Source organism: Rahnella sp. EDr1-12 (assembly GCF_049206505.1).
Lineage (GTDB): Bacteria > Pseudomonadota > Gammaproteobacteria > Enterobacterales > Enterobacteriaceae > Rahnella > Rahnella rivi.
The window spans coordinates 689620-746610 of the sequence record NZ_JBLZNY010000001.1 but is presented as its reverse complement, the minus strand read 5'-3'; the positions used below and the strand labels follow the sequence as shown (position 1 = coordinate 746610).

Here is a 56991-nt window from a genome sequence, read left to right as displayed (position 1 = left end):
AGACAATTTTCAGCAAAATTATCCGCCGTGAAATTCCTGCCGATGTGGTTTATCAGGATGAACTGGTCACCGCGTTCCGCGACATTTCTCCTCAGGCACCCAGCCATATTCTGATTATCCCGAACGTGCTGATCCCGACCATGAATGATGTGGATGCCACGCACGAAGCAGCGCTTGGCCGCATGATGACCGTGGCGGCGAAAATTGCAGAGCAGGAAGGGATTGCTGAAAGCGGCTATCGCCTGATCGTGAACTGCAACCGTGACGGCGGGCAGGAGGTTTATCATATTCATATGCACCTGGTCGGTGGCCGCGCGCTGGGTCCATTGCTGTCACGTCAGTAAGGATAAAAAATGCGATTTTTGATGGCAATATTGCCGGTGCTTTTGTTGATAGGGTGCAGCAGTCGTCCGGGCATTGCGCTGAATAATCAACAAAAAGTGGTCATGGAATCGCCCGTGCTGACGGCGGGGATTATCCCCAGTTCGCCCTCTGTCGGTGAATCCGGTGGACAAAAGCAAGCCACCAGTACGCTCAATAACAACCAGCCGCACGCCGTGACGTTGCATTACCGTTTCTTCTGGTACGACAAGCAAGGGCTGGATTTACTGCCCGTTGCCGAACCCAGAACGGTCACCGTGCCTGCTAACAGCAGTCTGGAAGTCAGTTCCCTGAATGGTAATCTTGATGCGGACAGCGTGCGTCTTTACCTTTATCTCTAATGTTCTCGACGGAGTAGGTTGATGAAAAAGTATTTCCTCATTGTGGCAATGGCCGCATTGATCCTCGGTGGTTGTACATTGCCAAACCAGCAACAGCCACAGCAGCCGGAACAACCCCAGCAACCGCAGCAGCCTCAGCCGCCGGTGAATCCGCCGGTGCCAGAGCAACCGACCGTTCCTCCTGTTCCTCAGCCTCCTAAGTTTGCCAACATTGACTGGACAGCCACTGTTCAACCGATGCTGGCGAAAATGCTGAAAGCAGATGGCGTTCAGTCAGGCAGTGTTCTGCTGGTCGACAGTGTGAAAAACAGCACCAACGGCTCATTGCAAACCGCCAAAGCCACCGATGCTTTACGCACGGCGCTGGCGAACAACACGACCTTCCAGGTGATCCCGGCTGAACAGCTGGCTTCTGCCAAACAATCGCTGGGGTTATCGCCGGATGACAGCCTGGCGTCTGTCAGCAAGGCCATCGGTCTGGCCAATATCGTCAAAGCGCAGTACGTGCTCTACAGCACGGTGAGCGGCGATGTGAAATCACCGACCATGTCCATGCGTTTGATTACCGCGCCGAGCGGTGAAATTGTCTGGTCTGGCCGTGGCGCCGTTCAGAATTAACGCGCAATTACAGCAACTGATTGAACAGCATTATCCGGCGGTGAAAACCGCCGGTTTTCATTTGTCGCCGGTGGCCGGTCTGACGGGGGAGAGCTGGAAAATCAGCTCTCCTGCCGGTGATTTACTGGCGCGATATCAGTCACCTGATCGTCAGATTTCCGGAGCGGACAGACGCCGCGAACATCGTGTTTTGCGGCATATCACCCGGCATTATCCCGGCCCCTGTGTCAGACTTTATTCACCGCCGTGGTTGCTGGTGGACTGGATTAACGGCACACCGCTGACCGGGCAGGCTTTTGCCGCCACGGCCGGGCAGCAGGCGCTGAGTGAGAGTCTGGTGTTACTGCATCAGTTGCCTCTGTCGGGTTACCGGCTGAATTTACATCAGCAATTTGCCCGTTACTGGCAGCACGTGGACCGCCGTCGTCTGACGCCGCGCTGGTTGCGGTGGCATAAAAAGATGATGCGTACGCCGCCTCCCGCGCCGCTGCGGTTATCCCTGGTTCACATGGATATTCACGCCGGCAACGTGCTGGCAACGCCGCAGGGGCTGCGGCTGATTGACTGGGAATACGCCGCTGACGCCGATATCGCACTGGAGCTGGCTGCCATTATTCGGGGCAACGGCTGGGGTTCTGCTCAACAGCGCGCGTTTTTACAACGTTACGTGTCCGCGGGCGGTTATCGGGATTTAACGCTTTTACAGCAGCAGGTAAACCGCTGGTTACCCTGGGTGGATTACCTGATGCTGATGTGGTTTGAAGTGCGCTGGCAGCAAACCGGCGAGCTGAAATATTGTGAATGGGCGCAGCCGCTGCACCGCCAGCGTTGAACTGCGCCTGTGATGAATGCTGAATTGCTTATCTGAATTGATTGAAAAGGAGTGGCCATCTTGTTGGGACCTGTAATGCTGGATGTGGCTGGCTATGAGCTGGATGCCGAAGAACGTGAAATTTTGCAGCATCCGCTGGTTGGCGGTCTGATTTTATTTACCCGTAACTATCACGACGTCGAACAGTTGCATGAACTGATCCGTCAGATCCGTGCGGCATCGCACGACCGGCTGGTGCTGGCGGTGGATCAGGAAGGCGGCCGCGTGCAGCGTTTTCGTGACGGGTTCACCCGTCTGCCTGCCGCGCAATCTTTTGCCGCGCTGAATGCGCCGCATGAAGCGGGGCGGCTGGCGCAGGAAAGCGGCTGGCTGATGGCATCTGAAATGATTGCGATGGATATCGACATCAGCTTTGCACCGGTGCTGGATATCGGACATATCAGCGCCGCCATTGGTGAACGTTCCTTCCACGCAGAGCCGCAAAAAGCGCTGGAGATGGCGGAACGCTATATTCTCGGTATGCATTCTGCCGGTATGAAAACCACCGGCAAACATTTCCCGGGGCATGGCGCGGTCAGCGCTGACTCTCATAAAGAGACACCGCGTGACGATCGTCCGCTGGAAGAAATCCGCAAGCATGACATGGCGATTTTCCGTCAGCTCAACCAGCGTAAATTGCTGGATGCGGTCATGCCTGCGCACGTGATTTATACCCAGGCCGATCCACGACCGGCCAGCGGTTCGCCTTACTGGTTGCAGGAAATCTTGCGCAAGGAACTGAAGTTTGACGGCGTGATTTTCTCTGATGACATCTCGATGGAAGGCGCGGCCATCATGGGCACGTATCCGGAGCGGGCACAGGCTTCGCTGGATGCGGGCTGCGATATGATCCTTGCCTGTAACAACCGTCAGGGCGCGGTCAGCGTGCTCGATAACCTGTCGCCGGTCAACGCAGAGCGTGTTGCGCAGTTGTATCATCGCGGCCGGTACAGTGGAAAAGAGGCTCGTCAGGATTTGCTCAATTCAACCCGCTGGCAGCAGGCAAACCGTGACTTAACGGCGCTCGATGCCCGCTGGCAGGAACACAAACAGGCTGCCCGGTAACGGTTTCTGGACCGCAGAGGGTGTCAACGCACATTCAGGATGAGGTAAACGATGATTATCTATTTGCATGGTTTCGATTCAACCAGCCCCGGTAACCACGAGAAGGTTTTACAGCTTCAGTTTATTGACCCGGACGTGCGCTTTATCAGTTACAGCACGCTGCATCCACGCCATGACATGCAGCATCTGCTGAAAGAAGTCGATAAAGTGCTGCATGAAACGCAGGATCCGCACCCGCTGATTTGCGGCGTCGGCCTCGGGGGTTTCTGGGCGGAGCGCATTGGTTTCCTGTGCGGTATCCGCCAGGTGATGTTCAATCCGAATTTATCTCCGCAGGACAATATGGCCGGAAAGATTGATCGTCCCGAAGAGTATGAAGACATTGCCACCAAGTGCATCAGCGATTTTCGTGAGAAAAACCGCGACCGCTGTCTGGTGATTCTGTCCCGCGAAGACGGCGTGCTCGACAGCAGCAAGACGGCCGAGAAACTGCATCATTATTATCCTGTGGAATGGGACGAAAAACAGAGCCACAAATTCAAGGATATCTCGACGCATTTGCAGCGGATCAAAGCTTTCAAAACCATCGCCTGAAGATGTTTATATCCCGCTAAAACCACCGCCCCGCGCGGTGGTTTTTTTATGGGCGGCAGAAAGCATCCGGTGATGTTTTCATGCTAAACGCGCTAACTGCCTGATTTAAAAATGTCAAAATGCGTGCCATTTCATCAGGGCAATCAGACCAAATCATTTTAAATTGACCTACATCAATTTTGGTATGACCAAATCACCACGCATGATATCCTCCCACTCAGATACCGAATTAACTTAAGCAACCCTATGTAATATAAGGATTATTTTTTAACTCTTATATAACAAATGGTTCACATTTGAGGGGGTCATTTTGACATCACCAATGAAGAAAATTGTCATAATTGGCGGCGGCGCTGGCGGTCTGGAACTGGCGACCAGCCTCGGGCATAAGCTTGGCCGTAAAAAGAAAGCGGAGATCATTTTGGTCGACCGTAATCACAGCCACCTGTGGAAACCACTGTTGCACGAAGTGGCTACCGGCAGCCTGGATGATGGTGTTGATGCCCTGAGCTATCTGGCGCATGCACGTAACCACGGTTTCACGTTCCAGATTGGTTCACTGACCGATATCGACCGTGAAAATAAGACCATCAAGCTGGCTGAAATTTGCGACGAAAACGGCGAAATGCTGGTGCCTGTGCGTGATATCGCTTATGACCAGCTGGTCATGGCGCTGGGCAGCACCTCTAATGACTTCGGCACGCCGGGCGTGAAAGACCACTGCATCTTCCTGGACAACCCGCATCAGGCGCACCGTTTCCACAACGAAATGCTGAATTTGTTCCTCAAATTCTCAGCCAGCGCAGATAAGCAAAAGAAAGTGAACATTGCTATCGTCGGCGGCGGCGCGACCGGCGTTGAGCTGTCGGCTGAACTGCATAATGCGGTGAAACAGCTGCACAGCTACGGCTTTAAAGGGCTGGACAGCGAAGCGCTGAACGTCACGCTGGTCGAGGCCGGTGAACGTATTCTGCCGGCATTGCCACCGCGTATTTCTGCGGCGGCCCATCAGGAGCTGACCAAGCTGGGGGTGCGCGTTCTGACCCAAACGATGGTCACCAGTGCGGATAAAAACGGTCTTAACACCAAGTCTGGCGAATTCATTGATGCCGATCTGATGGTCTGGGCGGCGGGTATCAAAGCCCCTGATTTCATGAAAGACATCGCCGGGCTGGAAACCAACCGTATCAATCAGCTGGTGGTTGAGCCAACGCTGCAAACCACACGCGACCCTGACATTTATGCGATCGGTGATTGCGCATCCTGCCCGCAGCCCTCAGGTGGTTTTGTGCCGCCGCGCGCGCAGTCAGCGCATCAGATGGCATCACGTTGCTTTGCTAATATCATGGCGCAGCGCAAAGGTCAGAGCCTGAAACCTTATGTCTACAAAGATCATGGTTCACTGGTGTCTCTTTCCCGTTTCAGCACCGTCGGCAGCCTGATGGGCAACCTGATGCGTGGTTCGATGATGGTGGAAGGGCGTCTGGCGCGCCTGGTGTATGTATCGCTTTACCGTATGCACCAGATTGCGTTGCACGGTTACATCAAAACCGGCCTGATGATGCTGGTAGGCGGAATCAACCGGGTGATCCGCCCGCGTCTGAAACTGCACTGATTTTTTTGATCGTCCGCTGAATCGTTTCCTCACGGTTTGGACACTGAAAGCCTGCTTCCCGCAGGCTTTTTTATTGCTGACCAGAGGCTCCTGCCACCGAAAACTAGTTTGTCCGCTAAGAATGCTCTGAAACACCTCGTTACACCCGCATTTCTCTCACTTACAGACTTCGTCTTATTGTTCCTTAACCATTCCAGGTACAAACTTTAACAAGTTTACAGCCGGCGATTCACGCACGCCGAACCTCAGGATGTGAAGTTTTCCACTGAGGTATGTGTCCTGAGTCAGGCGCAATATGCGTGGTAACATTTTCGGAGGAAGTCCTGTGAACAAGTCAATGTTAGCTGGGGTCGGTATTGGTGTGGCTGCGGCATTAGGCATTGCCGGTGTGGCGAGCATGAATGTCTTTTCATCTGACCCGCAATACGCGCAGGTTGTCAGCGCGACGCCAATTAAAGAAACCATCAAAACGCCGCGTCAGGAATGCCGCAATGTCACCGTGACTCACCGTCGTCCTGTTCAGGATGAGCATCAGATAGCCGGCTCTGTGCTGGGCGCTGTCGCCGGTGGCGTTCTGGGGCATCAGTTTGGTGGCGGTCGTGGCCGTGATGTGGCGACAGTTGCCGGTGCGCTGGGCGGTGGCTATGCGGGTAACCGTGTACAGAGCAGCATGCAGGATAACGATACCTACAGCACGCAGCAGCAACGTTGTAAAACCGTCTACGACAAAGAAGACAAAATGCTCGGGTATGATGTGACCTATAAAATAGGCGATCAGCAGGGCAAAGTGCGTATGGACCACGATCCGGGCACACAAATCCCGCTGGATAAAAGCGGTCAGTTGCAGCTTACCCGTTCCTGATACCGGTAAGTGGCAAATAAAAGCCTGAGGCGCAAACCTCAGGCTTTTTTTATGTCTCTGGCGACGTGATCAGGCCGCAGTATCCGCTGCATTCAGGCCGTTTTTGTGTTTCACGATATCGGCCATGACGGCCAGCGCAATCTCAGCGGGAGTTTTGCTGCCAATGGACAAGCCGACGGGGGCATGAAGACGGGCGAAATCCTCAGCGGAAAAATCCGCAATGGTTTGCAGGCGTTCACGACGGCGAACGCTGTTGCGTTGTGAACCCATTGCGCCAATGTAAAACGCTGGTGTATTCACTGCCTCCATGAGCGTCAGGTCATCCATGCGCGGATCATGGGTCAGGGCGACTATCGCGGTATTGGCATGGCAACCCTGTAACTCGAGATACTTTGCCGGAAACTGTTTCTCAAGCCGGATCTCAGCTTTCAGCGCAGGCAGAAAATTTTCCAGCACTTCTTCACGGCATTCGCACACCACCACGTCAAAGCCCAGCGCACACGCAAAGTCTGCGCAGTAGATCGCGACGCTTGAAAGCCCGGCAATCAGCAAACGCGGTGGTGCCGCCAGGTGTAATCTGACGCAGTCACCGTCACGCATCACCTGGGTGGCGCTGTGATAGCCCGTGAGCGCCAGATGATCGCAGGCGGCGGGCAGGGTAAGTGATTTATCCAGCGCAAAATGCCCGGCCAGCGCCATCCCCATTTTTTGCAGATAATCCAGATTGCCCTGCGTTGCGGGCAGATATTCGATCAGCACATCCAGCGATCCGCCACACGGCAGGGCGACATCGGGGGTTAACCCGCCGTCACCGTAACGCACAATCTGGCTGGCCTGCTGATAGTCTCCGGCGGCAATGCGCCGTAAGAAATCCTCTTCGACACATCCGCCTGACAGCGAACCGCAATAGCGGCCATTGCTGGTCGCCGCCAGTAAGGCACCGGGCGCGCGCGGGGAGGAACCGTACGTCGTCAGAACAGTACACAACCACACCGGCTGATGCGTCAGCCATTCATGCGCCTGAGAAATTACCTGATTATCAAGATGCTGCATGCGGAGATCCGTTTGAAAAAAGCGCAGAAAGAGAAAGTTGTTCCGGCAAATCGATGTCGGTGATCACGGCGGGCGTTGTGACATCCAGGCGTAACAGCGGCTGGCTGCGGATAAGTTCCCTGGCATCATGGTCACCGTGCAGTTGTAAAAGGGCGTCCCGCATCTGGCGGGCAAAACCCACCGGATGTCCCGGCTGATTTTGCCAGTAAGGCCGAACCACGGGCTTCAGAGGCAGGGAAGCGGCCACGGCGGCAAAAATATCCGGCGTGACGAAAGGCATATCGGCAAGATGAACCAGCCACCCGTCCCAGTCTGGCGTATCGCGCACCCCGGCCGCGACTGAACCTCCGGTGCCGGCGCTCTGTGTCAGCGTGAAAGGCACCCCTTCACGCAGGCAACTTGCCTGAACCTGACTGTTTTCAGCACGCGTAACCACGCGCACCGGCAGCCCGCTGCTCAGCACCTGACGGAGGGTGAGGTCAAAAAGGGTGGCAGCATTTTGTGCTGTTTGGGTCAAAATTGCATTCAGCTTGTTACCTGTGCCTCCGGCGGCGATAAACCGGCTCCCCAGCCCTGCGGCGAGAAGAATAATACCTGCCATTTTCCTTGCATCCCTTTTGTACATTGTTTGCGCAACAGGATTAATTATCCCATTTTATTGCGCAAAATTGTGAACGAAATATTAAAAATGTGTATTACGTCATTACTTAGCGCAACATGACTGCCTATAATCGCCCGCGTTAAACGGTATTTTTAGAATTTATGACAAATTGTAAAAGCGCCGCACTATAAGAAAGACAATAAGAAGCAAGGAACTTTATGAGCAATTTCAACCCGTCCAGGCGGCGCTTTGTCAAAGGCGCTGTGATCGCTGGTGTCTCCGTTTATCTCGCGCCGCTGCACAGTCGTGCATACGCTGCGCTGTTTGAAGAAAAAATTCTGCAATCGCCACAATGGGACGCACAAAACAAACGCGTTCGTTTCCGCATTGACGGAAAGGCGAAAGTCATGGGGCAGAAGGTGTTTGCCCGCGATATCCGCGCGCAGGACATGCCGCACTGGCCGCAAAAACAGGCGCATGCCTTTATCCTTCGCGTGACCCAGGCCGACAAAATTTATGCCGGGTTAGATCTCTCTCTGCTGGGCGATGATTTGCAGCCTGATCAGCTGGTGACCGCCGACGTGCTGGCGCGTGACGGGCTGGCCTTCCCGGCATTCTATGGTGAAGACATGCTGCTGCCGGAAGGCAAAACCCCGGCTTATCTGGGGCAGGCGGTGGCGATTCTGGTGTATCAGGATTTCGCGAAATTCCGCTTCGCCAAAAACGCCCTCAAGTTCAAAGACAACGTGGTGCGCTACGGTGACAAGACCGGCCCGCTGGAAAGGGATCCCTGGGGAACCTTCCGCTTTGTGCGTGTAGGGGGCGAAACCGCCTTTGAAGACGATAAATTCTCCAGCCTGAAAGACATGCCGGTTTTCCCGGTCAGTATGCGCAAACATCTGCCGGTGTGGCCGGAAGGGCGCGAGGGCGGTAAGTTGGATGAACAGGGCATGTTCTACGCCGGGGAAATGGCCGATGAGCTCAACTCTCCGCCACAGGACTGGCTGGTGATGTCGCGCAAATTCACCACGCAATCCGTCGATACTTCCGCCCTCGAGCCGGATAATGCCAACGGCTGGTACGATGCGGCGACGCAAACGCTGCATATGGTGGTGCCAACCCAGTCGCCGCAGGAAGTGGCCGACGAAATGCCACGCATGATGGCGAAATCGCACCGCACGGTGAAAACGCTGATTATGCATCCCTGTTACACCGTCGGCTATGGCTCGAAAGATCACTACAACTTCCCGTATTACGGTGCCGTCGCGGCGATGTACGGCGACGGTTTGCCGGTGCGTCTGGCCAATGACCGCTTCGAGCAGTTCCAGTCTTCCCTTAAACGCCACGCGTTTGATATGAATTACGACATCGCGGTTAACCGTGAAACCGGCATGTTGCAGTCATTCCACGCGGCAATGACCGCAGACGGCGGCGGGCGCAGCAACTTTACGCCGTCGGTGGTGATGGTTGGCGCGACCGCTGCGCAGTCGATTTACTATTTCCCGAAAAGTGATCTTTCAGCCGTCGGGCTGGCGTCGCGCGCGCTGGACGCCGGTTCAGCGCGCGGCTACGGCACGCTGCAAAGCATGGCCGCCACCGAAATGATGATGGATGAACTGGCCGCCGAACTGAAACTGGATCCGATTGCGTTCCGTCTGCGCAACGTCCTGAAATCGGGCATGAAAAACACCCAGGGCGCCATTCCTGCGGGCGCAATTCGCGCGGATGAAGTGCTGGAAAAAGCCGCCGTTCACCCGTTATGGACGCAGCGCCAGAACCGCAAAGCCGAATACGAAAGCCAGAATCCGGGTAAACGTTATGGCGTCGGTTTTGGTTGCGTGCAGAAAGACTTCGGTACCGGCGCGGAAACCTCTTTCGCTCGCGTCGAACTCAGTGAAAAAGGCGAAATCAGCCTGTGGCACAGCGGCGCAGAAATGGGGACGGGGATGTCCACGTCGCAATCCGTGTTGTGCGCCGAATGGCTGGGGAAACCGGCTGAACAGGCGCATTTCTCAGTGACCGACTGGTCGGTATTGCCGGTGGAAACCAGCGGCGACCCGTACATTATGTCGCAGGAAGAGCAGGACAAACTGCAAACCAATCCGCGCTGGTCGCCGTCTTATTGCTCGCCGTCCAGCGCCAGTAACTCCGCCTATTATTTCTCCCACAGCACCCGCGAAGCCGCGCGTCTGATTTTCGACCAGGGGTTATGGCCTGCGGCGATGGCTATCTGGCAAACCGGTATCGGCGGCGGACAGGCCGCGCCGTACATCGTGCGCAAGGAAGATGCCCGCTGGGTTGAAGGCGGCCTGACCGCCAACGGCATGCAAATTCTCAGCCTCGAAACGCTGGCGAAAAAAGTCTACGAAATGAACGGCATGACCGGCGCGGCGGTACACGTTTTCAACCGCTGGCAATGGGCTGAAGCCGATTTCACACTGAACGCGGTGCGCCAGCGCATTCCGGTGGATGGCATGGCGGTGCGAAACGGTGCGGGCGAGTTCCGCACGCTGGCGCGTGACGCGGTGTATTATCCGCCGACGCAGCGTAACAACGCCTCCGTGACCTATTACAGCGCGGTCGGCACCCTGGCTGAAATCGCGGTGGACATTGCCACCGGCAAGGTCGAATTACTCACCCACCATTCCATTATGGAGTGCGGCAACCTGATCGTGCCTGAGCTGGTGTCCGGCCAGTTGCAGGGCGGGCTGGCGATGGGGATCGGCCACGCATTGCACGAGTATTTACCGCTGTACGAAGACGGACCGGGCAACGGAACCTGGAATTTCAACCGTTACCATTTGCCGCGCGCCAGCGATGTGGCGGTCTGGAAACAGACCAGCGACATCCTGCCTGCGCTGTCGGAAACCGATCCGCCGAAAGGCATGGCCGAAGTGGTGATGATCCCGGTCGTCGCCGCGCTGGTGAACGCCATCGCCCATGCCACCGGCCACCGTTTCCGTGATTTGCCCGTTCGTGCTGAAAATATTCGTGAGGTTTTACAATGAGCATCCCAACCAAGCCCTTAGAGCTGACCATTAACAATCAACATTACGGCCCGCTGGACGTACCTGAAGGCCTGATGATGATCGACTTCCTGCACGAATACGTCGCGCTGACCGGCTGCCGCCTCGGCTGCGGTCAGGGTATCTGCCATGCCTGCGTGGCTATTCTCGATCACGACAGCGGCACCAGCGAAGAGGTGCGTACCTGTATTACCGGCGCGCATTTTTTCAACGGTAAAAAAGTCCGTACCGTGGAAGGCCATGCCAAAACCGATGATAAGGGCGAGGTGACGCTGTCCCCGGTTCAGCAGGCGTTTCTGGAACATTACAGTTTCCAGTGTGGCTACTGCACACCCGGTTTTGTGAATGCCGCGACGCTGCTGCTTGAACGCCTGGAAAAACATCCGATTGCGCTCAATGAGCTGGAAGGTGCTATCAACGGTGCGCTGGAAAACCACATCTGCCGCTGTACCGGCTATGTGCGTTACTACGAAGCGGTGCGTGATGTTGTGCTGAAAACGCCGGGTCTGATCAGGGAGCACGCGTGATGAAAAAACGTCTTTTCCTCGCGCTGCTGGCGGTGATTATCATCGTTATTGCGGTGTTGTGGTGGCGGGAAAACCGCACGCTGGATGCACCGGTGCAGAAAGTGACGGCGGACACTGCGCAGATAGAACGTGGCCGCTATCTGGTGCAGGCGTCTGACTGTGCGGCGTGCCACACGGCCTCCGGCGGCGCACCGCTGGCGGGCGGTTATCCGCTGGAAACACCGTTCGGCAAAATCTTCGGCAGCAACCTGACGCCTTCTGCTGACGCCGGTATCGGCCGCTGGACTTCTGAGGATTTCTATCTGGCGCTGACTAAAGGCGTGGCGCCGGGCGGGCGTCATCTCTATCCGGCGATGCCTTACACCTCGTACAAAGGCGTGACCCGTCAGGATTCAGACGATATGTATGCGTTTCTGATGACGCGCCCGGTGGTGGATTTGCCGGTGCCGGAAAACGAAATGCCATTCCCGTTCAATCAGCGCATGGCGATGATTGGCTGGAATCTGTTGTTCCGCACGTCTGACCCGATGCCAGCCAGCTCGCAGGGGCATTCTGCCGACTGGCAGCGCGGGAAATACCTGACGGACGTGCTCGGCCACTGTGGCGAATGCCATACGCCGCGCGGCAAACTCGGCCAGATGGACACGGAGAATAACCTGAAGGGCGGGACACTCGGGCGCATCACCGCACCGGCGATCACCCCGGATGCACTGGCGCAGCGTGGCTGGAACCCGGTCGATCTGAGCCGTTTTCTTGCCACCGGTTTTGCACCCCAGGGCTCAGCGTTTGATGAGATGCACAAGGTTATTGATCTCAGCACCCGTCATCTGACTGAAGAAGATCATCGCGCAATTGTCACCTATTTACTGGGCGACAAGCCGCCCGCAGCGGTACCGGTGAGCATCGCGCAGGGCGGCAATGACGCTGGCCGGATCACTTATCTCGACCAGTGTTCCGGTTGCCATATGGCCGACGGCGCAGGCAAACCGCATGTTGCGGTGGCGATGCAAAACAACGCCACTTTGCGCCAGCCGGATGGTCGCAACCTGATCGTTTCGGTGCTCGACGGTTTACCGGCGCAGGAATTCCCGAACGGTGAAAGCATGCAGTCCATGCCAGGTTTTGCTGACCGACTGAACGACGCGCAAATCGCTGAAATGGTGAATTACCTGCGTGTGACCTTCGGCGGCCTGCCGGGAGATATCACGCCGGAACAGGTGAAAGCCCTGCGTAAGCCATAGCGGTTAACCTGAAGGCATAAAAAAGCCCGGTGAATGATATGTTCACCGGGTTTTTTTTAATCACCAGACCCTCAGATCACATGCTCAGCGAATTCTCCGAGCATCTCGCTGACAAACTTCAGCCGTTTTGGCCGGTCAGTCAGATCCAGCATAAACTTCAGTTTGGTCGGGCCGTCGAGACGATACACCTGCGGCTGCTTTTGCAGCAGGCCAATCAGGTGGCCCGGATCGACACGGTTTTTATCGCCAAACTCAATGAAGCCGCCGCGCTCATTGCCTTCAATGCGTTTGATGCCCAGATCTTTCGCCTTTAAACGCAGTATGGCGATTTGAATCAGATTGCGCGCACCGTCCGGCAGGGAGCCGAAACGGTCGATAAGTTCGACACGCAGCTCATCCAGTTCACTTTCATTGCGCGCACTGGCGATACGTTTATACAACGACAATCGCGTATTGACGTCAGGAATGAATTCTTCCGGCAACAGGGCAGGCATGCGCATCTCGACCTCAGTCTGACTGGTGGTCAGATCCTCAAGCGAAGGTTCGCGGCCTTCTTTCAGCGCTTCCACGGCGTTTTCCAGCAATTCCATGTACAGCGTGAAACCGATGCTGGTCATCTGTCCGCTCTGGCCTTCGCCGAGCAATTCGCCTGCGCCACGAATTTCCAGATCGTGCGTTGCCAGCGCAAAACCTGCACCGAGATCTTCCAGTGAGGCGATCGCTTCGAGGCGTTTGTGTGCATCAACAGACATGGCTTTCGGCGGCGGGGTCAGCAGATAGGCATACGCCTGATGGTGCGAACGCCCGACACGGCCACGCAGCTGGTGAAGCTGCGCCAGACCAAAGTGATCGGCACGTTCAATAATGATGGTGTTCGCCGTCGGGATGTCGATGCCGGTTTCGATGATCGTGGTGCACACCAGCACGTTGAAACGCTGATGGTGGAAATCATTCATCACCCGTTCGAGGTCGCGTTCCCGCATCTGACCGTGACCAATGGCGATACGCGCCTCCGGCACCAGTTCCGCCAGGCGCTCAGTGGCTTTCTCAATATTTTCGACATCATTAAATAAGTAATACACCTGCCCGCCGCGCAGAATTTCACGCAGGATAGCCTCGCGGATCACCAGGCTGTCGTATTCGCGGACGAAGGTTTTCACCGCCATACGGCGCGCTGGCGGGGTGGCGATAATCGACAGATCACGCATGCCGCTCATCGCCATATTCAGCGTGCGCGGGATAGGTGTGGCGGTCAGGGTCAGAATATCAACGTCAGCGCGCATCGCTTTGATACGCTCTTTGTGGCGTACCCCGAAACGGTGCTCTTCATCGACAATCAGCAGGCCGAGATCTTTCCAGCGCAGGTCGCTTTGCAGCAGTTTGTGCGTGCCGATAATAATATCCACTTTGCCTTCCACGGCTTCTTCGATCACCGCCTGCTGCTCTTTGGCGCTGCGGAAACGGGACATCATTTCGATACGCACCGGCCAGCTGGCAAAGCGGTCGCGGAAGTTGTCAAAGTGCTGCTGCGCCAGCAGCGTAGTCGGCACCAGCACCGCCACCTGCTTGTTGTTGGCGACGGCGAGGAAGGCCGCGCGCATCGCCACTTCGGTTTTGCCGAAACCGACGTCGCCGCAGACCAGACGATCCATCGCCAGCGGCTGTGTCATGTCGGTCAGTACGGCATTGATGGCCTGTGCCTGATCCGGCGTGGTTTCAAACGGGAAGGCCTGGCAGAACAGCTGATACTGTTCTTTGTCGTGTTTGAAGGCGAAACCGGTTTTGGCTTCGCGCTGGGCGTAAATATCCAGCAACTCGGCGGCCACGTCGCGCACCTTCTCGGCGGCTTTTTGCCGCGCTTTTGACCAGGCTTCGCCCCCGAGTTTGTGCAGCGGCGCGCTGTCATCGGCACCGCCCGCATAACGGCTGATGAGATGCAGGGACGACACCGGCACATAGAGTTTATCTTCACCCGCATAGGTCAGGATCAGGTACTCGGCTTTGATGCCACCGGCCTCGAGCGTGGTCAGACCCAGATAACGGCCCACGCCGTGTTCGACATGCACCACCGGCTGACCGGGGCGCAGTTCCGCGAGATTGCGGATAAGCGTGTCAGTGTTGATGGTGCGGCGGCTGTCCTGACGACGGCGCGCCACGCGCTCGCCGAGCAGATCGCTCTCACAAATCAGCGCCAGCTGTTTATCGGCATCCAGAAAACCGCGTTCGCAGGCGCCAATCATAATGTAACGACCGGCCGTTTCAGCTTCTTCAATACGGGTGATGAGCTGCGGCATCAGTTTGATGCGCGCCAGTAAATCCTGCAGCGTTTCCCGGCGGCCTTCACTTTCCACTGAGAAAACCAGACTGCCGGCAAAGGATTCATTAAAGCGGCGCAGGTTATCCATGGGCGCTTTATTTTGCGGCTGAACAGATAAATCCGGCAGCTTTTCATAACTGAGATTGGTGTTCGCGGCTTTTTTCGGCAGCGAATCGGTACGCAGCTGAACGCGCGGCCAGGCTTTGAGTTCAGCGAACAGGGTATCCACGCGCAGCCACAGGTTTTCAGGCTCGAGCAGCGGACGCATCGGATCCACCCGGCGGTTTTCGTAACGCTGGTTGGCGTCCTGCCAGAAACGCTCGGCAGCAACGTCAAGATCGCCGGTATTAAGCACCAGCGTATTTTTCGGAAGATAGCTGAATAAGGTGGTCAGCGGCTGGCTGAAAAACAGCGGCTGCCAGTATTCAATCCCGGCCGGGAACGTGCCTTTACTGACCTGCTGATACACGTGTTCGGCATCGCGGCGCACTTCGAACTTCTCGCGCCACTGGCTGCGGAACAGTTCAATGGCATTTTTATCGGTCGGGAATTCATGCGCGGGCAACAAATTGATGTGATCAACTTCGCTCAGCGTGCGCTGTGTATCGACGTCAAACGTGCGCAGACTGTCGATTTCATCGTCGAAGAAATCGATGCGGAAAGGCTCATCGCTGCCCATCGGATAGAGGTCGAGCAGGGCGCCACGGGTGGCAAACTCACCGTGCTCCATCACCTGATCGACGCTGCGGTAACCCGCCTGTTCCAGCTGTGAACGCAGTTTATCGCGTGACAGTTGCTGGCCTTTCTTCATCACCAGCGCGTGGCCGTGCAAAAACTCGTGCGGGCAGACGCGCTGCATCAACGTATTCACCGGCAAAATAATGATGCCGCGTTCCATGGTTGGAAGCTGATAAAGGCTGGAAAGGCGTGAAGAGATGATTTCCTGATGTGGCGAGAAACTGTCGTAGGGCAGGGTTTCCCAGTCCGAAATGCTCAGCACTTTATGATCGGTAAACTGTTGAATTTCATCGCGCAGACGCAGGGCATTTTGCATGTCCGGTGCAATCAGCATGATCGGGCCCGCGTGGCGTTCACTGATTTGGGCGCATTCCAGGGCACAAGCGGAGCCGGTCAGTTGCCCTAAAAGGCGGGTGTCACCGGGGCGTTCAGGCAATGAATAACGATAATCTTGAGACATAGGCTATTTTGCGTTCTCGTTTGGCGGCAGCAGGGGGCCAATTAGCAGACCGTATCTTGCGATGCGCATACAATCGGGGTCAACCCGGCTCTGCAATAAAAAAGGACAAAAGAGCCCCGGGATTAAACCGATTACTTTGGGTTAATGGTTCCATAAAGCGGTGCTAGCCTTTATTATCCTTCATCACTTTAGTCTGCGCCATGCACTTATTTGCGGCCAAACACTTAAAACGGAAGTCATGTATCAACCTGTCGCGTTATTCATAGGCCTGCGCTACATGCGCGGGCGTGGTTCGGACCGCTTTGGGCGGTTTGTCTCCTGGCTGTCCACCATTGGCATTACCCTCGGGGTGATGGCGCTGGTCACGGTGCTGTCGGTCATGAACGGTTTTGAGAAGGATCTGGAAGGAAATATTCTGGGTCTGATGCCTCAGGCGTTGGTGACCACACCGGCCGGATCGCTGGATCCTCAAAAAATTACCCATCAACAGATAACGGCGCTGAAAAGTGTCAACCGCGCTGTGCCTCTGACCACCGGTGACGTGGTGCTGCAAAGCCCCGGCAGCGTGGCCGTGGGTGTCATGCTCGGTGTCGATCCGACACAGCAGGATCCGCTGGCGAAATATATGATTGGCGTTGCCCAGCAGGAGCTGCAACCCGGTAAATACAACGTCATTCTGGGCGATCAGCTCGCGCAACAGCTTAAAGTACGTCGTGGCGATAAGCTGCGTCTGATGGTGACCAGCGTCAGCCAGTTCACGCCGGTCGGGCGTGTGCCAAGTCAGCGTTTGTTTACCGTGATTGGCACGTTCTCAGCGAACAGCGAAGTCGATGGTTATCAGATGCTGGTCAATATCCAGGATGCTTCACGTCTGATGCTCTATCCGAAAGGCAACGTGACCGGCTGGCGTTTATTCCTTGATAAACCGCTGGATGTCGACAGCCTGAGCGTTCAGAAGCTGCCGGAAGGCACCAGCTGGAAAGACTGGCGTGAGCGTCGGGGTGAGCTGTTCCAGGCCGTGCGCATGGAAAAAAATATGATGGGGCTGCTACTTAGCCTGATCGTGGCGGTTGCCGCGTTCAACATCATTACCTCGCTGGGTTTACTGGTGATGGAAAAACAAGGCGAAGTGGCGATTCTGCAAACGCAGGGGCTAAGCCGCCGTCAGATCATGGCCGTATTTATGGTGCAGGGCGCCAGTGCCGGTGTGATCGGCGCGCTGCTCGGTGCCATACTGGGCGTGGTGCTCGCGACCCAGCTCAATACAATTATGCCGGCTATCGGGCTGATGCTTGATGGCGCGTCGCTGCCGGTCGATATTGAACCGGTTCAGGTCGTGGTTATCGCGCTGTCCGCCATGATCATTGCTTTATTATCTACGCTGTATCCTTCCTGGCGCGCTGCTGCCACCCACCCCGCAGAGGCTTTACGTTATGAGTAATTCTTTATTATTGCAGTGTGACAACCTCTGTAAGACTTATCAGGAAGGCAAACTGCGCACCGACGTGTTGCGTGACGTGACATTCGCCATGCAGCCGGGCGAAATGATGGCGATCGTTGGCACCTCAGGTTCCGGTAAAAGTACGTTGTTGCATTTGCTGGGGGGGCTGGACTCACCGACCTCCGGCGAAGTCATTTTTAAAGGCCAGTCGCTGAATTCGATGTCTTCTTCCGCGAAATCAGAACTGCGCAACCGCGAGCTCGGCTTTATCTATCAGTTCCACCATTTGCTGCCTGATTTCACCGCGCTGGAAAACGTCGCGATGCCGCTTTTGATCGGTAAAAAGAAATCCGCTGAAGTGCAGGAACGTGCGATGGCGATGCTTGAAGCGGTCGGGCTGCAACACCGCAGCCATCACCGTCCTTCCGAGCTTTCCGGCGGCGAGCGTCAGCGTGTGGCGATCGCCCGTGCGCTGGTTAATAATCCTTCACTGGTGCTGGCCGACGAACCGACCGGTAACCTGGATCAGCGTAATGCCGACAGTATCTTTGAATTGCTGGGCGAACTGAACGTGCGTCAGGGCACCGCGTTTCTGGTGGTCACGCATGCTCTGGAACTGGCGAACCGCCTGACGCGTCAGCTCGAAATGCGCGACGGCAGGTTGCAGCAGGATTCGATGTTGCTGGGAGCGAAGTAATGTCAGGCATTCCGTTTTCCTTACTGATCGGCCTGCGGTTCAGCCGTGGCCGCCGTCGCAGCGGCATGGTGTCGCTGATTTCGGTGATTTCGACCTTAGGTATCGCGCTGGGTGTGGCGGTGTTAATCGTCGGTCTGAGTGCGATGAACGGCTTCGAGCGCGAACTGAAAGATCGCGTGCTGGCGGTGGTGCCTCACGGTGAAATTCGTCCGGTGAATCAGCCTTTCAATGACTGGCAGGGCGTGCTGGAACGTGTTGAAAAAGTGCCGGGCATTGTGGCCGCTGCGCCGTATATCCAGTTCAACGGTCTGATCGAACACGGTGCAAAACTGCGCGCGATTCAGCTCAAAGGCGTGGATCCGCAGAGTGAACCCCGCGTAAGCGCCGCGCCGAAGTTTGTGCAAAACAATGCATGGCAGAATTTTAAAGCCGGGGAGCAACAGCTGATCCTCGGTAAAGGCGTTGCCGATGCGGTCGGTGTGAAGCAGGGCGACTGGGTGACGGTGATGATCCCAAACAGCGATCCTGAAATGAAGCTGTTGCAGCCAAAACGGATCCGTTTGCAGGTCACCGGCATTTTGCAACTCAGCGGCCAGCTTGATCACAGCCTCGGCATGGTGCCACTGGCGGATGCGCAGCAATATCAGGATATGGGTACCAGCGTCACCGGTATCGATATCAAAGTGAACGATGTTTTCGCCGCGCAAAAACTGGTGCACGACGCCGGTGAAGTGACGCAGGCGTATGTTTACATCAGCAGCTGGGTGGGCACTTACGGCTATATGTACCGCGATATCCAGATGGTGCGCGCGATTATGTATATGGCGATGGTGCTGGTGATTGGCGTAGCCTGTTTTAATATCGTTTCGACGCTGGTGATGGCGGTGAAAGATAAAAGCAGTGATATTGCGATTTTGCGCACACTGGGCGCGAAAGACGGGCTTATCCGCGCCGTCTTCATCTGGTACGGTTTACTGGCCGGGCTGGTCGGCAGCATAGCCGGGGTAGTGATCGGCGTGATCGCCGCGTTCCAGCTGACCAATATCATTAACGCGCTGCAAAAGCTTACCGGACATCAGTTCCTGTCGGGCGACATTTATTTCATCGACTTCCTGCCATCGGAAGTTCACTGGACTGACGTGGCGGGCGTAATGTTTACCGCACTGGTGCTGAGTTTGCTGGCCAGCTGGTATCCTGCGCGCCGTGCAAGCCGTATCGATCCGGCCCGGGTACTCAGTGGCGGTCAGTGATCACATTGTTAAAAACAGCCTTTATGTTCAGACACAGAGAGTAAGGAGCACTTCATGCGCACACGTCATCGTCTGTGTCGGTTTCGCAAAAATAAACGTATCCGGCATCAGCGGTTCCGGTCGAACATTTTCCACCGTGATTCAATGGCCGCCGCGTCATTGAAGAAACCGTTCGTGGTGGTGCTCACCGGCGCGGGGATTTCCGCCGAGTCCGGCATCCGGACTTTCCGTGCTGCCGATGGCTTATGGGAAGAACATCGCGTGGAAGATGTGGCGACGCCGGAAGGTTATCGCCGCGACCCTGAGCTGGTGCAGCGTTTTTACAATGAACGCCGCCGCCAGTTGCAGCAGGACGATCTCAAACCTAATGCCGCACACTACGCGCTGGCCACGCTGGAAGAAGCGCTCGGTGACAATTTCCTGCTGGTTACGCAGAACATCGACAATCTGCATGAGCGCGCAGGCAGTTCACGCGTACTGCACATGCATGGCGAATTGCTGAAAGTGCGCTGCACGCAGTCAGGACAAATTCTGGACTGGCCGGGTGATCTGAGCGTTGACGATCGCTGTCATTGCTGCCAGTTCCCGGCTCCGCTGCGCCCGCATATTGTGTGGTTTGGCGAAATGCCCCTGGGTATGGATAACATCTACGATGCGCTGGCAAAGGCGGATTTCTTCGTGGCGATTGGCACCTCCGGCCATGTTTATCCGGCGGCGGGATTTGTTCATGAAGCACGCATCGGCGGCGCCTGTGCGGTAGAACTCAACCTCGAACCCAGTCAGGTTGAAAGCGAATTTGATATGAAACACTATGGGCTGGCGAGCGAAGTGGTGCCTGAATTCGTGCATAAATTCCTGACGAAGAAAGATGAAGCCTGGTCATAGCCGGGCTTTTTAACGATACATCCCAAAAATTGCGCCTGATCCTAAGAGTTCTTTGCGTAAACTTGGTGAAAAATGACCTGACGCAATATTCACGGTATTCATGCTGCGCATAATAAAATACAGCCGCCAGAGGATACCCAAATGGATAAGTTGCTTGACCGTTTTCTTCACTATGTTTCTTTCGATACCCAATCAAAGCCCAATGTAAAACATACGCCGAGTACTGACGGACAGCTTAAGCTGGCGCAGGCGTTGCGTAATGAACTGATGGCGCTGGGCTTTTCACAGGTAACGCTCAGTGATAAAGGCTGCGTCATGGCTACGGTGCCGGGCAATGTGGCCTGGAAAGTGCCGGTTATCGGTTTTATTTCCCACCTTGATACCGCCCCCGATTTCACCGCCAAACACGTCAATCCGCAGGTAGTCGAAAACTACCGTGGTGGCGATATTGCGCTGGGTAACGGTGATGAAGTGCTTTCTCCGGTAATGTTCCCGGTGCTGCATCAATTACTGGGCCAGACGCTCATCACCACAGACGGCAAAACGTTGCTCGGTTCTGATGATAAATCGGGTATCGCCGAAATCATTACCGCGATGGTGCGTCTGCAAAACAGCAATGTGCCGCACGGGCCAATCCGCATTGCTTTTACGCCGGATGAAGAAATCGGCAAAGGCGCACAAAGCTTTGATATTCCCGCTTTTGGCGCTGAATGGGCTTATACCGTTGACGGTGGCGGAGTGGGGGAACTGGAGTTCGAGAACTTCAATGCTGCCTCAGCGACCATTAAAATCGTCGGTAATAATGTTCATCCCGGCAGTGCGAAAGGCGTGATGGTGAACGCACTCTCTCTCGCCACCCGCTTCCACAGCGAATTACCCGCCGATGAAACCCCGGAACAGACTGAAGGTTATGAAGGTTTCTATCACCTGACCACCATTAAGGGCAACGTTGAACGCGCGGAAATGCATTACATCATCCGTGACTTCGACAAAGTGACATTCGAAGCCCGTAAGCAAAAGATTATTGATATCGCGCATCTGGTCGGCAAAGGCCTGCACCGGGATTGCTATATTGAAGTGACGCTCGACGATCACTATTACAATATGCGCGATAAAGTGGCCCAGCATCCGCACATTATTGCGCTGGCGCAACAGGCAATGAAGGATTGTGATATAGAACCGATCATGAAGCCCATTCGAGGCGGTACGGATGGCGCACAACTTTCTTTCCGGGGTTTACCTTGCCCGAATATTTTTACCGGCGGCTATAACTTCCACGGTAAACATGAATTTGTCACGCTGGAAGGAATGGAAAAAGCGGTATCAGTGATTATGCGTATTGCAGAGCTCACAGCAGAGAAATCGAGATAAGTTGATTAAACACCTCCGAATTTATTATTAAACCCGGAGGTGTTTATTACATGACGCGCAGAGATTACTTACAGTTTATCTGAATATCAATGATAACCCACATCAATATCAATAATACCTCTATTCATTAATGACATTATATTTACGCCTCCATCAATGCCATAATTTTGGCAGATTAATCATGGAGAGATAGCGTGGAAACAGCACCGACAGCACGAACAGTAGCCAGATTGCAGACAGTAGAAGGGATCAGAGAGTTTGTTAAGCAAAGAACGGCTTTCGCCGATTTCAGTCAGGGAATTAACGCATGGGTATTTATCTGGTATCCCGGAGACGGGAATATTGGTCATGCGGCCATGTTTATTGGCCCGATTGCTCATGAAAGCACTTATGTCAGCTGGTGGCCACGGTTCGAAGACGACAAAATTCTTTTCAGGAAATACCCTGCCAGACCCTCTGAGGGGTATGAAATAGACTGCGAAAGAGAAGCCTGTGATCCGGATGTCATTTATGGTATCAGATCGCTGGATGAAGTAGCGATGAAACGGACATGGCATGACATTTGTTACTCCAAAGACTCGCCATCCTTCAGAACATTATCAAAAAATTGTGCAAATATAGTGGGGAGGATATTAAAAGCCGGTTTAATTAATTCCCCTCTCAGGCATAAAGTGTTTGGGGTAATGGACGGTGACTTTTACGTCTCAACGCCTAAGCGTATTGCTGTAATTTGTAATCTCTTACGAGATAATAATAAGGCTGTAAAAATAAGAATGTCAGCGAAAACCCGAAATTTAAACCCCTTTAAAACGGTATTTCGTTTGCGCTAGTTTTTTATAAACAAGAAAAATAAATAAGAACGGAATAATTAATAACGGAAAAAATAAGGGCATCAGAATGCCCTTATTTTTTTATCAATATCAGTCGTTGAAATACCAGTAGCCGCTGTTCACCAGTGCAGACAACAGGGCGAGGAACGACGGATCGTCAAGCGCATCACCGAGCATTTCACGGGTCACCGTCTTGTGGCGCGCCATGGCGTCAACGGCGGCGGTTTGTTCAGACGTCATCGCTTCGCCATTCACGTAACACACATCCCCTACGCGCAGTACGCGTAAACCACCGACGCGTTCAAGCGTTTCGCCCGACGACATGAGTTCATAGATTTCACCCGCCTGATACGGTGGTTCCGGCGGAGCCAGATCCAGTTCATGACGTGACTGTGAGATGAACTCGCCAAACCAGCTGTTGAAATGCTCAGGGTTGTTGATCAGTTCGAGCATCATGCCGCGCAGCTTATCCAGCTCGTCAGGCTGGACTTCAGCCGGATGTTCGCGCTCAACCAGATCCGGATCGGTATAACGATGGCTTCCCAGTTCACGGGAAAGGACATGATCGGCAAATCCGCTGATCATTTCGCGGGTGTTCGGCGCGCGGAAACCCACTGAATAATTGAGGGAGTTCTCCAGCGAATAGCCGTCGTGCGGGAAGCCCGGCGGAATGTAGACGATATCGCCAGGTTCCAGTTCTTCGTCGATAATGGCTTCAAACGGCTCAACCTGAAGTAAATCCGGATGCGGACAGTGTTGTTTCATGGCGATTTTTTCGCCCACGCGCCAGCGACGGCGGCCGGTGCCCTGAATGATAAACACGTCATATTGATCAAGGTGCGGGCCTACGCCACCGCCGGGCACCGAGAAAGAAATCATCAAATCGTCCATGCGCCAGTCAGGAATATGACGGAAAGGCGTCATCAGATGTGAGGAGGGCTCATGCCAGTGATCGACGGCCTGAACCAGTACCGACCAGCCGTTTTCGCCCAGATGATCATAGCTCTCAAATGGCCCGTGGCTGACGTTCCAGCGCCCGTCCTGATTGCTGACCAAACGGCTGTCGACTTCACTTTCCATTGCCAGACCGGCCAGTTCATCCGGAGAAATCGGATCGACGAAATTTTTGAAACCGCGCTTTAACACGACAGGACGTTTTTGCCAGTAACGTTGCAGGAAATCGTTCCAGTCCAGGTCTAGTTTGTAATCCATTTTTTTTCCAAAAGAAGGTGGGTCTGTAAAGGATTATAACGGAAGGTGTTGCGGCTGCGTTGGGCAATTGCCAGCAAATTTCGTACTCCGGTGAATAAAGCACCGAAATTTGCCGGAGATTGCACCCGTCGTCGGTTATTCGAGTTCAATGCCTTGCTGTAAACCAAAGCAAACCCGCATGCTGGCCCCGCCGAGCGGGCTGTCGCCAATGATAATTTGGCCGTCGTATTGCTCGATGATGTCGTTCGCCAGAGAAAGTCCCAGCCCTTGCCCCGGACGCAGGGTATCGGCGCGCTGCCCGCGCTGGAAAATCACTTCACGTTTGCTGACCGGAATGCCCGGGCCGTCATCTTCAATCAGGATCACCAGCTGGTTTTCGGTGTGCACCGCACTGATTTCCACAAACTCCAGGCAGTATTTACAGGCGTTATCAATGACGTTACCCATCACTTCCATAAAGTCGTTCTTTTCGCCGACGAAGGTGATTTCCGGCGAGATATCGACGGTGATCACCACCCCTTTACGCTGATAAACCTTGTTCAGCGCTGAACACAAACCGTCGAGGATCGCAGGCACCGAATGCACTTCGCGGATCAGTAGATTTTGCTCCGAGCGCAGGGTGGCCCGGTGCAGGTAATAGCCAATCTGCTGAGAGATGCGGCTGATTTGCTCGAGCATCACCGGCTCAGCTTCTTCGATGGTCATCTGTTTGCCGTTGCGCAGGGCGCGCAGGGTGGACTGCAACACCGCCAGCGGCGTTTTCAGGCTGTGAGTCAGGTCTGCCAGCGTGGTGCGATAGCGATCGTAGCGCCCACGTTCGCCGTGCAACAGGATATTCAGATTGCGCACCAGCCCGAGCAGCTCACGCGGCGGATTTTCATCCAGCGATTCGCGCTCATGGGTTTCCAGTTCGGCGACCTGATGGATCACTTCTTTGATGGGCCGCAGGCTCCAGTACGCCGCCAGCCACAGCAGCGGCACCACCAGCAACAGATTGGCCAGCAGCACATAACTGAACCATTCCCAGACCAGATCGGAACGCTGTAACTCTTGCGGGATCGTATCGACGACCACGATGTTCAGTGCCGGCAGGCGCGCGGTGGCATTGTAGGTATTCACCGCGATGGAGTGCGTCATGGCGTTGGCATCGGTGTCGTCGTAATCTTTCAGCTTGTCCTGCGCCTGCGGATTATTCCCTAACACTTCGCTGCTGATTTGCGTGTCGGTATCCAGCTCATAAAAACCCGGTTTATTCATCCAGGCCTTGTTGATCTGAGCTTCCAGTTCCGGGATGCGGCGTTCCGCCCACAGCAATTTACCGTCGGCGTCGTAAATAAACACCAGCGTGGGCGTATTAAGGTCCAGATCGGGCGGAACATTGATGGAGAGTTTGCCTTCGCGCCATTGCGCCAGGCTAAAGAAGAGATTGCTCTCACCGCGCAGCAGGCGATAGGCCGTTTTATCGAAACTCACCATGTAGCCAACCACTGCCACCAGCCCGTAGGCCAGCGAAAGCGCGAGCACAACGGCGGCCGTCGCCATCATAAAACGCACGCGCAGGGAGAAGGGTTTTTTAGTACGTCCTTTCATGACGCGTCCTTACGTAGTGAGGCATCAGGCGGTAGTAAACCACGTCGTTATGCGCGGATGTCGAAACGATAACCCTGGCCGCGTACCGTGGTGATCACATCTTCCGGGTGCTCTGCCTGCAGTTTTTTGCGCAGGCGCCCCATCAGGACATCCACGGTATGGCTTTCGCGCAGTTCTGCGTCCGGGTAGAGCTGAAGCATCAGTGAGTCTTTGCTGACCACTTTTCCGGCGTTGCGGATCAGCGTTTCGATGATGGTGTATTCGAAAGCGGTCAGTTTAATGGGATTTTCGTTAACGGTCAGTTCACGGCGGGATAAATCAATCTGGAACGGATGCAGGGTAATGACCTGTGATGCCAGGCCGCTGTTGCGGCGCATCAGCGCCTGCATACGTGCCAGGACTTCTTCCAGATGGAAAGGTTTGGTGACGTAATCGTCAGCACCGGCTTCCAGCACCGCGACTTTATCCTGCCAGCTTTCGCGGGCGGTCAGCACCAGAATCGGCAAATTTGCCTGGTGACTGCGCCAGCGGCGGATCAGGCTCAGGCCGTCTTCGCCCGGCAAACCGAGATCGACAATCGCGATATCCGGTGCATGTTCATGCAAAAAATAATCGGCTTCTTTGGCGTCTTCAGCGGCATCAACCTGATGCCCCATCTCTCTCATCTGAACTGAAAGGTGATGGCGCAACAGTGCGTTATCTTCAATGACTAAAATTCGCATGGTAATTCCTTATCCTTGTGGCGCGTAAGGCAACAGAAACATTCTTAGTGTAATTGTAAATGATTCAGAAACATTTTAATCAACCTCACATCAACGCCGTGACCGGCAATCTAAACAAAACCTAAACCAATTATAAACGGGCTTGCCGGGCAGAAGCATAAAATGTGAGATCGATCGCTGTTAAATATCAAAGGTACTATTAAGGTATTTCAAAGGTATCTTGAATGCCTGACTCTTTCCGTCGCTTTGGGTGCGTATCGCACCGCGCGGGCTCCTCATTCAGCAAGGATATAATAATGAAACGTACCCATCTGAAGCTGTCCGTTATGATGTTTATCGAGTGGTTTATCTGGGGAGCTTGGTTTGTGCCTCTCTGGCAATACCTCAATAAGCTGGGTTTTACTCCCTCCGAGATCGCCTGGTCTTACAGCAGCACCGCCATAGCCGCCATTCTCTCGCCGGTGCTGGTGGGCGTGATTGCTGACCGCTACTTCGCCGCGCAAAAAGTGCTTGGCTGGCTGCTGCTGGCCGGTGCTGTGCTGATGGCATTTATCGCGCTGCAAACCGAATTCTCCACGTTCTTTCCGCTGCTGGTGGTTTACGCCATCACCTATATGCCAACGGTGGCGCTGACCAACAGCATTGCGTTCGCCAACATCAATGACACCGAGAAGGATTTCCCGCGCATCCGCGTCCTTGGCACGCTGGGCTGGATTGCTTCCGGGCTGGTGATCGGTTTTGTGCTGCCGCCGCTGCTTGGCATGAACAACATTTCTGATACCGGGTTGCCGCTGTGGATCACGGCTATTGCCTCGCTGGTGCTTGGCGTTTACAGCTTCTGGCTGCCGGAGACACCGGCAAAAGGCAAAGGGCCGGTGGATATCAAAGCGCTGCTCGGCCTGAATGCGCTGGGCTTGCTGAAAGACCGCTCCTTCGCGATTTTCGCGCTGTGCTCATTTCTGTTTTGTATGCCGCTGGCGTTTTACTACCAGTTTGCCAACGGTTACCTGACGCAGGTGGGTTTGCCCAACGCAACCGGCTGGATGACCCTCGGCCAGGTGTCTGAAATCTTCGCCATGCTGGCATTACCGTTCCTGCTCAAACGCTACGGTATTAAAAAAGTGCTGATGCTGGGCTTTGTCACAGCGGCAATCCGCTACGTATTCTTTATCTATGGCGGCACGGCGGATGTCTGGGCTTACAGCATGCTGTTCCTCGGCATTCTGTTGCACGGCGTCAGCTACGATTTCTATTTTGTCACCGGGTATATCTATGTCGATAAAAAAGCGCCGCCGCATATGCGCACGGCGGCACAGGGCCTGATCACACTGATTTGTCAGGGATTGGGCAGTTTTATCGGCAACTGGCTGGGCGGCCGGGCGATGACCACTTTCGCACTGAGCACGCCGAAAAATGGCATGACGTTCGACTGGTTTGCGGTCTGGGGCGTGGGTGCTGCGATGGTCGTCGGCGTGATGCTGCTGTTTCTGCTGTTCTTTCGCGAACGCAGCAAAACCATTACACCGGTCAGCCTGAGCCAGCCTTCATAAGCATTCTTTTCACAACAGGCGGGCAGGCTGCCCCTCTGACATTGATAGCAGGAGATTTACATGACACAGCTAAGCCTTGAGAGCCGTATGCTCGGCGCGTTGTACGGACAAATGCTGGGCGACGCGCTGGGCATGCCATCGGAGCTTTGGCCGCGCGAGCGGGTTAAGCAACACTTCGGCTGGATCGATCGTTTTCTTGATGGCCCGGCAGAAAATAGCGCCGCCTGTTATTTCACCGCTGCACAGTTTACTGATGATACGTCGATGGCGCTGGCGCTGGCCGATGCGCTGCTGGAAGCGGAAGGCCGCGTCGTACCTGAACTGATTGCGCGTAATGTGATCCGCTGGGTAGACAGTTTTGACGCGTTTAATAAAAACATTCTTGGCCCGAGCTCCAGACTTGCGCTGGCCGAACAGAAGAAAGGCGTGGCCATTGAGGCGCTGGAAAACAATGGTGTGACCAATGGCGCGGCGATGCGCGTTTCCCCGCTTGGCTGCGTATTGCCTTCGGCGCCGCTCGAGAAATTCTGCGAGCAGGTGTGGCTGGCGTCCAGCCCGACGCATAAATCTGATATCGCCGTGGCAGGCGCGGTGGTGATTGCCTGGGCTGTGTCGCGGGCCATTGAAGGGGCGAGCTGGCCTGAAATCCGCCTGGCACTGCCGGATATTGCGAAATATGCCCAAACGCGCAAACCCACCACTTTCAGCGCTTCACTGGCGGCACGCATCGAACTGGCTTTCGCCACGGTGCAGAAAGCCGAAGGAACGGAGCAGGCGTCTGAAGCGGTTTATCAGCTGGTCGGTGCGGGCGTCAGCACCATTGAGTCTGTGCCTGCCGCGCTGGCGATGGTGGAACTGGCCGGAACATGCCCGAATCAGTGCGCAGTGTTGTGTGCCAATCTCGGCGGCGATACCGATACCATTGGTGCGATGGCAACCGCCATTTGCGGCGCGTTGAACGGCATTGAGGTGTTTAAGAAAGAGTGGCTGGATGAACTGAAACGGGTCAATCCGCAGAATATGACGCGCTACAGCGACGCATTCCAGCGTTTCCGCCAGCAGGCGCAGGAGGCTGAATGAGCCAGGGCCATCGCGAATTATTACAGACACTGATGCAGGGCGACTGGCATCAGCAGACACCGGTGATGGTCGTCGGCGCTGCGGTCATGGACATGGTTGCCAGAGCCGATGCATTACCGGAGCGCGGCGGGGATATTGCCGCCGACGTGACCGGTTTTCATCTCGGTGGCTGCGCGCTGAATATTGCGCTCGGGCTGAAACAGCTGGGCATTCACAGCCGTAATCTGTTGCCGGTGGGCGAGGGCATGTGGAGCGATCGTCTGAGACGTGAAATGGCGGCACGGGAAATCACCTCGGATTTGCAGGTGCGCGGCGCGGATAACGGCTGGTGTCTGGCGCTGGTTGAGCCGGACGGCGAGCGGACATTTATCTCTATCGACGGTATTGAAAATCAGTGGCAGCCCGGCTGGCTGACCGACGCTACGCCACAAAACGGGCTGGTGTATGTGTCGGGTTATCAGTTAGGCGCGAAACAGGGAACGGTGCTGCTCGGTTGGCTGGAAACCTTGCCCGATGCGGTGCGTGTGGTGGTGGATTTTGGGCCGCGTCTGGATGTGATGCCCGAAGATCGCATTCGCCGCGTGATCCGCCCCGGCGTGATCCTGACGCTCAACGAACGGGAAGCCACACTGCTGGGGTTTACCGATAACGCCGAAGCCTTCTGCCGTGAGCTGAATGCTAAAACCGGTGAACTGGTGGTACTGCGCTGCGGCGAAAAGGGAAGCTATTATTTTGCGGAGGTCAGTGATTGCGGCTGGATTGCGGCGCGTAAAATCACCGTGGCTGACAGCATAGGTGCGGGTGACAGCCATTGCGCCGGTTTGCTGGCAGGGCTTTCACTCGGCCTGACACACTGGCAAAGCATGACGCTGGCAAATTGCGTGGCGGCCTATGTTGTTTCGCAGACTGGCGGGGATTGCGCGCCGACGCTGGCGCAACTGGCCAGTACGTTTGAAAAGAGTGAACCGGCGCTGTGAATCAGTCTTCGCTGATGAACTCATACATGTCGCTGCGGCAAAAGCTTTCACTGTATTCAATCGGCCGGTTTTGCCCGTCGAACAGTGTCTGCTTTATGATCAGCAGCGGCATGGGTTCAGTCAGCTGCAAAGATTGCAACGTTTCAGCGTCGGACATTGCTGCACTGACCCGGCTTTGCAGTGCGCCGAGCTCAATATTATTGCGGCTGAAATAGTCATAGAGCGAGACGCCGATATCCTGCACATCCCCGATGGCGGCCATGATCACGTATGAAACCGCCACGGACATCGGGCGCGTGTCGATGTAATGAATGCGCTTGAGCATATAAACCGGTGTGCCTTCGGTGATCGCCAGTTTGCTGGCAATCAGCGCGGATGCCGGTATCTGATCACGGCTGATCCACAGCGTATCGGGCTTGCGGCCTTGTAACATCACTTCGCGCGAAAACCCTTTCACCCCGGCCAGCGAGTAAGAAAGCCTGGCATCAACCGCTTTTTTGATAAAAGTGCCGTAACCGCGTGAGCGGCCTATGTGCCCGTCCTGCTCCAGCTTTGCCAGCGCCTTACGCACGGTGATCCGTGAGATCCCCAGCGCTTCGGTGAACTGTCGCTCACTCGGCAGGAAATCGCCGTCCTGCAAAATACCCGATTCCATTGCCTGACGAACCGATTCGTTAAAACACAAATACAGCGGCATAGTGCCTGTCTGAGCCAGATCGGTTTTCAGTTTTTCCAGCACCTGCTGGTTAGTGTCCATGCTCATACGGGCTTTTCCTGATGGCTGTAATGGCCTCTATTTTAGAAGGAAAGAGAATTTTTGCAGTGACATTTTACGCGTATGCGGGATTAAATCTGCGGGAGGGAAAAGGGGCGTTAAAGATAAATTCAAACGCCCCGTAAGGTTAATGTGTGATGACGCAGTGGCTTTCCATCCGCCACATTTTCTCCAGCGCACGGGCTTCGCCGGTGATTTCCACTACGCCCTGACTGCGGATATCCCCACTCGAGGCACCCACGCGAATGTCAAACTCACCGGGTTCGACCACGCGCTGCCCGTTACGCTGAGTAAAATTCAGCATGTCGGTGGGCAGGGTGAAGGTCAGCTCAGCACTTTCGCCTGCGCGCAGATGCACCCGCTGGAAGGCTTTCAGCTCCTGAACCGGGCGAACCTGCGAGGCCACGCGATCGCGGACGTACACTTGTACCACCTCGCTGCCGTCTTTATCCCCGCTATTACTGACGGTAATTTTTGCGATGACGTTGCCGTTCAGCGACGCTACCTGTGGCTGAACAATCGACAGTTCGCCATAACGGAATGTGGTCCATGTTTTACCGTATCCGAAGGGATAGTGTGAGCCGAAATGGAAAGCATAGGGTGTGCCGCCGCTCTTGAGTTTGTGGTTGTAGTAATAGGGCATTGCGCCCGCGCTGTGGGGAACGGATATCACCAGGCGCCCTGCAGGTTCCCGCACGCCGGTCAGCACATCGGCAATTGCATTTCCGCCTTCCTGGCCTGGTGCCCATGCCATCACCAATGCGGCGACCTGATCTTCAAGCCCGCCAAGATTGTAAGGGCGGCCGCCAGTCATCACGACAACCACAGGTTTTCCTGTTGCCACCACGGCGGCGACCAACTCCTGTTGTACGCCGGGCAGGCGCAGGCTGTCGGTATCTGACCCTTCGCCAACGGTGCCACTTTGGAACAATCCGGCCAGATCACCGACAAAGACCAGCGCGACATCGCTCTGTTCTGCGGCTTCAACCGCTTGTGCAATCAACCGGGTATCCCGTGAGACGGGGGAGGTTTGTATCGGTTTACCTGTATCACCGGGGAAGACCGGAGCACCCGCCACCCGATGTTCAATAATGTGGCAGCCTTTGGCATAACGCAGATTCTGGCTGCTTACGCGTTCTTGTAGTGCCTGTAAGGGCGTCACGACCTGCGACGCGCTGTCCTGCATATCACTGATGATCAGATGAACCGGAAAACTGTAGCCGCTGAGCAGCGCCAGCGGGTCATCGGCCGTCGGCCCGATGACCGCGAGCCGTTGCTGGCCAGCCAACGGCAAAACGCCATTATTTTCCAGCATCGTGATGGAATTTACTGCGGCTTCATACGCCAGTTTACGGGTTTCGGGTGTTTGCAGCGCAATGGCATTTTCATCGGTATAAGGGTGCTCGAACAGCCCCAGACGGAATTTCTCCTGCAGAACGCGTCCGACGATCTCGTCGATTTTTGTCATGGAGATCAGACCCTGCTCAACGGCTTGTGCAAGATGGCGTGCGCAGTCATCTTTCGGCAGCTCGATATCCAGACCGGCGTTAAAAGCCAGCGCGGCGGATTCCGTGGCGTTGCGGCTGATGCCATGATGCTGGTGCAGCAGACTGATGCCGCCATAATCCGCCACTATCAGACCGTCAAAGCCCCATTCTTCGCGTAGCAGCGTCGTCATCAGGAAGGCATCCGAGTGACCGGGCTGATTATCAATGTCGTGATAGGCAGGCATGACTGAACCGGCATTTGCCAGTTTCACTGCCATTTCAAACGGCAGGAGAAACGTGTCATTAAGCTCACTAAACCCCAGATGCACCGGCGCATGGTTGCGCGCTCCTTCGCTGAAAGAGTGCCCGACATAGTGTTTCAGCGTCGCCAGCACATCGCGTTTTTCACCTTGTAAACCGCGCACAAAACGGGTCGCCATAATACCAGTCAGGTAGGGGTCTTCCCCAAATGTCTCTTCAGTCCGCCCCCAGCGTACGTCGCGGGAGACATCCAGTACCGGCGCTAACCCCTGACGGCAACCGGTGCTGCGGGCTTCATCGCCAATGGCGGCAGCGATACGTTGCATCAACGCCGGATCCCAGGTGGAGGCGTAGTTCAGCGACGAAGGAAACAGAGTGGCATCTTTGCACAGTAAACCGACCAGACACTCTTCATGAAATAAAGCCGGAATGCCCAAACGGGTTTCTTCCATTAAGGTTCTTTGCAGACGATTAAGGGCGCGAACCCCTTCTTTGGGTTCGACAATATGCGTTCCCAGCGGACGGGTGATCTGCCCGATCCCGCGTTTAAGGCGTTCGCTGAGCGCCGCCTGTTGAGTGACGCCGGCGAATTCATCGCTCAGATCGGTGCGCTCGCGATGATCGCCCGCCGCGGACAATATCAGCCAGAACGCGTGCATTTGTGCAAATTTTTCTTCAGGCGTCATTTGTGCCAGCAAATCGGCGACACGTTCATGCACCGGACGGTGGGCATCCTTATAAATGGCAGACATGCTTTCCCCTTGTAAGTGTTGCCATCCGCACGACGGCGCGGATATGTTTTCTGACCATCAATACTGGTAGGGCAAAGCAAACACAACAATTGCCGAAACCGCCATCCAACTTATGTTTTTTGGTTTTCTCCCTTAAATGTGATGCGGCTCGAATATATTAATTTTGTTTATTACAAAAAGCAGGAATAAGCCGTGCCTGCGTCACATTTGATTAAAAGCATAAAACATAAGTGAAATATCAGAATATCCCGCCTCAATGCCAGGAATTATAAAGACAAAGGAATTCTAATTTAAAAATTAAGGTGAATGCATGTCAGCGTTAACTGAAAGGATCACCAACAAAGAAAAGCTGGGTTTTGGATTAGGTGATGCGGCAAGCCATATCGTTTTTGATTCCTCTGTCGCTATTCTGGCTTACTTTTATACCAATATTTACGGGCTTTCTCCCGCCGTGATGGGCACGCTATTTTTGGTGGTGCGCATACTTGATGCGATTACTGATCCGATAATGGGCGCAATTGCCGATCAGACGAAAAGTCGCTGGGGGCGTTTCCGCCCCTGGTTACTGATTATTTGTGTGCCTTTTGCCGTGAGTTGCGTATTGGTGTATTCCACACCTGACTTCGGACAAACGGCGAAAATTGTTTACGCGGTGCTGGCCTATATCTTCATGACGATCATGTATACGGCAATCAATATCCCTTATTGTTCGTTAGGCGCAGCAATTACCGCAGACCCGCAGGACAACCTGTCACTCCAGTCCTGGCGCTTTGCGATTGCTCCCATCGGTGGCGCAATGGGGACTGCGCTGATCCTGCCGCTGGCTGATTTTATTGCTCCCGGCGATCGCGCCACCGGCATGCAGTGGGCGATGGGGATTTTTGGTGTGATTGGTTGCCTGATGTTCCTGACCTGCTTCCTGACCACGCGCGAGCGTATTACGCCGGTCAAAGAAGAGAATATGAATATCCTTCGGGATGTGCGTATTCTGATGAAAAATGACCAGTGGCGGATCCTGTCTGTCTATAATCTTGCCATGCTTTGTGGGGTAGTAGTTCGCGGAAGCCTGCTGGTGTATTTCGTGCAATATGTGTTGCATCAGGGCAGCGGTATTATTTCCATCTTTATGCTGGCAACGACAGTCGCTTCTGTTATCGGGAGTTTATTCGCGAAATCACTGGGTACCTGGATGTGTAAAATCCGTGCTTCCGTATGGGTTAACGTATTAAGTGCGCTGGTCGGGTTATTATTCTTCGTGCTGCCAACAGAATATTGGATCCCCGCATTTATCGTGCATATCGCGCTGAATTTATTACAGGGTATAAATGCACCGCTGCAATGGTCAATGATTACCGATGCCAATAACTATGGCGAGTGGAAAACACAACGTCGTATTACGGGCATGAATATTGCGGCGAATATTTTCGTGATTAAACTCGGCGTGGCAATCGGTGGTGCGCTGACAGGTTGGGGGCTGGCATGGTTTGGTTATCAGGCAGGCGTTGAACAACAGTCAGCAGAAGCGATACGGGGTGTATTAATTCTGTTTACCGTTTTACCGGCAATTTTCTATCTGATTACCGCGTTCTCCATCCGCTATTACCGTTTAACGGAAGACCGGATGAACGACATCATCGGCGATTTGCGTCAGAGTAAATTCCAGACCCAGAGTTAAGCCATACAAACAACACGGACGCGCCCGCTGAGCTGGCGCGTCCGTGAAGAGAACATTACTTCAGTTCATCAACCATTTTGGTTGCACGGCCAATGTAATTGCCCGGTGTCATGGCTTTCAGGCGGACTTTCTCTTCTTCCGGTAATTCGAGAGAATCGATGAACGTCTGCATACCCGCAGCATCAACACGCTTGCCGCGTGTCAGTTCTTTCAGTTTTTCATAAGGCTTTTCAATGCCATAACGGCGCATCACGGTCTGGATTGGCTCGGCCAGCACTTCCCAGTTGTGATCCAGTTCATTCGCCAGATTCGCTTCGTTCACTTCGAGCTTGCTGACGCCTTTCATGGTTGCCTGATAGGCGATCAGCGCATAGCCCAGACCCACGCCGAGGTTACGCAGTACGGTGGAGTCGGTCAGGTCGCGCTGCCAGCGTGATACCGGCAGTTTGCTCGCCAGGTGCTGCAATACGGCGTTGGACAGACCCAGGTTACCTTCTGAGTTTTCAAAGTCGATTGGGTTGACTTTGTGCGGCATGGTGGAAGAACCGATTTCGCCAGCGATGGTGCGCTGTTTGAAGTGGTTCAGGGCAATGTAACCCCAGATGTCGCGATCGAAGTCGATCAGAATGGTGTTGAAACGCGCCACGCAGTCGAACAATTCCGCGATGTAATCATGCGGTTCGATCTGCGTGGTGTACGGGTTCCATGTCACGCCTAAAGAGGTCACAAACTCTTCGCTGAACTGGTGCCAGTCCACTTCCGGATAGGCAACGATGTGGGCATTATAGTTGCCGACAGCACCGTTGATTTTTCCCAGAATTTCAACGTTTTCCAGCTGCTTAAACTGGCGATCCATACGATAAGCGACGTTAGCCAGTTCTTTACCGATGGTGGATGGCGTCGCAGGCTGACCGTGGGTGCGGGACAGCAGCGGAATGTCGCGGTATTTGTGCGCCAGACCTTTGACTGCATCAATGATTTGTTTCCAGTACGGCAGTACAACGTCCTGACGTGCCGTTTGCAGCATCAGCGCGTGGGACAGGTTATTGATGTCTTCTGAGGTGCAGGCGAAGTGGATGAACTCAGACACCGCGTGCAGGGCAGGGATGGCAGCCACTTTCTCTTTCAGGAAATATTCCACCGCTTTGACGTCATGGTTGGTGGTCTTTTCGATGTCTTTGATGCGCTGCGCATCGTTGACATCAAAATTGGCCACTAACTGGTCAAGGAAAGCGTTTGCGTCGGCATCAAAAGCAGGAACTTCCTTGATTTCTGCACAGGCGGCCAGTTTTTGCAGCCAACGTACTTCAACCTGCACACGGAATTTCAGCAGGCCAAATTCGCTGAAAATAGTGCGCAGCGCGCTGACTTTATCACCGTAGCGTCCATCAACGGGGGAAACGGCGGTCAGTGAGGATAATTCCATCGGTAGCAACTCCTGGGATCTTATTAACAATGAGCGAGAATATTTTTCGCCTGTTCAAACAGACGATTACGGGAAAACATCAGCTGCAGGCGGCCACCGCCGACCTGATGCCACAGCACAGCGGAACGGATACCGGCCAGTAAAATAGCGCGAACCTTCGCCTGCACCTGAGAATTTTGTAAAATGGCCGGTGAACCGGTCACCTGAATACGCGGACCGGCCGGGCTGACGACATCGACATAAATTGAGGCCAGTGAACTTATCATGGTGTCGGATTCAAGCTCATAATGTGCCAGCTGGCGGTCGAGCTGATCGATGCGTTCACCAAGCTGATTCATCGCCGGCTTATTGGCATAAAGCTTGCGCTCCAGCACCATCAGGCTTAATGCGTAGCGCGTTAACTCAGCGCCCGGCCCCTGACGGTTGGCGTTGAGCACGCCTAACAGTGTCTCCAGCCCCATCTTCAAATTGGCTTCATTATTACCGTACACCGCCAGCGTGGACGCCGGATTCATCTCCAGCAGGCTGCGCAGTGAAACTGACATTTCTTCCTGAGCGCACTGACCGTCATGTGCCAGTTGCTGAACCAGGCGTGCTGCCTGACAGATCCCCGCCAATGCCAGCGTAATGTCATAGTAATTTTTAGCCACGTTTACTCCTGTAAGCGTTTTCGAAACGATGAGACGCGGTGCCAAAGAAAATAGCCCAAACTAATGGCGACAGATCATGCCATAAAACTGCCCCTAAACACAGTTCGGAATCAGTGCAGAACGTCACAGGCGGGCAGAAATAAAGCGGGACGCCCGAAAGCGTCCCGTATTCATGCGCCAGATTGTTCAGTATCAGACCTGAAGTGGCAGGCGTTGTTCGATAATGCCGCCGCCCAGACAGATTTCACCGAGGTAAAATACCGCCGACTGGCCGGGTGTCACGGCCGCAACAGGCGTATCAAAACGTACTTCAATGCGGTCTTCGCCGAGCGGTGTCACCACACAGGGAATATCTTCCTGACGATAACGGGTTTTCACCGTACAGGTCAGCGGGGCGGTCAGCGTTTTGCGATCGACCCAGTGCAACTGCTGGGCAATCAGACCGACGTTCATCAGACGCGGGTGCTCGTGGCCTTGCGCGACGTAAAGAATGTTGTTTTCCACATCCTTTTCCACCGTGTACCACGGCTCTTCGCTGCCGTCTTTCTGGCCGCCGATACCCAGACCTTTACGCTGGCCAAGCGTGTGATACATCAGCCCCTGATGCTGGCCCATGACCTGACCATCAACGCTTTTAATCACGCCCGGTTGTGCAGGCAGATAGCGGCCAAGGAAATCACGGAATTTACGCTCACCGATAAAACAGATGCCGGTAGAGTCTTTTTTCTTAGCGGTGATCAGATCCAGTTCTTCCGCGATGCGGCGGACTTCCGGTTTTTCCAGTTCACCCACCGGGAACAGGCTTTGTGCGACCTGTTCGTGACCGAGCGTGTAGAGGAAATAACTCTGATCTTTGTTGCCATCGACGCCACGCAGCAAATGGCTGACACCGTCGATATCCTGACGGCGCACATAGTGACCGGTGGCGATGAAATCCGCGCCCAGATCTTCTGCCGCAAATTCGAGGAAGGCTTTAAATTTGATTTCTTTGTTGCACAGAATATCCGGGTTCGGCGTGCGTCCGGCTTTATATTCTTCGAGGAATAATTCGAACACGTTGTCCCAATATTCCGCCGCGAAATTCACGGTGTGCAGTTCAATGCCCAGTTTGTCGCACACGGCCTGCGCATCGGCGAGGTCGGTGGCTGCTGTGCAATACTCTTCGTCGTCATCCTCTTCCCAATTTTTCATGAAGAGGCCCTCGACCTGATAACCCTGCTGTTGCAAAAGGTAGGCAGATACAGAGGAATCGACACCGCCGGACATCCCGACGATCACTTTTTTCTGGCTGTTGTCAGACATAATAGTCCCGAAACATAGGAATTAATTGCCCGGCGCTGACGGTGTTTTTCAGGATATTTGTCCCACGAGGATGAAGGCCGCGCGCGACAAAAAACACCACAGTAACCCGGACATCGGTTACTTCTTAAAGATTACGCAAAAAAGAACGCGCGAAATTTTATCACGTCAGGCCGGTTGCTGCATCGCTGATTCACAGGAAAGCAACAACCGGCCCGGCAGGTTATTCCGGCAGGTTGAAATTGTGCAGGATTTCCAGAGGGTAACGCGGGGATTGCTGATAACAGCGGATGCTTTCCGCCACCAGCGGCGAGCGCAACTGTGAGGAACCCATAATCTCTTCGGCAGTGACCCAACGGCACTGATCGATGTCGTCGTCCTGCGGCGCGGTGTCGGACATGTGTGGCAGATCAATCACGAAGGCGAAACGCAGGAAGGGCGTGCCATCCGGTGCCTGCCACTGGTGCAGGCCAAGGAACGACTGAGGTTCGGCATGAATGCCCGTTTCTTCATACAATTCACGTTTCGCGGCGCTGACTAATGTTTCGTCAGCTTCCAGATGACCGGCGGGCTGGTTCCAGGTGACTTTACCGTGGACGGTTTCTTCCACCACCAGAAATTTTCCCTGAGCCTGTACGACGCAGGCAACGGTAACGTGCGGTTTAAACATGTGAAATTTCCTTCCATTGGCCGGGTTGTAAGTCGCCGAGTGTAAACTCGCCCATGCTGTAACGGATAAGACGCAGCGTCGGAAAACCCACGTGTGCCGTCATGCGGCGCACCTGGCGGTTTCTCCCCTCGTACAACGTGATTTTCAGCCACGCAGTGGGGATCGCTTTGCGCTCACGGATTGGCGGATGACGCGGCCATAACCATTCCGGTTCATCAACGATTTCAGCGCCAGCGGGCAGGGTGGTACCATCTTTCAGCACAACGCCCTCACGCAGCGCCAGAACCGCCGAAGCATCGGGTTCACCCTCGACCTGAACATAGTAAATCTTCCCGGTACGCTTGCCCGGTTGTGTCAGCGCAGCCTGCAGTTTGCCATCGTTGGTCAACACCAGTAAACCTTCGCTGTCGCGATCCAGACGGCCTGCGGCATAGACATCTGTTAACGAAATGTAATCCTTTAGTGTCGCGCGACCCGCCTCATCAGTGAATTGTGGCAGTACATCGAACGGTTTATTGAAGAGAATCACTTTTCTCGGCCCTTTTGGGGCAGATTGTTCTTTGGCAGGCCGTTTGCTGAAACGTTTAACGTTGTGATTTTTAAAAGATAGCGGGTTCATAGGCATTGAAGTTAGAGAGAATTAGCGCATTATACTTGAAAAATGTTTCGGATTGGCTAGCGGGAAATATTCGAGTAGTATCAACCGGCATCTTACAAATTTTTAACAAAAATGCGCTCGAAGGAGAGGTTAATGGAAAGCAAAGTAGTTGTTCCGGCTGAAGGTAAAAAGATTACAGTAGACGCTCAGGGTAAACTGGTTATTCCTAATAATCCTGTGATCCCATTCATCGAAGGTGATGGTATCGGCGTTGACGTGACTCCAGCCATGATCAAGGTTGTTGATGCGGCAGTTCAGAAAGCCTACAAAGGTGAGCGTAAAATCTCCTGGATGGAAATCTACACCGGTGAGAAATCAGTAGAACTGTACGGCAAAGACGTATGGCTGCCAGAAGAAACTCTGGATCTGATCCGTGATTACCGTGTTGCTATCAAAGGCCCACTGACTACGCCAGTTGGCGGCGGCATTCGCTCCCTGAACGTAGCCCTTCGCCAGCAGCTCGATCTGTACATCTGTCTGCGTCCGGTGCGTTATTACACCGGCACGCCAAGCCCGGTTAAACGTCCGGAAGATACCGATATGGTGATCTTCCGTGAAAACTCCGAAGATATCTATGCGGGTATCGAATGGAAAGCCGGCTCTGCTGAAGCCGACAAAGTGATCAAATTCCTGCAAGACGAAATGGGTGTGAAGAAAATCCGTTTCCCACAGGAATGCGGTATCGGCATCAAACCTTGCTCCGAAGAAGGCACCAAGCGTCTGGTTCGTGCGGCGATTGAATACACCATCACTAACGATCGTGATTCACTGACGCTGGTTCACAAAGGCAACATCATGAAGTTCACCGAAGGTGCCTTCAAGGATTGGGGCTACCAGCTGGCGCGTGAAGAGTTCGGCGGTGAGCTGATCGATGGCGGCCCGTGGGTGAAAATCAAGAACCCGAACAACGGTAAAGACATCATCATCAAAGACGTCATCGCTGATGCCTTCCTGCAACAGATCCTGCTGCGTCCTGCTGAATACGACGTTATTGCCTGTATGAACCTGAACGGTGACTACATCTCTGATGCCCTGGCGGCACAGGTTGGCGGCATCGGTATCGCACCGGGCGCAAACATCGGTTCTGATTGCGCGCTGTTCGAAGCCACTCATGGTACGGCACCGAAATATGCGGGTCAGGATAAAGTGAACCCAGGTTCCATCATTCTGTCTGCAGAAATGATGCTGCGTCATATGGAATGGTTCGAAGCCGCAGACCTGATCGTCAAAGGAATGGAAGGCGCAATCGCGGCTAAAACCGTGACTTACGATTTCGAACGTCTGATGGAAGGCGCTAAGCTGCGTAAATGTAGCGAGTTTGCCGACGACATGATCGCCAATATGTAAGCTGACAGTCATCAGAATCTGATGCCTGATTAACGCTATCTGAGGGAACCTGAGGGTTCCCTTTTTTTATCTCATTTTCAGGGGCTTATTGTTTATTTTTTCAGCCTTATTGTGCATCCGGGCCGCGGGTGTTAAATATGAGCCACTTTTTTGACAGTGGATTGAATTCTCGTTGCGCTTATTCCTTTCCAACTCCTTGTTTCGTATCGATCTTCGACGCCTGATCCTCAGTTTAGCCGTCATGAGCGCCTTCGTAACGCTGGCAAACAGCTTCTATGCCAGCTACAGCGTCCAGCGCCAGTTGTTAATCGACAATACGCTTGAAGAGAACCGTGTCTATGCCGCAAAACTGGCGGCCAGCACTGAACAGTTTTTGAAAAGCATGCAAAAGCAGCTCGCTTACAGCAGTGTTATCGCAGCGAGTCATTTCGACGATCCCAAAATATTGCAGGCAGAAACCGCCCGTCTGAAGTATCAGACCGACAGTTTTAACTCGGTCGTGATCACCAATATGAAAGGAAAGATCCTCGCGACCTCGCCTGACAGTCTGCAACTTATCGGCCATACGGTGAACACGCCGGGCGCGCTGGAAGCCCTCAAAATGCGGCGGCCAATGATCAGCAAACCCTATATTTCGCTGGCTAAAAACCTGGTGATCGTTATTTCAACGCCGGTAGTCTCTGAGCAAGGGGAATACCTGGGCTACATTGGTGGCACTATTTATTTGCGGCAGAAAAGCATCCTCAACGAGCTGCTGGGCGAGCATTATTACCGCGATGGTTCCTATATCGCCGTGCTTGATAATGAACGGCGCATTCTTTATCACCCGGATGCAAATCGTGTCGGAGAAGTGGTCAAGCCGCGCCCTCTGACGGAGGCGCCAAAAAGCAGTGCCAACGGTAGCCTGATGGTCACTAACCTCGCCGGCAAGGCGATGCTGGCCGGGTATGCGGTGGTTCCGTCATCGGGGTGGGAGATTGTCACGCAGCGACCTACCGACGCCACGCTAAAACCGCTTGAGGGGCTGATGTATAAAGTTCTCCGGCATCTGACGCCACTGGCGATTGTCACGCTGTTGATTGTCTGGCTATTCTCCCGATTAATCGCGCGGCCTCTCTGGCTGCTTGCGCGTAGCGCCAATGAGATGGATAAGCCGGATGTTTCGAGCAATATTCGCGAAATTCCTTCCTGGTATTTCGAATCTACGCAGCTCAAGCGCGCGTTGCTGATTGGCATCAGCCTGCTGCAAAAGAAAATCGGCAAGCTGAAATTTGAGACACAAACTGACCCGATGACCGGTTTATTCAACCGCCGGGGGCTGGCGATGACGCTCGAAAGCGCTGTACAACTGCGTCAGCAGTTTTCCGCCATCACGCTCGATATCGATCACTTTAAGGCAATTAACGACTCTTATGGCCATGATATCGGCGATGAAGTGATCAAGTCACTGGCTGAGCAGATTCGTCACAGTGCGCGTGAAAGCGATATTTTGTGCCGTGTGGGGGGCGAAGAGTTTCTGGTCTTGCTGCCGGGAACGCCGCTTGCAGAAGCGGGAATGATTGCTGAACGTCTGCGACAAAATGTAGAAACGCTGATGTTGCCAGGCATTCAGCCGATCACCATTTCCCTCGGCGTCGCGCACTGGAATCAGCAACAGGGGGAGCCTGACAAAGCGCTGAAGCGCGCGGATGAAGCGCTGTACAGAGCTAAGAAAGAAGGGCGCAATCGCGTAGTGATTTCGCAATAACCCCGATTGCGCGATGAACATCAGGGCAACACCGGCCCTGATGTTCATGCGTTATTTTGCCGCCGAAGCCTGCTGCTTTTTCGCCTGCGACGCCAGATGATGCCCCACGGCACACCCGGCCACGGCGCCGAGCACCGCGTGATGTTTAAGATGTCCGGCCACGCCACCCACCACCGCCCCCTTCAGGCATCCTGCTGCCTGAGCAAATGAACTGGTCAGCAACATGCCAGCCATGATTGCGCCAAAAATTGTTTTCTTACCCACATATCCCCCTGAATGAACAAATAGTGCTGAGCCAGAAAATGTCACATCGGGTTGCACGTTGTCATTTCGGCATCTGTAAGCAGTTACTGCCGCTGTTACCGGTTGAGCCGGATGGCGGCTTTGCTGACGGGGAGTTTGAGATAAGTCACGGTTACATCTGTCAGAGGGGCTAAAAGGCTCATTGATGTAAGGTTTACATTGGCGAAGTGTCGGGTAAGGCGTTCCTTTTCATAACTCTGCTAAACTTAGAAAAGTAACCGGCGGAGATCCTCCTTCTCTGCTGTCTCCGGTTATTTCCACCCGTGAAGAAGGATGCCGCTATGACGCATCAAGAACAATTGCAGGCCCTGATGGTTCGCATTGACGCGCTGGAACATCGTGAAAAGCAGCTCACTTACGCCTCAAACGCTTATCAGGCCATTCTGACGACGCTGTTAGGAACACTTGATAAATCCACGCGTGACCGGGTGATCACTATGGTCGATCAGGCTCACGACATGGCGTATGCCAGGGCCAATCTGGAGCAGAAAGGGAATATTCTCGGCGCGGATGACATCACTCAGCGCATTTTCCTGTTTGCACAAGGCCGCGCTGCGCAGTCTAAATAACGTGACGTAACGTCGCACGACGTCGTAATTTATCAGACTCGTCATCGGTAACGGTGACGAGAGTTTTGTGTGTCTGGGATCATGAGCGGCGGTCTGCTTTGAGCATATTGATCGCCGCACCAAGCAGTATCCGGCGCTGAACGCCGGTTGCGCTGGCCAGTTGCCCATCAAGATACCCAATCAGCGCATCGACGCTCAGAGGCTCGCCTCTGTGGCGCATCTGAATCACCCCGTCGCCAATAATCCGCGCAACTTCATCCCATAGTGGTTGTATCTCACTTTCCGAGAATTTCATCATCGCTCCCGTTTGTGTGATTTACGTACAATCTATCATCTGAGTCGCAGGCGGCAAAGAGGGGGCGAGGTGAAAGCGGATGAGATAAGTGGCGCAAAATTGTGATGCCTCTTCCACCGGGTGAGTGGAAGAGGCCGGGACGCGTTAGTGCTTAATCACATAAAGATCTTTGGTGTAGACGTAGTTCAGCAGGTTGTCTTTGAAACCGCCGACATAAGGTTTCACCAGGCGCGGGCTGACATAGTGGTACAACGGAATGACCGGTGATTGCTCTGTAAGCACTTCCTCGGCTTGCTGATAAGCCTTACCGACATCGGCTTTGTCGGTGGCCTTCAGCGCATCATCCAGCGCTTTGTCGTAGGCAGCATTGCTGAATTTCGGTGTGTTTTCACTGTTGCCGGTACGCAGGGTATTCAGGAAGGTGGATGGCTCGTTGTAGTCTGCAATCCAGGCATAACGGACAACGTCATAGGTGCCCTGATGCATGGTATCGAGCATGGTTTTCCATTCCTGATTCTGCAATGTCGCATCCACCCCAAGGTTCTTTTTCCACATCGAGGCTGCTGCGATAGCAATGCGCTGATGTGATTCTGAAGTGTTGTAAAGCAGGTTGAATTTAAGCGGATGATCAGGGCCAAAGCCCGCCTCTTTCAGCAGTTTCTTCGCTTCTTCATTACGTTGCTCTTGCGTCAGACTGGCTTCTTTCGGTTTTGCGAAAGTAAACCCACCCGTGTTATCCGGAGACAAGTGCCAGGCCGGCGTTTGTCCCTGGCCCAATACTTTATCGGCGATAATGGATTTATCGATCGCCAGATTCAGCGCCTTACGCACGCGAACATCGTTGAATGGCGGCTTTTGGGTATTCATTGCGTAGTAGTAAACGGCAAGGTAAGGGCTGACATGCACCTGCGAACCCAGCTCTTTCTTCAGTGAGGCAAACAGGGTTGCAGGTATGGTTGCCGTAATGTCGATTTCTCCGGCCTTGAATCGGTTTACATCCGCAGTCGGAGAAGCGATAGGTAAATAGGTGACCTTGTTGATCACTGTGTGCGAATTATCCCAGTAGGTAGGGTTGCGGACGGCGGTGATGCGTTCATTGACTGTCCAGGTATCGAGTTTGAACGGTCCGCTGCTGACCATATTGCCTGGCTGCGTCCATTTATCACCGAACTTCTCCACATCGGCCTGGCTTATCGGCGAGAGCGAAGGGTGGGCGAGCATACCGAGGAAGTAGGAGAGCGGCTGATCGAGGGTAATTTCAAGGGTCTGTTTATCGAGCGCTTTGATACCCAGCTGATCCGGCGTTTTTTTGCCGCCAATAATGTCGCCCGCATTCAGCACATGCATGCTGCCGAGGTAGCTTTCATAAGGTGAGGCGGTTTTTGGATCGATCAGGCGTTGCCAGCTGAAAACCACATCCTGTGCGGTGATCGGCTTCCCATCAGACCAGACAATCCCGGGACGAAGATGGAAGACCCAGGTGATGTTGTCTTTCGTTTCCCAACTGCCCGCCAGCGAAGGCTGTGCATTGCCGTTGTCGTCAATCGTTATCAGCCCGGCATACAGGTCGCTGAGAATATTGAATTCAACGTCACTTTCTACTTTGTGCGGATCCAGTGATGCCGGTTCACTGCCGTTATTGCGGACGATTTCTTGTTTTGCAGCCAGTTCGACGCCTGCGGGAACATTCGCGGCCCAGGTAGAAAAAGAAGTCAGAAAGCTGGTTGAAAGAAGGAGTGCGAGCGGTAGCTTTTTAAAACAGCCATAAGTTTTAGGTATCGTCATTGCCATTTCCTGCCCTGTCAATATGGTTAAATATCAATGAGTAACAGGGTATTCATACCGTTGTTCGGGCAGTTTAGCAATCTTTATGAGATTATTAGTAGTGACTCTGTGAATGCTCACGCACTGCATCAAAAGTCAGCATTGTCATGCGCAGGGATCCAGTAACCATCGATGAAATCTTCGATAGGATAACAACCTGCCTGACGCAGCCCCTGTTGTTGCATCGCGAGGGTACATTGTTGCTGAGTATTAAAGGCATCCACGACAAATTCTTCGCAGCCCCCTCCCAGATAACAAATGGTCAACACAAGTGCAAACATAGCGCTCCTCCTTCCTTTTCCCGCAAGGGTAAGCATAGAAGCATTCTGCCGTTAACAACATATGTCGATGTTTGTTTGCTGTTTAATTGTTCGCTGAAGCGGGCGAGCGGGGCTGTTATTTAGCGTAGCGAGAATTTAATCAGAGAGCGTGATATCCTCGCGGCCATAATTTTTACGAATGATCTTGATGAAAGGAGCACCCGATGTCTGACGCTTTAACCAGAGAACAAGAATATGAGTCTGATCTGGTCGCCTGCCAGTTGGTGATTAAGCAAATTTTGGATGTGATTGAGATTATTGCGCCTGCTGAAGTGCGCGACAAGATGTCTCATCAGTTAAAAAGTATCGATTTTAATCATCACCCGGCGGGTGCTGATCCGGTGACCAAACGTGCTATCGAAAAAGCGATTTCACTCATCGAGCTTAAATTCACGAAACACGACAGCTGATATCCAACGTTGTGATGCCTGTCAGACGGGCATCACAACGTGGAAGATCGGAAAGCCTGCGTTATTTATTATCGACCACTTCACCCATTTGCTTGAAAATCGGGCAATTCGCCACACCAATCACGCCGCTGTCCGAATGAATATACTGCGAGCTGACAATCCCTCTGGCCGTCAGATACTGACATTTAAGGCCTAAGCCCGCTGCGTTTTCACTGCTGCCAACGGTAACACCGTAGCCCGAAAACAGAAAAATCGCATAAATAACGGCCAGCACAATAATGGCTTTGATAACACTCATTCGAGAAACTCCTGATTATCTATCCTGACATTCAGGATATTGATAAACAGAGTAGATGTTATTTCTGGTGCGTTGTCATCTCAGCAGAGTCTTAATCTGGCTTTCTTTATGTCAAAGCAAAAAATTGGCCCCTGTAAAGGAGCCAATTGATGTCACTGCGTCAATTCAGAACAGCACTTACCAGCGGTATTTCATACCCAGATCTGCAGCCCAGGGTTGGTCAACATCGCTGCCACCAAGGTAGTTAGCGCCTGCGTAAACGGTGAAGTTTTTGCTCATATCGAACTGTCCACCTAAACCAACGCGAACTGCGGAACCATCGATACCGTTGTCGATACGGTCACCATTGATATCTGCATCGTTATTGGCATCTTCATAGACATACGCCAGCGTTGCATAAGGGCTGATCGCCTGATCGGCACCCAGATCAAAGGTGTAGCCGATATTCCCACCCAGTTCGTAACGCATGCTGTCATAGGCCTGATCGCTGACTTTCATGTTATTGCTCATGCTGTAGTCGTCATCGCCGATGAACACGCCTGTGATACTTGCATAAGGTGTCAGGTAAGCTTGTGGCGCGAATTTCCAGTCATAACCGGCTTTCAGACCAAAGCCCCAGGCATCGGTAGTGCTATCGCCAGAAACCTGCTGACCATCGCTCATGGTGCTGTCAGTCGAGTTGCTGAAGTGGCTGTAGCTCAGAGAGGTATCAATGAATACGCCATTTTTGAAGTCCAGGCTGGAGTAAACGCGTGCTGACTGGCTGTCAGTGTCTGCGTCTGCATCATCCATAGAAAGGCTGGATTTCGCGAAGCTTGCCGCCATACCCACCAGCCACTGACGATCGCCGCCACCTTCTGTCACGTTATCAAGGCCGACCATGATGCCGTTAACGTCCTGATCGTAATCAACAACGCCATTGTCACCGTTCTGCTGACCACCGAAGTAATTCACCCAGACGCCACCTTTGTCATTACCCTGGGTATGACGAGAGCTATCCATACGGTTGCTCAGGGTATCCTGCTCCATATGCCAGGTTGCAGCGTTGGAAGAAGGCAGGCTCAGCGCAGCGTTCGCAGTAGACGTGATGCCTTGCTTAGCCAGAACCACGGTATCGCCAACTTGTTGGGCCTGATATTTGTAGGCGCCCAGATCAGCGGAATTTGCGTGGGTGAAGGAGGCGTTACCCCCATAAGTGCGGATCAGCTCTTTGTTCTGGTAATCCGCGACACGGCCTTCGCCCGTTGCGTTGTTGATACGCACCTGATAGTTACCGTCAGCCACACCATTTACGGCCAGGTGACCATCGGAATTCATGCCGATAGTGCCGCGGTCGTAAACATAGTCAGCGGCAGTTTTGTCACGTGCATTGTTCAGGTCGGCGTTCAGCACATATTCGCGGCTGCCGGTGTTAAACGTACCGTCGTCGGTCAGCACCATATTGTGCGTATCAACCTGGCCTGCGCCTAAATTCAGCTCAGAACCGTTGCCTACGGTGACGGTATTGGCATACAGGGAAGCTGATTCTTCAGTCAGCGTCGCTTTACTGCCTGAGTTCAGGTTCAGGGCATTGGTATAGACTGCACCATGCGCAGCGATTTTCAGGCTGGATTGGTTAGCCAGAGAAATGTTGTCCGCCAGCAAGCCAGACTCAGCAACATTGACTTGTGATTTGTGGTCTACGGTCAGATTGTCAACGTTAGACATCTTGGTCGTGTCCCATTCTGAACCATTATCCAGCGCAATATTAAACAGGCCGCTTTGGTAAACATCTTTGCCAATCAGGTACCCCGTTGTGTCGCTTAAGACAGATCCAGGCCAGATGCTGTTAGCTGAGCGGTCATAGAGATAGGCATCTGCCTCAACGTCAGAGATTGCCGCACCGACCCATTTACTGCCGTTATTCAGCGTCAGGTTCAGTTCGTCAGTGTCGTCCCAGCCATTACTGTCTGGCACCCCATCAGCATTGTTGTCGTGGCCACCAGGATAATAGTTTTCATCGAAGGTACTGACGAAAGAAACATCGCCTGTGATCGTGGAATTATTGAAAACAGCATTGGTTTTCATCGCATTATCAGCTGTGGCATTGGCGACAACCGATAAGGCGACATCGTCAGCAGCAACGCCATTTGCACTGATATTACCGTAATCGCTTGGCTTGTCAGACTGACCGTAGAATCCGCTGGTCTGCAATTCGGTATAAGAACCGGAAGTCAGCACGGAATCATTAACGGTCAGGTTATTATCGAACGTGTTCGCGTTATTGACGTCGGTATCAACCCATTCGTAACCTTGCGACAGTGCAATGCCAGCAACGTGTGAGTTATTTTGGATGACGATATTACTTTCCTGATCCAATGTCACGGCCACACCCATGTCATAGGTATTCAGGGTTTCATGGTCACGAACTTTATTAGCATCAGTAACGTCGTAGTCGAAATGTTCGTATGTGTCATTAATGGTGGAGTTATCGATAGTCAGCTGTAATGGAGACTGATCATAATCATTACGTGCAGTACCGCAATCGGTGGTCATGCACTCTGAGGTGATCATGCCGTTGACGGTAGTGTTAGTAATATTGAGCGTATTATTTGTGCCGTTATCAAAGCCCAAATAGTGAGTTGAGATTACGCCGTTCACCACAGCATTATTGATTGAAGAGTAGATGTCTCCGCCAACGTAACCGTTATCTGCACCATCATTATCCGCATAACCACGATAGCCAATATGATTCGCCAGCGTAGAGTCATGATAGAACGTGTCATATACGGTACCGGAGATGTCGGCTGACATCGCCACAGGTGCAGCGACTGCAACAGCGCAGGCCAGCGCTATTTTAGAAACGAAGAACTTTTTATTCCATGCATGCATTTATTAATCCCTCAACAAAAAATCATCAGCATGAATCAACCGGGAATGACCCCGGTTATTATGCTTTCATTTATATAACGAAGAGACAGAAGACCTGTTCGACGGCGGGATAATATTTTAATGAGGTGTGTAATTCAATAAATAAGTTCAAAGAAAACAGAGAGAAAAACGAATTATTTTTTTATGCTTTAAAAGGAACTGATGTTTATTTATGTTATTTAAAACAGCGTATTTCCCTATAATTTCCAAATGGTAGTTATAGCTTGCTTTAAAGTGTGAGGTGGCGCCAAAGAAAAATCATGATACACAGTGATGTTGACCAGGGAATAAGGCGCGCAGTCAGCGCTGAACCATTTTCAGGATGAAGTTATTTTCGGTTTATTCAGTCTTTATTATTCGGAAATCCACGTGAATATAAATTGATTAAAAAAATCTCTTTTCAGGAAACAACGCAATGAAATAATGGAGAGCGCGCGAAGCAGAGAGATTCATTTTTATTTGATTCAGATCAAGCAGGTAAGAGGTCAATATATTGATAAGAATTATGCATTTTTATGTATGATTTACGTACGTGATTATTTCACGCCAATCTGTGTGCAAAAGGCCGCGCTTCGTTATATCGTTGTTTAAGATTTCCGTCGTACTATGGAAATCTGTTCCATATCATGTTGGACGTTGCCATTGAGCCCTGACAGACGCGCAGTAAACCAGAAGAGAACCGCAATCAAATTGAAAAAACCTGTTTTCAAGTTCAGGAAGATCGTCGTGTTCGTTCTTTTCCTGCTTATTTGCGTTGGCCTTTACCTGATGGCGCTCAACAGCTATTGCGATCAGGGGGGGAACTTTGACCTCGGCGTGTGCGCCATCACCTCATTTATCCCTTTTTAAACGCCGCCAGCCGTGAGCCCTGCGTAAGAAATTCCTGTTTTTTTGTGATCCACTTCCCTGTCCCGCCGGGAATGATAAGATGTGCGCTCAGAACATCCAGTGGTAGGGTCGTAAATGTTTGATTTCGCTATGGGCCAAAACAGCCTGGCTTCATTGGCGCTGTGTGCACTTTCAGCGCTGTTATTCTTATTGGTCTGGTTCTTTGTCAGCCGGGCCAGTGTCAGGGCAAACCAGCAGATTGAATTGCTTCAGGAAATTGCTGAGCAGCAACGTCAGCAAACGGAGTTGCTCAAGATCCTGACCGCCAGGGCAAAAGGCGCCGAGCCTGTTGCCGACGCAGAAGAGGATTCCGCTCTCAGCCTGCGTGGTTTTATTCCTGAAAGATAAGTGGTTTTACTGACCCGCCCCGTGCGGGTTTTTACCCTTCACTTGCTCATGACCGCCTGGACCTTCCATTCATAAATCTGTCTTAATCATCCGGTAGTCTCCACGCATGTGCTCTGTGAGAGGGAAGAACCGATGATTAAATGGTCTGAAGAAAACGACACCGATGTAAACCACAGTATCGCCTTACTGACCGGGGAAGAGCCTGAGAAGTGGTATCCCTACGGCGGCATCAAAGGCAAAGATTATTGCAACAACCCCTCCGACGCGTGGCCTATTATTTGCGCCAACAAAATCAGCATAAATTTTAAAGAGTTACAGAGCGATCCTCTTTGGCTTGCAGAAATTCAAAGCCCTCACGGCCAGTGGCAGGCGCAAAGTAAACGTCCATTGCGGGCAGCCATGGTCTGTTTCCTGCTAAGTAAAGAAAGTAAGGCTTGCGCAGAGTAAAAAGCGCAGAGATACTCAGATTGTGACAAGGTTTTGCAAAGAAGTGATTCGAATAAGCGTCGCGCAAAGCGATGAGTATCAAGTGATTAATGTTTCCTCATTTTGACAGTTGTGTCTAAGGCGGAGTCCATTATGAAGCGCATCATTAAAGGTGATAAAACTCTCTCCCATCTGGTGGTTGCTCACGCAGCTATCGACAGTCATGAAAAAGCCTATGGCAAACGGCGTCAGGGTTGGCCTTCGACTTATCTCATCAAATATAAAGATGCGCGTGTTGCGGTAGAAGTGGTGACCCGCAGACAATCCTATGTTGCTACTCTCATGATCGGAGCCAGAAATCTGACCAAACTTTGCGGTATGCCTGCCTGATAATCAGCGTACATCAATTTTACTTCAAACCGTGCCGGGCTCTTCCTGCACGGTTTTTGTTTTACAGGGCTTTCCTGATGAGAGGGGGCTGACGGAAACCGCCGCGCGGGAAAGGGCGCTTTAGCGTGCGGAAAACCATCGCGATAAGATCAAACATCAGCAGCATTGTTCCCGTCAGCGCCAGTATCAGCAGGCTGAAAACAGCGAATGTGACAAGCTTAAGGGCTGGCGGAACGCTCATCCGGCGAAAGCGGGAGCGAAGCCATAAGCGTCCGTATTGCGTCTGAATTTGCATAATATGGGTCAAACGCGCAGAAAATGAGCTGCGGCGATCGGTTGTATTCAGGGTCATAAATGTCCTCCTTTTTGAACGTCACCAGTTAAACACAGAGTTATTAAGATCTTCTTAACTCCCTCCTCCACTCGCAGTCCCACACAATGTTGCACTTTTAGCCTGTGGTGATATCGGGAAGTATGATAATTAATCCGGATAAAGGAGGCGCTGACGCCCCTTGAATGACAATCATCAGGAGTTATATGCCGGGTAAAAATCCGTATTACGATCCGTCCAAAAGTCATCACACGCCCGAAGGCTTCACCAACATCGAGCCACATAATCGTCAGAAGGGTGATTTGAAACGCTGGCAGCAGGAGCGTAAAGCGCAGCAACTGCCTGTCCCGCCGGAGAAAGGCTATGATCATTTTATTGATCAATGGTGGCAACAGGCCGACTTCAGCGGCACTGATGACCGATTATGGTTTCTGGGCCATGCCTGTTTGTTGTTACGCGTTGCGGGGCGATACATTCTCACGGATCCGGCGCTTTCAGAGCGGGCGTCGCCGTTGAGGTTTTACGGCCCCAAACGTAAAACGCCGGTTCCGGCTCCGGTCAGCCAACTCCCGCCCATCGATGTGGTGCTTTTTTCACATAATCACTATGACCATCTGGATAAAACCACTGTGCAAAAACTCTTGCGTCGTTTCCCGCAGGTACAGTTTATGGTGCCTCTCGGTATGAAAAGATGGCTGGAAAAACGCGGCGCTAAGTTTGTGGAGGAGCTTGACTGGTGGGAAGAACGGCAGTTTGGCGAAATGACGTTTTCAGCCGTACCGGCGCGCCACTGGAGCATGAGGACCCCCTGGGATCGCAATCAGTCTTTGTGGTGTGGTTGGGTGGTTGCACATCCGGCAATGCGTTTTTATTTCTCAGGCGACAGTGGTTACAGCAATCAGTTTGAAGTGATAGGGCAGCGACTGGGCCCCTTCGATTTGGCGGCCATTCCGATAGGTGCTTATGCACCAAGATGGTTCATGAGCGCGCAGCATATGGATCCGCAGCAGGCTGTCGGGGTGTTTTCAGAACTGCGTTGTCACAAAGCTGTGCCGATCCATTGGGGCGTTTTTGAATTAGCGGATGAATCTCTTGATCAGCCCTTAAAGGAATTAACCCAGGCGATTGCTCAAAGCGTTAATCCAGAAATGAATTTCAAGCCATTAAAAATGGGAGCCAGCATATCTAAAGAGTGAAAGCAGGAATGTTGCTCATCACGCCTGAGGGATTATGTTTATTAATGAGAAGTATTATCACCTGAGCGGCGGTAATGCTTCACCTTAATCAATGAAGGGGTTAATGAATTGTTAGTATTTATAATAAACAACGCTAAATAGCGTTTTCTGGAAAGCAGTGCAGACAGGATATTGGCATGTCTGACAGTGAAATAGGGTGTTTATCACCGCAAGACATCGCTTAACGCTTACAGACAAAGAGATTTGTGCTGAACCGGAACAGAGAAGCGTACCGGAGCTGCCGCAGACGGGATTTTTCGCGGGTTTTACAGTGAGCTATGCAGCAAGTTCAGACGCAAAAGTCTCCACCCGATTGTGTTCGGGAAAATAGATTTTTTGCGAGGCAGGTCACGGTATTAAATAATTATTAATTATAATGATATTTTATTATTGAATAAGGCTGCTCAAATAACAGGCGAAATGTTAATGCTAATTTAACTAAGTCGCAAAATTTAATTCATTATAATGTAAAAAACGCTGAGTAAGTAATATACATATTGTGAACAGGGTTTCTGGAATTGGAAGCCTTCAGGAAAAATTCTGAAGCAATAATATCTGTGCCCCTCTGAAGACGCACAGTTAAGGTGCATTTATTTCTTTTCCTTGTTTTTATTGCACCATTTTATTCATCGATGGCCTTATTGATTATTGCATAACCAGTCACAATGCAGGTGGGGACAAAAATTGCGCCGAAAGGGAGGAGGGTTTAAGTTCGGGTCGCACCGGTAACCGGCTTCGCTGTCAGCAGCCTGCCCGTGGAGGTGGCGCTAAAGGCTGATGTGTAAGGCTTCTGTAGTCAGTTTCTCCATAAAAATTCAAATAAAGATGTTTTTTACGCTTACGGTTCTGCATTAAATGATCAATAATCGAAAAAGGTCGTTATTGTTTTGTTTGATATACCGCTGTGCCTGTAAAGCAGAAAAAAGCATGTCTATCAACATATTTCAGCTTAACTGAACACGAAGTGCCATTAAGCGGCTCAAATATGTGCGACATGTCCATCGCTGATTAAAAATGGCTTGCCATCGAATTCAGAGTATGTGATAACGCTTCTGGGTAAAACGAGGTACAGTTCTGTATATGTGTGGCATTTTCAGTATAGAAGTTCTGAGTAAAGACGTTCACGTTGAATACCGCTTCTCTGCCGATTCTTATCTTAGTGCCTCAAGCAGTAACGACTCTAGTTTGTCTATGTAACGCCTACGGGCGGTTTAAACAATCCAAAGGAAATACTCAAGATGGCAAAGATCAAAGGTCAAGTTAAGTGGTTCAACGAGTCTAAAGGTTTCGGTTTCATTACTCCTGCTGACGGCAGCAAAGACGTGTTCGTACACTTCTCTGCAATCCAGGGTAATGGCTTCAAAACTCTGGCTGAAGGCCAGAACGTAGAGTTCGAAATCCAGGACGGCCAGAAAGGCCCGTCTGCAGTTAACGTAACTGCAATCTAAGCAGCGTCAGCTGTAAAAAAACCCGCTAAGGCGGGTTTTTTTGTGTCCGGCATTCAGAGGATGATGATCCCCGACTGCTGATTTCGCCCGCTGATGCCGGGATGCGATGGATTCAACGCACGCTGATGGCTGTTGCGACGAAAACTGGTGTAGTGGAACCCTTGTCCGGTTTCATCAAGCGTACAAATGGTACAACGGCCTGCACGGTCTGTTTCAGTGAAACCGAGTGCGCGTAACTTGGCTTGTGCAATAGCGGCTAAATCAAGATGACGCGGCCGGGGAGAAATCAGCGACGCAGGCAAATCGAGGCGCTGTATAAAGGTATCGTTCAGCTCCTGGCTGACTTCATAGCAGCAGGCCCCCGCCGCCGGGCCAACTGAGGCAACCCAGTCGGCGGTATCGCCTGACAGCGTAATGCGGGCCGCGACCTGCTCCAGAATCCCGTCGATAAGCCCGCGCCAGCCGGCGTGCACCACCCCGATGTGTTGACCATCTTTACGGCTGAAAATGACCGGCAGGCAGTCAGCTGTGTACACCGTCAGAAGAATGCCGGGTGTGGACGTGAAAAGCCCATCAGCTTCACCACAGGCTTGCTCTGGCCGGGAGACATCCACAATCCTGACGCCATGCACCTGTTTTTTTACCGGACGGGTGGCCTCATACGGTTGTAACCCGACGGGAAGCAGGGCACGTTTGTCGCCGAAACCATGAAGAATACCGGGGATTTGACGGAGTAAGGCTGAGCTGTCACTCATCTCAAGTCTCGTTAATAAAATGTTATGGCACCAGTGTAGCTGGCTTTCCACCCGATTTTCCAGCAGTTGCAACCGCAAGTCGCCTTCTTTAGACTTAACCTTATTGCGAATATTCGCCCCTTCAGACTTTCCTTGCAGGTTTCCCGCATGACTTATCAGTGTCCACTTTGTTTCCAGCCTCTTGAGCTGACCGGCCAGCAATGGCGTTGCCCGGAAAATCATCAGTTCGATCATGCAAAGGAAGGCTACGTCAATCTGATGCCCGTGCAGCACAAACGTTCGAAGCAACCGGGGGACAGCACCGAAATGATGATGTCGCGACGTGCTTTTCTGGACGCCGGTCATTATCAGCCGCTGCGCGACCGTCTGGTGACCATTCTTGATGATGTGTTGCCGCAAAGTGCCGGTACGCTGCTCGATATCGGATGCGGGGAAGGGTATTACACCACGGCCATCGCGGAGCGCCTGATGCAAACGCGTGCGATGAAAGTGTTTGGTCTGGATGTGGCAAAAGTCGCGATTCGCTATGCGGCCAAGCGCTACCACGCTGTGTCATTCTGTGTCGCCTCCAGCCACCGCTTACCCTTCGCCGCAGCCTCGCTGGACGCCGTAGTGCGTATCTACGCGCCGTGTAAGGCTCAGGAGTTGTACCGTGCGTTAAAACCGGGTGGCATAGTGTTAACCGTGGCACCGGGGCCACGTCATCTTTATCAGCTGAAAGGGCTGATTTATCAGGATGTGCAACTGCATGCTGAACTGGATGAGCAATTGGAAGGATTTGAGCGCGTGGCGACGGAGTCTCTGGCTTACGGGATGCAGCTTAACGGCGCGGAGGCATTTGATTTATTGCAGATGACGCCATTTGCGTGGCGTGCCACCGAAGAGGTGATGAAAAATCTCAAGGCAGAGCAGGCTTTCGAGTGTGAAACTGACTTCGTTATCAGGCTGTACCAGCGTAAAGCGGATGACGAGAGCGGCCAGTCATAATTTTAGTCTGAGCGTTGCACTGTGCGGCGTCAGTCCGCTCACGGCATTCAGTGGTTGAAGGTCAGTCTATTGATTTTCAACCATGATTTTGTAAATCCTTTCCAGATCGTCCAATTCATTTACGCGAATCAATAACTTCTTCTGTTCCAGTTCAAACACCAGCACGCCATCTTCTGAGAGGTTCATGCCGCGGATCCGGTCGTAGGTAATGAACGCATTGGCGAAGTAAAAACCTGCAGGTTTGAACAGCAACTTTGGCCAGCGAATAAAAGAAAGGTAGAACGCGACCAGCCCCAGGCCGATCAACAGGTAATTAGTCAAAGGCGTGCCATTCGCCTGAATATTGTTGTAAAGCAGTATCGCCAGCAGACCAATAAAAATGATGGAATCCAGTTTGTTACGGCGTCGGAGATTGACTCTCAGACGTGTTTTTCCGTTGCGGGTTCCCATGATGAATTCGTCGTAAATGGCATAAGCCAGCAGCAGCACGATGAAGAGGACGAGGACGATATCGGTCACGGACATGAAAAAAAACTCCAGCTCACTGCCAACAGGCAAAACTAAATAAAATCAGAAATGGGCAAATTAAGGC

The 56991-nt window shown here is 53.0% G+C and carries 55 protein-coding genes (1 of these 55 only partly in view); 33 read left to right on the top strand and 22 right to left on the bottom strand.

From position 1 onward, the window contains the following. The 8 genes from hinT to ACO0U8_RS03395 form a co-directional block, all read left to right on the top strand. Positions 1-344, top strand: the 3' portion of a protein-coding gene (gene hinT / locus ACO0U8_RS03430; RefSeq protein WP_056778776.1) for a purine nucleoside phosphoramidase. Its footprint begins 10 nt before the window's first position; only the last 344 of its 354 coding nucleotides appear in the window; its start codon lies off the left edge, out of view; it ends in the stop codon at positions 342-344. Between the two features lie 9 nt (positions 345-353). After that, complete coding sequence (locus ACO0U8_RS03425) at positions 354-722, top strand: YcfL family protein (protein WP_056778777.1); 369 nt, start codon at positions 354-356, stop codon at positions 720-722. Positions 723-743: 21 nt separating this feature from the next. Further along, the gene (gene lpoB / locus ACO0U8_RS03420; protein WP_056778781.1) at positions 744-1340 is read left to right on the top strand and encodes a penicillin-binding protein activator LpoB; all 597 of its coding nucleotides are present in this window, start codon (positions 744-746) and stop codon (positions 1338-1340) included. Beyond that, positions 1321-2172, top strand: a complete 852-nt coding sequence (locus ACO0U8_RS03415) for a phosphotransferase (RefSeq protein WP_421670670.1) — start codon at positions 1321-1323, stop codon at positions 2170-2172. The genes lpoB and ACO0U8_RS03415 overlap by 20 nt, the downstream gene beginning before the upstream one ends. A gap of 75 nt (positions 2173-2247) precedes the next feature. Continuing rightward, positions 2248-3276 carry a beta-N-acetylhexosaminidase gene (nagZ, locus tag ACO0U8_RS03410; RefSeq protein ID WP_421670669.1) on the top strand — a complete coding sequence of 343 codons (1029 nt, stop codon included), beginning with the start codon at positions 2248-2250 and terminating at the stop codon, positions 3274-3276. A gap of 51 nt (positions 3277-3327) precedes the next feature. Next, positions 3328-3870: an alpha/beta hydrolase YcfP gene (ycfP, locus tag ACO0U8_RS03405; protein ID WP_056778785.1), complete on the top strand. Its 543-nt coding sequence runs from the start codon at positions 3328-3330 to the stop codon at positions 3868-3870. 310 nt (positions 3871-4180) lie between these two features. Further along, on the top strand, positions 4181-5485 hold the full coding sequence (locus tag ACO0U8_RS03400; protein ID WP_056778787.1) for an NAD(P)/FAD-dependent oxidoreductase: 1305 nt from the start codon (positions 4181-4183) through the stop codon (positions 5483-5485). Positions 5486-5810: 325 nt separating this feature from the next. Then, positions 5811-6347, top strand: coding sequence for a glycine zipper 2TM domain-containing protein (locus tag ACO0U8_RS03395; RefSeq protein WP_056779168.1), 537 nt, complete (start codon positions 5811-5813; stop codon positions 6345-6347). A 69-nt stretch (positions 6348-6416) separates the two neighbouring features. Here the strand turns inward: ACO0U8_RS03395 and ACO0U8_RS03390 are convergent, their stop codons facing one another. Beyond that, positions 6417-7400, bottom strand: a complete 984-nt coding sequence (locus ACO0U8_RS03390; RefSeq protein WP_421670284.1) for an XdhC family protein — start codon at positions 7398-7400, stop codon at positions 6417-6419. Beyond that, positions 7387-8001, bottom strand: coding sequence for a nucleotidyltransferase family protein (locus ACO0U8_RS03385; RefSeq protein ID WP_421670283.1), 615 nt, complete (start codon positions 7999-8001; stop codon positions 7387-7389). Before ACO0U8_RS03385 ends, ACO0U8_RS03390 begins: the two co-directional genes overlap by 14 nt. Positions 8002-8219: 218 nt before the next feature. Between ACO0U8_RS03385 and ACO0U8_RS03380 the strand changes: the two genes are divergently transcribed. The 3 genes from ACO0U8_RS03380 to ACO0U8_RS03370 are packed head-to-tail and all read left to right on the top strand — an operon-like array spanning position 8220 to position 12795. Next, a complete protein-coding gene (locus ACO0U8_RS03380) occupies positions 8220-11009 on the top strand; it encodes a xanthine dehydrogenase family protein molybdopterin-binding subunit (RefSeq protein WP_421670282.1) in 2790 nt (929 codons plus the stop codon). Further along, a complete protein-coding gene (locus ACO0U8_RS03375; protein WP_421670281.1) occupies positions 11006-11554 on the top strand; it encodes a (2Fe-2S)-binding protein in 549 nt (182 codons plus the stop codon). Before ACO0U8_RS03380 ends, ACO0U8_RS03375 begins: the two co-directional genes overlap by 4 nt. Beyond that, positions 11554-12795 carry a cytochrome c gene (locus tag ACO0U8_RS03370; protein WP_421670280.1) on the top strand — a complete coding sequence of 414 codons (1242 nt, stop codon included), beginning with the start codon at positions 11554-11556 and terminating at the stop codon, positions 12793-12795. The genes ACO0U8_RS03375 and ACO0U8_RS03370 overlap by 1 nt, the downstream gene beginning before the upstream one ends. 71 nt (positions 12796-12866) lie before the next feature. Here the strand turns inward: ACO0U8_RS03370 and mfd are convergent, their stop codons facing one another. Further along, on the bottom strand, positions 12867-16310 hold the full coding sequence (gene mfd / locus ACO0U8_RS03365; RefSeq protein WP_056778806.1) for a transcription-repair coupling factor: 3444 nt from the start codon (positions 16308-16310) through the stop codon (positions 12867-12869). A gap of 238 nt (positions 16311-16548) precedes the next feature. Here mfd and lolC point away from each other — a divergent pair, with 238 nt between their 5' ends. From lolC to ACO0U8_RS03335, 6 genes are all read left to right on the top strand, one after another. Then, complete coding sequence (lolC, locus tag ACO0U8_RS03360; RefSeq protein WP_136375116.1) at positions 16549-17751, top strand: lipoprotein-releasing ABC transporter permease subunit LolC; 1203 nt, start codon at positions 16549-16551, stop codon at positions 17749-17751. Further along, the gene (lolD, locus tag ACO0U8_RS03355) at positions 17744-18448 is read left to right on the top strand and encodes a lipoprotein-releasing ABC transporter ATP-binding protein LolD (protein ID WP_056778810.1); all 705 of its coding nucleotides are present in this window, start codon (positions 17744-17746) and stop codon (positions 18446-18448) included. The genes lolC and lolD overlap by 8 nt, the downstream gene beginning before the upstream one ends. Continuing rightward, positions 18448-19698, top strand: a complete 1251-nt coding sequence (gene lolE / locus ACO0U8_RS03350; RefSeq protein WP_421670279.1) for a lipoprotein-releasing ABC transporter permease subunit LolE — start codon at positions 18448-18450, stop codon at positions 19696-19698. The genes lolD and lolE overlap by 1 nt, the downstream gene beginning before the upstream one ends. Positions 19699-19752: 54 nt before the next feature. After that, positions 19753-20583 carry a Sir2 family NAD+-dependent deacetylase gene (gene cobB / locus ACO0U8_RS03345; protein ID WP_056778819.1) on the top strand — a complete coding sequence of 277 codons (831 nt, stop codon included), beginning with the start codon at positions 19753-19755 and terminating at the stop codon, positions 20581-20583. 141 nt (positions 20584-20724) lie between these two features. Then, positions 20725-21954, top strand: a complete 1230-nt coding sequence (gene pepT, locus ACO0U8_RS03340) for a peptidase T (RefSeq protein WP_056778821.1) — start codon at positions 20725-20727, stop codon at positions 21952-21954. Between the two features lie 194 nt (positions 21955-22148). Continuing rightward, positions 22149-22784 (top strand): hypothetical protein, encoded by a 636-nt coding sequence (locus ACO0U8_RS03335; protein ID WP_390974954.1) that lies wholly within the window; start codon positions 22149-22151, stop codon positions 22782-22784. Positions 22785-22874: 90 nt separating this feature from the next. Here the strand turns inward: ACO0U8_RS03335 and ACO0U8_RS03330 are convergent, their stop codons facing one another. The 3 genes from ACO0U8_RS03330 to phoP form a co-directional block, all read right to left on the bottom strand. Next, complete coding sequence (locus ACO0U8_RS03330; RefSeq protein ID WP_421670278.1) at positions 22875-23996, bottom strand: JmjC domain-containing protein; 1122 nt, start codon at positions 23994-23996, stop codon at positions 22875-22877. Positions 23997-24131: 135 nt separating this feature from the next. Continuing rightward, positions 24132-25586, bottom strand: coding sequence for a two-component system sensor histidine kinase PhoQ (gene phoQ / locus ACO0U8_RS03325; RefSeq protein ID WP_056778829.1), 1455 nt, complete (start codon positions 25584-25586; stop codon positions 24132-24134). 47 nt (positions 25587-25633) lie between these two features. Then, on the bottom strand, positions 25634-26308 hold the full coding sequence (gene phoP, locus ACO0U8_RS03320) for a two-component system response regulator PhoP (RefSeq protein ID WP_056778830.1): 675 nt from the start codon (positions 26306-26308) through the stop codon (positions 25634-25636). A gap of 296 nt (positions 26309-26604) precedes the next feature. On the opposite strand from phoP, the gene ACO0U8_RS03315 reads away from it, so the two are divergent. The 3 genes from ACO0U8_RS03315 to ACO0U8_RS03305 are packed head-to-tail and all read left to right on the top strand — an operon-like array spanning position 26605 to position 29915. Beyond that, positions 26605-27858 carry a nucleoside permease gene (locus ACO0U8_RS03315; RefSeq protein WP_421670277.1) on the top strand — a complete coding sequence of 418 codons (1254 nt, stop codon included), beginning with the start codon at positions 26605-26607 and terminating at the stop codon, positions 27856-27858. A gap of 60 nt (positions 27859-27918) precedes the next feature. Beyond that, positions 27919-28938 carry an ADP-ribosylglycohydrolase family protein gene (locus tag ACO0U8_RS03310; RefSeq protein WP_421670276.1) on the top strand — a complete coding sequence of 340 codons (1020 nt, stop codon included), beginning with the start codon at positions 27919-27921 and terminating at the stop codon, positions 28936-28938. After that, positions 28935-29915 (top strand): PfkB family carbohydrate kinase, encoded by a 981-nt coding sequence (locus ACO0U8_RS03305; protein WP_421670275.1) that lies wholly within the window; start codon positions 28935-28937, stop codon positions 29913-29915. The genes ACO0U8_RS03310 and ACO0U8_RS03305 overlap by 4 nt, the downstream gene beginning before the upstream one ends. A gap of 1 nt (position 29916) precedes the next feature. Here ACO0U8_RS03305 and ACO0U8_RS03300 read toward each other — a convergent pair whose 3' ends face one another. Together ACO0U8_RS03300 and ACO0U8_RS03295 are read right to left on the bottom strand one after the other, a co-directional pair. After that, complete coding sequence (locus ACO0U8_RS03300) at positions 29917-30678, bottom strand: GntR family transcriptional regulator (RefSeq protein ID WP_056778835.1); 762 nt, start codon at positions 30676-30678, stop codon at positions 29917-29919. Between the two features lie 139 nt (positions 30679-30817). Next, positions 30818-33190 (bottom strand): glycoside hydrolase family 3 N-terminal domain-containing protein, encoded by a 2373-nt coding sequence (locus ACO0U8_RS03295; RefSeq protein ID WP_421670274.1) that lies wholly within the window; start codon positions 33188-33190, stop codon positions 30818-30820. Positions 33191-33500: 310 nt separating this feature from the next. On the opposite strand from ACO0U8_RS03295, the gene ACO0U8_RS03290 reads away from it, so the two are divergent. After that, entirely contained in the window at positions 33501-34865 is a 1365-nt protein-coding gene (locus ACO0U8_RS03290; protein WP_056778837.1) for a glycoside-pentoside-hexuronide (GPH):cation symporter, read from the top strand. A 55-nt stretch (positions 34866-34920) separates the two neighbouring features. Here the strand turns inward: ACO0U8_RS03290 and purB are convergent, their stop codons facing one another. The 5 genes from purB to rluE all read right to left on the bottom strand — a co-directional run bounded on the left by purB (position 34921) and on the right by rluE (position 39529). After that, positions 34921-36291 carry an adenylosuccinate lyase gene (gene purB, locus ACO0U8_RS03285; RefSeq protein WP_056778838.1) on the bottom strand — a complete coding sequence of 457 codons (1371 nt, stop codon included), beginning with the start codon at positions 36289-36291 and terminating at the stop codon, positions 34921-34923. A gap of 23 nt (positions 36292-36314) precedes the next feature. After that, complete coding sequence (gene hflD / locus ACO0U8_RS03280) at positions 36315-36941, bottom strand: high frequency lysogenization protein HflD (protein WP_056778839.1); 627 nt, start codon at positions 36939-36941, stop codon at positions 36315-36317. A 192-nt stretch (positions 36942-37133) separates the two neighbouring features. Then, positions 37134-38243: a tRNA 2-thiouridine(34) synthase MnmA gene (gene mnmA / locus ACO0U8_RS03275; RefSeq protein WP_421670273.1), complete on the bottom strand. Its 1110-nt coding sequence runs from the start codon at positions 38241-38243 to the stop codon at positions 37134-37136. Between the two features lie 220 nt (positions 38244-38463). Then, on the bottom strand, positions 38464-38910 hold the full coding sequence (locus ACO0U8_RS03270) for an NUDIX hydrolase (protein WP_056778844.1): 447 nt from the start codon (positions 38908-38910) through the stop codon (positions 38464-38466). Further along, entirely contained in the window at positions 38903-39529 is a 627-nt protein-coding gene (gene rluE / locus ACO0U8_RS03265) for a 23S rRNA pseudouridine(2457) synthase RluE (protein WP_421670272.1), read from the bottom strand. Before rluE ends, ACO0U8_RS03270 begins: the two co-directional genes overlap by 8 nt. A gap of 132 nt (positions 39530-39661) precedes the next feature. Here rluE and icd point away from each other — a divergent pair, with 132 nt between their 5' ends. Beyond that, positions 39662-40915 (top strand): NADP-dependent isocitrate dehydrogenase, encoded by a 1254-nt coding sequence (gene icd, locus ACO0U8_RS03260; protein ID WP_056778851.1) that lies wholly within the window; start codon positions 39662-39664, stop codon positions 40913-40915. Positions 40916-41156: 241 nt separating this feature from the next. Further along, entirely contained in the window at positions 41157-42662 is a 1506-nt protein-coding gene (locus ACO0U8_RS03255; RefSeq protein ID WP_421670668.1) for a sensor domain-containing diguanylate cyclase, read from the top strand. 51 nt (positions 42663-42713) lie between these two features. On the opposite strand, the gene ACO0U8_RS03250 is transcribed toward ACO0U8_RS03255, so the two are convergent. After that, positions 42714-42896, bottom strand: a complete 183-nt coding sequence (locus ACO0U8_RS03250) for a hypothetical protein (protein WP_183848112.1) — start codon at positions 42894-42896, stop codon at positions 42714-42716. Positions 42897-43246: 350 nt separating this feature from the next. On the opposite strand from ACO0U8_RS03250, the gene ACO0U8_RS03245 reads away from it, so the two are divergent. Continuing rightward, positions 43247-43534: a hypothetical protein gene (locus tag ACO0U8_RS03245; RefSeq protein WP_421670271.1), complete on the top strand. Its 288-nt coding sequence runs from the start codon at positions 43247-43249 to the stop codon at positions 43532-43534. A gap of 79 nt (positions 43535-43613) precedes the next feature. On the opposite strand, the gene ACO0U8_RS03240 is transcribed toward ACO0U8_RS03245, so the two are convergent. The 3 genes from ACO0U8_RS03240 to ACO0U8_RS03230 form a co-directional block, all read right to left on the bottom strand. Continuing rightward, entirely contained in the window at positions 43614-43829 is a 216-nt protein-coding gene (locus ACO0U8_RS03240) for a hypothetical protein (RefSeq protein WP_122095668.1), read from the bottom strand. Positions 43830-43973: 144 nt separating this feature from the next. Next, entirely contained in the window at positions 43974-45614 is a 1641-nt protein-coding gene (locus tag ACO0U8_RS03235; RefSeq protein ID WP_421670270.1) for an ABC transporter substrate-binding protein, read from the bottom strand. A 128-nt stretch (positions 45615-45742) separates the two neighbouring features. Continuing rightward, a complete protein-coding gene (locus tag ACO0U8_RS03230) occupies positions 45743-45934 on the bottom strand; it encodes a YebW family protein (protein ID WP_056778868.1) in 192 nt (63 codons plus the stop codon). 203 nt (positions 45935-46137) lie between these two features. Here ACO0U8_RS03230 and ACO0U8_RS03225 point away from each other — a divergent pair, with 203 nt between their 5' ends. Continuing rightward, entirely contained in the window at positions 46138-46383 is a 246-nt protein-coding gene (locus ACO0U8_RS03225; RefSeq protein WP_056778871.1) for a DUF2766 family protein, read from the top strand. Between the two features lie 61 nt (positions 46384-46444). On the opposite strand, the gene ACO0U8_RS03220 is transcribed toward ACO0U8_RS03225, so the two are convergent. Further along, positions 46445-46681 carry a YobH family protein gene (locus tag ACO0U8_RS03220; RefSeq protein ID WP_056778874.1) on the bottom strand — a complete coding sequence of 79 codons (237 nt, stop codon included), beginning with the start codon at positions 46679-46681 and terminating at the stop codon, positions 46445-46447. Positions 46682-46858: 177 nt separating this feature from the next. Next, complete coding sequence (locus tag ACO0U8_RS03215; RefSeq protein ID WP_421670269.1) at positions 46859-49552, bottom strand: autotransporter outer membrane beta-barrel domain-containing protein; 2694 nt, start codon at positions 49550-49552, stop codon at positions 46859-46861. Between the two features lie 645 nt (positions 49553-50197). On the opposite strand from ACO0U8_RS03215, the gene ACO0U8_RS03210 reads away from it, so the two are divergent. The 4 genes from ACO0U8_RS03210 to ACO0U8_RS03195 all read left to right on the top strand — a co-directional run bounded on the left by ACO0U8_RS03210 (position 50198) and on the right by ACO0U8_RS03195 (position 51643). Then, positions 50198-50440 carry a PhoP/PhoQ regulator MgrB gene (locus tag ACO0U8_RS03210; protein ID WP_136375994.1) on the top strand — a complete coding sequence of 81 codons (243 nt, stop codon included), beginning with the start codon at positions 50198-50200 and terminating at the stop codon, positions 50438-50440. A gap of 114 nt (positions 50441-50554) precedes the next feature. Then, positions 50555-50827, top strand: a complete 273-nt coding sequence (locus ACO0U8_RS03205; protein WP_056778882.1) for a YebO family protein — start codon at positions 50555-50557, stop codon at positions 50825-50827. Positions 50828-50959: 132 nt separating this feature from the next. Continuing rightward, a complete protein-coding gene (locus ACO0U8_RS03200) occupies positions 50960-51274 on the top strand; it encodes a phage protein NinX family protein (protein WP_056778885.1) in 315 nt (104 codons plus the stop codon). A gap of 132 nt (positions 51275-51406) precedes the next feature. After that, positions 51407-51643, top strand: coding sequence for a DUF4060 family protein (locus ACO0U8_RS03195; protein WP_013576199.1), 237 nt, complete (start codon positions 51407-51409; stop codon positions 51641-51643). A 61-nt stretch (positions 51644-51704) separates the two neighbouring features. Here ACO0U8_RS03195 and ACO0U8_RS03190 read toward each other — a convergent pair whose 3' ends face one another. Continuing rightward, positions 51705-51995, bottom strand: a complete 291-nt coding sequence (locus ACO0U8_RS03190) for a hypothetical protein (RefSeq protein ID WP_421670268.1) — start codon at positions 51993-51995, stop codon at positions 51705-51707. A gap of 185 nt (positions 51996-52180) precedes the next feature. Here ACO0U8_RS03190 and ACO0U8_RS03185 point away from each other — a divergent pair, with 185 nt between their 5' ends. The 3 genes from ACO0U8_RS03185 to cspE all read left to right on the top strand — a co-directional run bounded on the left by ACO0U8_RS03185 (position 52181) and on the right by cspE (position 54657). Next, positions 52181-53170, top strand: a complete 990-nt coding sequence (locus ACO0U8_RS03185) for an MBL fold metallo-hydrolase (protein WP_421670267.1) — start codon at positions 52181-52183, stop codon at positions 53168-53170. Between the two features lie 1119 nt (positions 53171-54289). After that, positions 54290-54406 carry a DUF2627 domain-containing protein gene (locus ACO0U8_RS03180; protein ID WP_072158134.1) on the top strand — a complete coding sequence of 39 codons (117 nt, stop codon included), beginning with the start codon at positions 54290-54292 and terminating at the stop codon, positions 54404-54406. A gap of 41 nt (positions 54407-54447) precedes the next feature. Next, positions 54448-54657, top strand: coding sequence for a transcription antiterminator/RNA stability regulator CspE (gene cspE / locus ACO0U8_RS03175; protein WP_002221949.1), 210 nt, complete (start codon positions 54448-54450; stop codon positions 54655-54657). A 53-nt stretch (positions 54658-54710) separates the two neighbouring features. Here cspE and ACO0U8_RS03170 read toward each other — a convergent pair whose 3' ends face one another. Continuing rightward, on the bottom strand, positions 54711-55412 hold the full coding sequence (locus tag ACO0U8_RS03170; protein WP_421670266.1) for a polyphenol oxidase family protein: 702 nt from the start codon (positions 55410-55412) through the stop codon (positions 54711-54713). A 147-nt stretch (positions 55413-55559) separates the two neighbouring features. Here ACO0U8_RS03170 and rlmA point away from each other — a divergent pair, with 147 nt between their 5' ends. Next, positions 55560-56399 (top strand): 23S rRNA (guanine(745)-N(1))-methyltransferase, encoded by an 840-nt coding sequence (gene rlmA / locus ACO0U8_RS03165; RefSeq protein ID WP_122095661.1) that lies wholly within the window; start codon positions 55560-55562, stop codon positions 56397-56399. A 66-nt stretch (positions 56400-56465) separates the two neighbouring features. Here the strand turns inward: rlmA and ACO0U8_RS03160 are convergent, their stop codons facing one another. After that, positions 56466-56924, bottom strand: coding sequence for a DUF986 family protein (locus ACO0U8_RS03160; protein WP_056778900.1), 459 nt, complete (start codon positions 56922-56924; stop codon positions 56466-56468). Positions 56925-56991 lie beyond the last annotated feature (67 nt).

Excerpts from the sequence above, each read along its gene's own strand:
- ACO0U8_RS03190 (WP_421670268.1), bottom strand. The coding sequence starts at position 51,995 with ATGACCCTGAATACAACCGATCGCCGCAGCTCATTTTCTGCGCGTTTG.
- lpoB (WP_056778781.1), top strand. The coding sequence starts at position 744 with ATGAAAAAGTATTTCCTCATTGTGGCAATGGCCGCATTGATCCTCGGT.
- ACO0U8_RS03370 (WP_421670280.1), top strand. The coding sequence starts at position 11,554 with ATGAAAAAACGTCTTTTCCTCGCGCTGCTGGCGGTGATTATCATCGTT.
- rlmA (WP_122095661.1), top strand. The coding sequence starts at position 55,560 with ATGACTTATCAGTGTCCACTTTGTTTCCAGCCTCTTGAGCTGACCGGC.
- ACO0U8_RS03310 (WP_421670276.1), top strand. The coding sequence starts at position 27,919 with ATGACACAGCTAAGCCTTGAGAGCCGTATGCTCGGCGCGTTGTACGGA.
- ACO0U8_RS03300 (WP_056778835.1), bottom strand. The coding sequence starts at position 30,678 with ATGAGCATGGACACTAACCAGCAGGTGCTGGAAAAACTGAAAACCGAT.
- cobB (WP_056778819.1), top strand. The coding sequence starts at position 19,753 with ATGCGCACACGTCATCGTCTGTGTCGGTTTCGCAAAAATAAACGTATC.
- ACO0U8_RS03225 (WP_056778871.1), top strand. The coding sequence starts at position 46,138 with ATGTCTGACGCTTTAACCAGAGAACAAGAATATGAGTCTGATCTGGTC.
- phoP (WP_056778830.1), bottom strand. The coding sequence starts at position 26,308 with ATGCGAATTTTAGTCATTGAAGATAACGCACTGTTGCGCCATCACCTT.
- ACO0U8_RS03215 (WP_421670269.1), bottom strand. The coding sequence starts at position 49,552 with ATGCATGCATGGAATAAAAAGTTCTTCGTTTCTAAAATAGCGCTGGCC.
- lolE (WP_421670279.1), top strand. The coding sequence starts at position 18,448 with ATGTCAGGCATTCCGTTTTCCTTACTGATCGGCCTGCGGTTCAGCCGT.
- ACO0U8_RS03425 (WP_056778777.1), top strand. The coding sequence starts at position 354 with ATGCGATTTTTGATGGCAATATTGCCGGTGCTTTTGTTGATAGGGTGC.
- mfd (WP_056778806.1), bottom strand. The coding sequence starts at position 16,310 with ATGTCTCAAGATTATCGTTATTCATTGCCTGAACGCCCCGGTGACACC.
- ACO0U8_RS03200 (WP_056778885.1), top strand. The coding sequence starts at position 50,960 with ATGATTAAATGGTCTGAAGAAAACGACACCGATGTAAACCACAGTATC.
- ACO0U8_RS03210 (WP_136375994.1), top strand. The coding sequence starts at position 50,198 with ATGGAAATCTGTTCCATATCATGTTGGACGTTGCCATTGAGCCCTGAC.
- ACO0U8_RS03270 (WP_056778844.1), bottom strand. The coding sequence starts at position 38,910 with ATGTTTAAACCGCACGTTACCGTTGCCTGCGTCGTACAGGCTCAGGGA.
- ACO0U8_RS03235 (WP_421670270.1), bottom strand. The coding sequence starts at position 45,614 with ATGACGATACCTAAAACTTATGGCTGTTTTAAAAAGCTACCGCTCGCA.
- icd (WP_056778851.1), top strand. The coding sequence starts at position 39,662 with ATGGAAAGCAAAGTAGTTGTTCCGGCTGAAGGTAAAAAGATTACAGTA.
- ACO0U8_RS03295 (WP_421670274.1), bottom strand. The coding sequence starts at position 33,190 with ATGTCTGCCATTTATAAGGATGCCCACCGTCCGGTGCATGAACGTGTC.
- ACO0U8_RS03205 (WP_056778882.1), top strand. The coding sequence starts at position 50,555 with ATGTTTGATTTCGCTATGGGCCAAAACAGCCTGGCTTCATTGGCGCTG.
- purB (WP_056778838.1), bottom strand. The coding sequence starts at position 36,291 with ATGGAATTATCCTCACTGACCGCCGTTTCCCCCGTTGATGGACGCTAC.
- ACO0U8_RS03290 (WP_056778837.1), top strand. The coding sequence starts at position 33,501 with ATGTCAGCGTTAACTGAAAGGATCACCAACAAAGAAAAGCTGGGTTTT.
- lolD (WP_056778810.1), top strand. The coding sequence starts at position 17,744 with ATGAGTAATTCTTTATTATTGCAGTGTGACAACCTCTGTAAGACTTAT.
- ACO0U8_RS03390 (WP_421670284.1), bottom strand. The coding sequence starts at position 7,400 with ATGCAGCATCTTGATAATCAGGTAATTTCTCAGGCGCATGAATGGCTG.
- ACO0U8_RS03315 (WP_421670277.1), top strand. The coding sequence starts at position 26,605 with ATGAAACGTACCCATCTGAAGCTGTCCGTTATGATGTTTATCGAGTGG.
- ycfP (WP_056778785.1), top strand. The coding sequence starts at position 3,328 with ATGATTATCTATTTGCATGGTTTCGATTCAACCAGCCCCGGTAACCAC.
- ACO0U8_RS03180 (WP_072158134.1), top strand. The coding sequence starts at position 54,290 with ATGTGTGGCATTTTCAGTATAGAAGTTCTGAGTAAAGACGTTCACGTT.
- pepT (WP_056778821.1), top strand. The coding sequence starts at position 20,725 with ATGGATAAGTTGCTTGACCGTTTTCTTCACTATGTTTCTTTCGATACC.
- ACO0U8_RS03375 (WP_421670281.1), top strand. The coding sequence starts at position 11,006 with ATGAGCATCCCAACCAAGCCCTTAGAGCTGACCATTAACAATCAACAT.
- ACO0U8_RS03245 (WP_421670271.1), top strand. The coding sequence starts at position 43,247 with ATGACGCATCAAGAACAATTGCAGGCCCTGATGGTTCGCATTGACGCG.
- ACO0U8_RS03255 (WP_421670668.1), top strand. The coding sequence starts at position 41,157 with ATGAGCGCCTTCGTAACGCTGGCAAACAGCTTCTATGCCAGCTACAGC.
- ACO0U8_RS03385 (WP_421670283.1), bottom strand. The coding sequence starts at position 8,001 with ATGGCAGGTATTATTCTTCTCGCCGCAGGGCTGGGGAGCCGGTTTATC.
- ACO0U8_RS03220 (WP_056778874.1), bottom strand. The coding sequence starts at position 46,681 with ATGAGTGTTATCAAAGCCATTATTGTGCTGGCCGTTATTTATGCGATT.
- lolC (WP_136375116.1), top strand. The coding sequence starts at position 16,549 with ATGTATCAACCTGTCGCGTTATTCATAGGCCTGCGCTACATGCGCGGG.
- cspE (WP_002221949.1), top strand. The coding sequence starts at position 54,448 with ATGGCAAAGATCAAAGGTCAAGTTAAGTGGTTCAACGAGTCTAAAGGT.
- ACO0U8_RS03170 (WP_421670266.1), bottom strand. The coding sequence starts at position 55,412 with ATGAGTGACAGCTCAGCCTTACTCCGTCAAATCCCCGGTATTCTTCAT.
- ACO0U8_RS03305 (WP_421670275.1), top strand. The coding sequence starts at position 28,935 with ATGAGCCAGGGCCATCGCGAATTATTACAGACACTGATGCAGGGCGAC.
- rluE (WP_421670272.1), bottom strand. The coding sequence starts at position 39,529 with ATGAACCCGCTATCTTTTAAAAATCACAACGTTAAACGTTTCAGCAAA.
- ACO0U8_RS03160 (WP_056778900.1), bottom strand. The coding sequence starts at position 56,924 with ATGTCCGTGACCGATATCGTCCTCGTCCTCTTCATCGTGCTGCTGCTG.
- mnmA (WP_421670273.1), bottom strand. The coding sequence starts at position 38,243 with ATGTCTGACAACAGCCAGAAAAAAGTGATCGTCGGGATGTCCGGCGGT.
- ACO0U8_RS03330 (WP_421670278.1), bottom strand. The coding sequence starts at position 23,996 with ATGGATTACAAACTAGACCTGGACTGGAACGATTTCCTGCAACGTTAC.
- phoQ (WP_056778829.1), bottom strand. The coding sequence starts at position 25,586 with ATGAAAGGACGTACTAAAAAACCCTTCTCCCTGCGCGTGCGTTTTATG.
- ACO0U8_RS03185 (WP_421670267.1), top strand. The coding sequence starts at position 52,181 with ATGCCGGGTAAAAATCCGTATTACGATCCGTCCAAAAGTCATCACACG.
- ACO0U8_RS03230 (WP_056778868.1), bottom strand. The coding sequence starts at position 45,934 with ATGTTTGCACTTGTGTTGACCATTTGTTATCTGGGAGGGGGCTGCGAA.
- ACO0U8_RS03380 (WP_421670282.1), top strand. The coding sequence starts at position 8,220 with ATGAGCAATTTCAACCCGTCCAGGCGGCGCTTTGTCAAAGGCGCTGTG.
- nagZ (WP_421670669.1), top strand. The coding sequence starts at position 2,248 with ATGCTGGATGTGGCTGGCTATGAGCTGGATGCCGAAGAACGTGAAATT.
- ACO0U8_RS03250 (WP_183848112.1), bottom strand. The coding sequence starts at position 42,896 with ATGGCTGGCATGTTGCTGACCAGTTCATTTGCTCAGGCAGCAGGATGC.
- ACO0U8_RS03240 (WP_122095668.1), bottom strand. The coding sequence starts at position 43,829 with ATGAAATTCTCGGAAAGTGAGATACAACCACTATGGGATGAAGTTGCG.
- ACO0U8_RS03195 (WP_013576199.1), top strand. The coding sequence starts at position 51,407 with ATGAAGCGCATCATTAAAGGTGATAAAACTCTCTCCCATCTGGTGGTT.